This window comes from Dokdonella fugitiva (genome assembly GCF_004342425.1).
Classification (GTDB): Bacteria; Pseudomonadota; Gammaproteobacteria; order Xanthomonadales; family Rhodanobacteraceae; genus Dokdonella_A; species Dokdonella_A fugitiva.
In genome coordinates this window covers 1-57,671 of the sequence record NZ_SLWQ01000007.1, presented here as the reverse complement: position 1 = coordinate 57,671, position 57,671 = coordinate 1, and the positions used below count along the sequence as shown (strand labels likewise).

Here is a 57,671-nt window from a genome sequence, read left to right as displayed (position 1 = left end):
TTCCTTTGGCGCGGCACCGACGCGTCGCGCGATTTCGTCCAGGTGCTTGAAGCGTGCCGCATTCCGGCGCCATTGCCGGTTCGGCTGGATCGGCGTGCCGGACGAGTACTCGCCGGGTTCGCGGATCGAATGGGTGACCAGGCTCATCGCGGTCACCGTGACGCGGTCGGCCAGGGTCAAGTGGCCGAGTATGCCAGCACCGCCGCCCACCAGGCAGTAGCGACCGATGGTCGCGCTGCCGGCGACCGCGGCGCAACCGGCCAGGGCGCTGTGCGCGCCGATGCGCACGTTGTGCGCGATCTGGATCTGGTTGTCGAGGCGCACGTCGTCCTCGAGCACGGTGTCGCCGAGCGCGCCGCGGTCGATCGTCGTGTTCGCGCCGATCTCGCAATCGTCGCCGACGACGACGCCGCCGAGCTGGGGCACCTTGATCCAATGGTCGCGTTCGAACGCGAGGCCGAAACCGTCCGCGCCGAGGACGGCGCCGGGGTGGACCAGCACGCGCTTGCCGAGGCGCACGTCCTGAACCAGGGTCACGCGCGCGACGAGGCGCGACTGCGCGCCGACGCGGCAGTCGCGCCCGACCACGCAGTGCGGGCCGAGCACGGCGCCGTCCTCGACGACGGCGCCGTCTTCGATCACGCAGTACGGCCCGACCGATGCGCCCGCGGCGACCTGCGCGCCCGCCGCGACGATCGCGCTCGGGTGCACGCCGGGCTGCGCCGCCGGCGCGCGCTCGAACAACGCGGCGATCTTCGCGAACGCGACGTAGGGATCGGACGCGACGAGGCAGGCACGCGGGCAGGCGTCGGCGTCGGCGGCGCGCAGCACGACGGCGGCCGCGCCGACGCCGGCGAGCTGACCGCGGTAGCGCGGATTGGCGAGGAAGGTGATGCGCGTGGCACCTGCATTGGCGAGCGTATCGACGCCGTCGACGCGCAGCGCAGGGTCGCCGCGCAGCTCCAGGCCGAAGCGCTCGGCGATCGCGCCGAGCGTGTGCTGCGCCGGCGTCACGGCGTCGCGCCCCTGGCGCCCTCGCGGCGCAGGCGCTCGAGGATGCGGTCGGTGATATCGACGCGCGGGCTGGCATACACGACGGGGCTCGGCACGATCAGGTCGTAGCCCTGGTCGCGCGCGAATTCGACCACCGCTTCGTTGATCTCGCGCCAGCTCCGGTCGAGTTCCTGGTCGCTGCGCGTCTTGAGTTCGGCGCGCATCGCGTCGCGGCTGCGCTTGATCGAGCGGTCGAGCGCGTCGATCTCGCGTTGCAGCGCGTCGGCCTCGTCCTTGGCGAGCGTGGCCTGCTTGCGGTGAAGCTCCGCCAGGCGCTGTTCATCGGCCTTGAGAGCGGCGTCGCGCGTGGCGAACTCGCGCTCGAGCTTGCGCCGTCCCGCCACGACCTGGGGTGCGTTGTCGAGCAGTCGCTTCATGTCGACGTAGCCGATGCGGGTCGGGGCGGGCGCCTGCGCCGACGCGGCGCCCGCGAGCGCGAACAGCGGCACGAGCAGCAGCGCGAGCATCCGTCTCGCCGGTTGGGCTGGCTGCCTCACGCGCGTCTCCTCGTGTCGACGCCGTCCCTGCGACCTCAGAACGTGTTGCCGAAGGTGAACTGGATCGTCTCGGTATCGTCGCCGGGCTTCTTGCGGATCGGGCGGGCGATGTTGATGACGATCGGGCCGACCGGCGCACGCCAGGTGAACGAGAGGCCGGCGGACGCGCGCAGCTGGTCCGCGCTCCAGCTCTTGTAGACGCGGCATTCGGGCAGCTCGCACAGCTTGTTCTGGAACACGTTGCCGACGTCGATGAACGCGGACAGGCGCGTCGCGTCGCTGTTCTCCTTCACGAACGGCGTCGGGAAGATGACCTCGGCCGAGGCGACGAACTTGAGCGCGCCGCCGAGCGGCAGGCGGCAGTTCTTGTCGGTGACCGGGCAGCTGACTTGGTTGTACACCGCGAACGGGCCGAGCGTGTTGTCGCGGAAGCCGCGCACGTCGGTCACGCCGCCGGCGTAGAAGTTCTCGAAGAACGGCAGGCCCGAGATGTCGGCGCGGTAGCGCGGATGATCCGGCGACAGCACGCTCTTCGGATCCTTGTAGGTGTCGCCGTAGCCGACGCCGAAGTGGCCGAAGAAGGTCAGGCTGTCGGTCATGCGCAGGTACTGCGCGAAGCGGTAGTTGACCTTGTAGTACTGCACCGTCGAGCCGGGCAGGGTCATCTCCAGCGACACCGACTGCAGCGAGCCGCGGGTCGGGTTCCAGAAGCGGTTGCGCGTGTCGTGCGCCCACGACCACTGCATGTTCCAGGTGTGGAACGTGCTGTGGCCGAGGTTGTCGATGTAGTCGACGATCGCCTGCGGCGTGCCGAACAGCGTGCTGGCGATGATGTTGGTCTTGCTGAGGCCCATCTGCGCGTTGATCGAATCCGACTCGCTGATCGGCAGGCCGAGGTAGATGTCGAACGCGTCGGTGCTGGTCAGGTAGCTGGCGAGGTTGTTCTCGCTCGCGTCCAGCTTGGTGTGCTGGATGTCGTAGCCGATGCCGACGCCTTCGTCGGTCAGGTACGGCTCGAAGTAGGACAGCTGGTAGCGCTCGATGAAGTTGCTCTTCTGCGCATTGACCGAGATGCGGTCGCCGGTGCCGAAGAAGTTGTTCTGGGTGACGCCGATGCTGGCGATCAGGCCCTGCACCTGCGAGTAGCCGAGGCCGAAGGTGAACTGGCCGGAGTTCTGCTCCTCGACCGCCACCGTCACGTCGACCTGGTCGTCAGTGCCGGGCACCTTCGGCGTGTCGATCTCGACCTTGCTGAAGTAGCCGAGGCGCTGCAGGCGGATCTTCGAGCGGTCGATCGCCGCCTGCGAGTACCACGAGCCCTCGAGCTGGCGCATCTCGCGGCGCAGCACCTCGTCCTCGGTATGCTGGTTGCCCTTGAACACGACCTGGCGCACGTAGACGCGCTTGCCCGGGTTGATGAAGAAGTTGAGGCCGACCTCGCGCTTGTCCTTGTCGATGGCCGGGATCGGCTGCACGTCGGCGAACGCGTAGCCGATGTTCGACAGGGCCGACGTGATCGCGTCGACCGACCGCTCCACCTTGGCGCGCGAGAACACCTCGCCGGCCTTGATCTGCAGCATCTTGCGCAGGTCGTCCTCGTTGAGGATCAGCGCGCCGGTCAGCTTGATGTCGCTGACCGTGTACACCTCGCCTTCCTTGATGTTGGCGGTGACGTACATCTTGCGCTTGTCGGGGCTGATGCTGACCTGGGTCGACTCGACGCTGAAGTCGGCGTAGCCGCGGTCCATGTAGTAGGACTGCAGCTTCTCGAGGTCGCCGGACAGCTTCTCGCGCGAGTACTGGTCGTCCTTGGTGTACCAGGACGTCCAGTTGGAGGTGTTGGACTCGAAGTCGTCCTCGATCTGCTTGTCGGTGAAGACCGTGTTGCCGACGATGTTGAGGTGCTTGATCTTCGCCGCCTTGCCCTCGGCGACGTTGATCGCGACCTCGACGCGGTTGCGGTCGAGGTTGACCTTGGAGGTCTTGACCGAGACGTTGTACTTGCCGCGGTTGTAGTACTGGCGGGTCAGCTCGTCCTGCACCTCGGCGAGCTTGAGCGGGTCGAACGCCTCGCCCTCGGCGAGGCCGATGCCCTTGAGGCCCTTGAGCAGGTCGGCTTCCTGGATGTCCTTGTTGCCGCGGATCACGATCTTGGTGATCTGCGGGCGCTCCTTCACGGTGACGACCAGGATGTCGCCCTGGCGCGACAGCTGCACGTCGTTGAAGAAGCCCGTCTTGTACAGCGCGCGGATCGCCTGGTTGGCCCGCTCCGGGGTCAGCGCGTCGCCCTTCTCGACCGGCAGGTAGGTGAACACCGTGCCCGGCGCGATGCGCGCGAGGCCGTCGATGCGGATGTCGGAAATCGTGAAGGTGTCGAACGCCGAGGCATTCGCGGCGAAAAAGGCAAGCAGGAGCAGGGCGGCTGTACGCTTCATCGTCACTTCCGTCAGGGCGTCGTGGGGCCCGCGACGGGCGCAGTCGCGGCCTTGGTTTCGTTATGGGGCAGGCCCGCGGGTCAGGACACGTTCCGCAGGATGTCGTTGTACAGCGCCAGACCCATCAGGCCGACGAGCAGGACCAGCCCGACGTACTGGCCGGCGATCTGCACGCGGTCGCTGAGCGGGCTGCCCTTTATTGATTCGATAAGGTAATACAGCAGGCCGCCGCCGTCCAAGATCGGGATCGGCAGCAGGTTGAGGACCGCCAGGCTCAGCGAGATCGCCGCGAGGAAGGTCAGGAACCAGACGAGGCCGCCCTTCGCATTGCTGTCGGCGGCCTGCGCGATCGAGATCACGCCGCCAAGGTTCTTGACCGATGCCTGCCCGGTGACCATGCGGCCGAGCAGGCCGAGGAGGTCGTGGGTCTGGTTCCAGGTCTCGGAAAACGCCTTGCCGAGCGCCGCGACCGGCCCGTAGCGCAGGGTCGCGTCGAAGTTCGGTTCGACCGGCTGCACGCCGATGCCGACCAGCCAGCGCGGCTTGGCCGCGGCATCGGCCGGGTCGGGGTCGCCCTGCGCGGGCGTGACGGCGAACGAGCGCATGCCGCCGTCGCGCTCGACCGTGATATCGAGCGCGTGGCCGGCCGAGGCATGCTTCTGGATCGCGTCGGGCACGTCGCGCCAGTCCTTGATCGCGTCGCCGCCGATCGACAGGATGCGGTCGCCCGGGGCCAGTCCGGCCTTGGCCGCGGCGCCGTCGGCCGGCACGCTGCCGATCACCGGCGGGATCGGCTGGCGCGGCGGTGCGAGGCCGATCTCGACCGGCAGCTGGCGCTCGTCGACGTCGGCGGGGAGCTTCGACAGCGCGAGCGTGCGCTGGCGTGCGCTGCCGCCCGCATCCACGACGTCGACGACGACGTCGCGACGATCGATGCCTGCGCTCATGAGCGCGCCGAGCGCAGTGGTCCACGCGTCGACCGCGCGGCCGCCGACCGCGATGATGCGGTCGCCGGCCTGGAAGCCGGAACTCGCCGCGACGTGGTCGACGCTGCCGACGACCGGCTGGAAGTCCGGCCGGCCGATCACGAACACGAGCCACAACGCGGCGATCGTGAAGATGAAGTTGAACACCGGCCCGGCCGCGGTGATCGCCATGCGCGCGCCGACGGGCTTGCGGTCGAACGCGCCGCGCAGGCCCTCCGGGCCGACCGCGCCGTCCACTTCGCGCGTGTCGAGCATCTTGACGTAGCCGCCGAGCGGGATCGCCGCGATCACGAACTGGGTGCCGTGGCGGTCGAAGCGCGACCACAGCGCCGGGCCGAAGCCGACCGAGAACTTCAGCACCTTGACGCCGAGGCGGCGCGCAACGATGTAGTGGCCGTATTCGTGGAAGGTGATCAGCAGGCCGAGGGTGACGATCAGCCACCACACTGGACCCAGGACATGGCTCATGGGAATGCGTTCTGCGGGCTAGGCGGACAGGGCCGCGATCATACGTTGGGCATGCCGACGCGCAGTTAAATCGGCGTCAAGGATGGCCGTGAGGTCGGCGGGCGCCGCGGCGGGCGCCTCGGCGAGGCAGCGCTCGATCGTTTCGGCGATCGCGAGGAAGGGCAGGCGGCCGTCGAGGAAGGCAGCGACGGCTTCCTCGTTGGCCGCATTGAGCACGATCGTCGCCGCACCGCCCGCCGCGAGCGCGCGGTAGGCGAGCGCGAGGCAGCGGAACGTCGCGAGGTCCGGCGCCTCGAAGTCGAGCCGGCCGAGCCTGACGAGGTCGAGCGGTCCGACGCCGGCATCGATGCGTCCGGGCCAGGCCAGCGCATAGGCGATCGCGGTGCGCATGTCGGGGTTGCCGAGCTGGGCGAGCAGCGAGCCGTCGGCGTATTCGACCAGCGAATGGACGATGCTCTGCGGATGCACGACCACCTCGATGCGCTCGGCCGGTGCGCGGAACAGGTGGTGCGCCTCGATCACCTCGAGGCCCTTGTTCATGAGCGTGGCCGAGTCGACCGAGATCTTGCGCCCCATGCGCCAGTTCGGATGCGCGCAGGCCTGCTCGGGCGTGATCGAAGCGAGATCGGCGGCCGTGCGTCCGCGGAACGGACCGCCCGAGGCGGTGAGCAGGATGCGCTTCACGCCGGCCGAGTCGAGGTCGGCGTGGCCGCGCGGCAGGCACTGGAACACCGCGTTGTGCTCGGAGTCGAGCGGCAGCAGGGTACCGCCACCGTCATCCAGCGCCGCCGCGAGCAGGGCGCCGGCCATGACGACCGCTTCCTTGTTGGCGAGCAGCAGGCGCTTGCCCGCGCGCGCGGCGGCGAGCGTGGACTCGAGCCCGGCGGCGCCGACGATCGCGGCGACGACGGTGTCGCAGTGCGCGCCGGCCGCGGCGTCGACGAGCGCGTCGGCGCCGGCCCCGACGCGGCAGGCGAGGCCGCGTTCGCGCAGCCGTTCGCGCAGGTCGCGCTCGCAGGCCGGATCGGCGATCACCGCGAGTTCGGGGCGGAAGCGCGCGCAGAGGTCGGCCAGCGCGTCGACGCTGCGATGGGCGGCGAGCACGCCGATGCGGTAGCGGTCCGGGTGGCGCGCGACGACGTCGAGCGTACTCGCCCCGATCGAGCCGGTTGCGCCGAGCACCGCCAGCGTCTTCATGACGCGAGCAGCAGGTCGAGCACCGCCTTGCCGGCGACGAACACGGGCACCGCCGAGAACACGCTGTCGACGCGGTCGAGCAGGCCGCCATGGCCGGGGAACAGGGTGCCGGAGTCCTTCACGTTGGCCTGGCGCTTGAGCAGGCTCTCGATGAGGTCGCCGAGGATCGAGGCGAGGACGGTCAGCAGCGCGAGCGCGAGCAGCGCGAGCAGGGCCGCGTTGCGCTCGTCGAGCAGCCAGCCACCGACGAGGGCGACGGCGCCGGCGAGCACGAGCGCGCCATAGGCGCCCGCGCGCGTCTTGTTCGGGCTGATCCGCGGCGCGAGCTTGGTCGTGCCCCAGCGCCGGCCCGCGAAATAGGCGCCCGTGTCGGCGGCCCAGACGAGGATGATCACGAGCAGCGCCCAGTGGCGCCCGTGGTCGGCGCTGCCGTGCAGCTCGATGAAGGCGAGCCAGGCCGGCAGCACGGCGAGTTCCGCGGCGAGCAGTTTCAGCAGCGCGTTCTCGCGCGTCGGCGCGGCCGCATACGAGAAGTGGCGCAGCCACAGCAGCGACAGCAGCCACCACGCGACGCCGGCACCCACCACGTACCAGGCGAACGGCGTCGCGCGCGCGTGCCAGAGCAGGTAGAGCAGCAGCACGTTGGCGACGACGAAGGCGGCTCGGGCCGCGGTCGAGGCGATGCCGGCGAGGCGCGTCCATTCCCACATCGCCTGCAGCGACATCGCGGCGATGACCAGCGCGAAGCCGGCCGTCGGCAGCAGCAGGATCATCGCGACCGCGAGCGGGGCGAGGACGAGGGCGGTCAGGGTGCGTTGCTTGAGCATGCGCGTCTCAGCCTGCCGCGCGCATCTGGGCGGACGTGAGGCCGTAGCGACGCTCGCGCCGCGCGAATTCGGCGAGGGCCGCGTCGAGCAGGCCCGCGTCGACGTCGGGCCAGAGCGCGTCGGTGAAGTACAGCTCGGCGTAGGCGATCTGCCAGAGCAGGAAGTTGCTCACGCGCACCTCGCCGCCGGTGCGGATGAACAGGTCGACCGGCGGCTGGCCGTCGAGGCAGACGTGGCGCCCGAACAGCGTCTCGTCGATCGCGCCCGGATCGAGCTCGCCGCGCGCGGCGGAGTGCGCGAGCGTGCGCGCGGCCTGCACGATGTCCCAGCGACCACCGTAGTTCACCGCGACGTTGAGGCTGAGCGCGGTATTGCCGGCGGTGCGGCGCATCGCGTCCTGCATGCGCGCGGCGAGTTCCGGCGCGAACGCGCCGAGGTCGCCGATGAAGCTGATATGCACGCCGTTGCGGTGCAGCTCGTCCACTTCACGGTCGAGCGCATCGAGGAACAGCTGCATCAGCGCGCCGACTTCCTCGTCGGGGCGCTTCCAGTTCTCGCTCGAGAACGCGAACAGGGTCAGCGCCTCGATCCCCTTGCGGCGGCAGTATTCGACCGCTGCGCGCACCGCCTTCTGGCCTTCGCGGTGGCCGAAGCTGCGGGGCCGGTGGCGGCGTTCGGCCCAGCGGCCGTTGCCGTCCATGACGATCGCGATGTGGCGCGGCAGGCGCGGTCGGGAATCGGAATCCATGCGTCACATTGTAGGCGCGGCTCGGGCCGCGGGCTGCTGCAGTGCGTGAGCGCGAGTCGCGATCGTCGCGGCGCGCGCGACGGCACCCGGCTACATGGCCATCAATTCCTCTTCCTTCGCCTTCACCACGCCGTCGACGTCCTTGACGTACTTGTCGGTGTACTTCTGGATCTCTTCCTCGGCGCGGCGCTCGTCGTCCTCGCTGATCTTCTTGTCCTTGAGCAGTTCCTTGAGGTGGTGCAGCGCGTCGCGGCGCACGTTGCGCACCGCGACCTTGGCGTTCTCGCCCTCGTGCGCGACGTGCTTGGACAGCTCCTTGCGGCGCTCCTCGGTGAGCGGCGGCAGGTTGATGCGGATGACCTGGCCGACCGTGGTCGGCGTGAGGCCGAGGTCGGAGGCGAGGATCGCCTTCTCGACCGGGCCGACCATGTTCTTCTCGAACGGCGTGATCGTGATCGAGCGTGCATCGGCGATCGCGACGTTGGCAACCTGGGTGATCGGCGTGTCGGTGCCGTAGTAGGACACCTTGAGCGGCTCGATCAGCGCGGTGCTGGCGCGTCCGGTGCGCAGGCGCTGCAGTTCGTGCTTGAGCGCATCCACGCTCTTCTGCATGCGCGTCTGGGCGTCCTTCTTGATGTTGTCGAGCATGGCGCAGCCACCGTTTCCGTTGCGAGTGGCCGGCGAGTATAGCAGCGGCCGGCGCGCGCCCGTGGCCGCCGCGCGGCGCGCTCGCGCGCGGCGGTGCACCATCGGCGCCGGTCGCGCGCACAGCGCGTCGCGTGCGGCCGCAGCCGCGTGACTCGCTGCCGCGGCCGGGCCCGTCGCTGCGCGCGGCGCGCGCTCAGCGGGCGGCGATCGCGTCCGCGCCGCCGAACGTCGCGGCGATTTCACGCACCAGCTCGGCATAGCGCAGGTTCACGCGCTCGTAGGTCGTCGACGCCTCCGGATACGACGTGCGCGCGCCGAACAGCATGCCGATCTCGCGCGGGCTGAAGTGCAGGCGGATCCGCGCATGCAGGGCGGAACAGAGCGCGGACGAGGAAGGCGGGGTGCAGTCGACGTGGGGCGACTGCACGGTGACGGCTTCGAGCTGGCGCTGCGCATTGGCGGCGAGCGCGTTGCCGCACGCGCCCGCGGCGATCGTCGCGACGACGATGGCATGCAGGGTCTTCATGGCTTGCTCCTCGATCTTGCCGCAGGCAAGGCCGAGTCCCTGGCTGGCCCGTGGAACAGGGGGATGTCCGGGGTCCGTTCGGGCGGCGAAGGCGGCGTGCGCCTTCACCTTCAAGATGCGCGGCGAGGGCCGGAAGGTTGCGTGCCGGAAGTCGGGTCTGCGACGTGGCGACGCTCGCGGGCGCCGAAACGAAGGCGTGCGGAATCGGCGGTCAGCGTCCGCCGACGAGGGTGCCGATCGGCTCGCCGCGCATGATGCGCATGAGGTCGCCTTCGCGCGACATGTCGTAGATGCGCAGCGGGATGCGGTGGTCGCGGCAGAGCGCGATCGCGCTCGTATCCATGACCTGCAGGTTGCGCTGGATCACGTCCTCGTAGGACAGGCGCTCGTAGCGCGTCGCGGTCGGGTCCTTGGCCGGGTCGGCGCTGTACACGCCGTCGACCTTGGTCGCCTTCAGCAGCAGGTCGGCGCCGACCTCGATCGCGCGCAGCGCGGCGGCCGAGTCGGTGGTGAAGAACGGGTTGCCGGTGCCGGCCGCGAAGATCGCGATGCGGCCCTTCTCGAGATGGCGGATCGCACGGCGACGGATGAAGTCCTCGCACACCTCGTTGATCTTGATCGCCGACATCGTGCGCGCGTAGCCGCCCGCCTTCTCGATCGCGTCCTGCATCGCAAGCGCGTTCATGACCGTCGCGAGCATGCCCATGTGGTCGGCGGTGACGCGGTCCATGCCCGCGGCGGCGAGGCCGGCGCCACGGAAGATGTTGCCGCCGCCGATGACCACCCCGACCTGCACGCCGGCGCGTTGCACCTCGATGATCTCGCGCGCGAGCCGTTGCAGCACCTTGGGGTCGATGCCGTAGTCGGCCTCGCCCATGAGTGCTTCGCCGGACAGCTTGAGGAGGATGCGCTTGTACTTGATATCGGCGGGCATGGGCGATTCCGGCAGGCAAAACGGCGGCATTGTAACGGCACGGGTGTCGTGCATCACGCTTTTTCGCGCGGACGGTTCGCCGCGGCGGACCTGCGCGCGCCGACGCGCGCGCGCTAGAGTGCGCGCGACCCTTCCGCCGCGAGGCATCGTCGTGACCCTGCACCTGCTCGTGCTGCTGCTCGACCTTGCCGGCACGTTCGTGTTCGCGCTCAGCGGCGCGACCGCCGCGGTGCGCCGGCGCCTCGACCTGTTCGGCGTGCTCGTGCTCGCCTTCGTCGCGGCGAACTCGGGCGGCATCCTGCGCGACGTGTTGATCGGCGCGGTGCCGCCGGCTTCGATCAGCGACTGGCGTTACCTCGGCGCATCGGTACTCGCCGGCCTCGTCACGTTCCGCTGGGCGCCGGCGATCGAGCGCCTGAAGAATCCCGTGCGCCTGTTCGACGCGGCGGGCCTGGCGATGTTCGCCGTGGTCGGCGCGAACAAGGCGCTCGAACACGGCCTCGAGCCGCCGATGGCGGCCCTGCTCGGCATGCTGTCGGGCATCGGCGGCGGCATCGTCCGCGACGTCCTGCTGCGCGAGGTCCCGCTCGTGCTGCGCGCCGAGCTGTATGCGGTCGCCGCGCTTGCCGGCGCGCTCGTCGTCGTGACCGGCGAATGGCTCGCCTGGCCGACGAGCGCGACGATGGGCGCCGGCGCGCTGCTCTGCTTCGCCCTGCGCATGGCGGCGATCCGCCGCGGCTGGCGCCTGCCGGTCGCACGCGCCGGGGAAGACGCCGACGGCGCCTCGCGAATCGGCGGTGGACACGGCAACCATCCGCCGCGCACGCGCAACGATTCCGACGCTTGACGGCCGGCGGGGCAGGACCCAGAATACGCGGCTCGCCCGAATAGCTCAGCTGGTTAGAGCACTTGACTGTTAATCAGGGGGTCGTTGGTTCGAGTCCAACTTCGGGCGCCAGTCACGCGAAAGGCCTGCAGCGATGCAGGCCTTTCTTTTTTCCGGGTTCCGCTCCCTTCGACGAGACTGTCCGGCGCGCCTTCGCGCACCTCAGTTCGCCGCGGCGATGCAGCTTGCGGCCGCCTCGGGTGTCGCCTGGCCGTGGCGCACGCGGCCACTCGGGCCGACGACGATCGTCGACGCATCCTTCGTGCCCGCGGCGCGGTCGCAGACGGTCAGCGTGACGTTCGTTCCCGCCGCGCTGCCGTCCGGGCGGTAATTGATGCGCAGGCGCCCGACCGTGGCGAGGATGCCGACGCCGGTGTCGCGTGCCTGGTTGGTGGCGATGACGGGTTCGTTCGCGTCGTGGCGGCCGTCATGGTCGAGGTCGGCGAAGGTGAGCCAGCCCGCATGCCAGCGCGTGGTCGAGGCGCAGTCGACGAAGTCGCCGCTCGGGCAGGCGACCACGTGCAGGCCGCGGCTGACCGCCGCATGGCGCGCCTGGTTCAGCGAGAACTCGAGGTCGCTGCGCGCGACCTGCGCGCGCGTGCGACCGATCAGCTTGCCGAACGCGGGCAGCGCGATCGTCGCGAGCACGGCGACGAGCGCGAGCGCGACGAGGAGTTCGACCAGGGTGTAGCCGCGCTGGCGGCAGCAGGCGTCGTGCATCGTGGGCCTCCATGGCGAAAAGGGCCCGGCGATGCTAGGAACGCGCGCTTGCTTCGACGATCGCCGCCCTCATGTAGTTTCCGTAGGAAATCCGCGTGCCGCCCGGCGCGATCGTCGCGATGCCTGCGCCCCTATACTTTCCCGCCTGCGTGGAGGTCGCGATGATCGAACGTTTCCAGCTCGTGTCCCCGTTCAAGCCGTCGGGCGACCAGCCGAACGCGATCGCGCGCCTCGTCGAAGGCTTCGAGGCCGGCCTCGCGCAGCAGACGCTGCTCGGCGTGACCGGCTCGGGCAAGACGTTCACGATCGCCAACCTCGTCGAGCGCATCCAGAAGCCGACGCTGGTGATGGCGCCGAACAAGACGCTCGCGGCGCAGCTGTACGGCGAGTTCAAGGAGTTCTTCCCGCACAACGCGGTGGAGTACTTCGTGAGCTATTACGACTACTACCAGCCGGAAGCCTACGTCCCCTCGAGCGACACGTACATCGAGAAGGACGCGTCGATCAACGAGCACATCGAGCAGATGCGCCTCGCCGCGACCAAGGCGCTGCTGTCGCGCCCGGACGCGCTGATCGTCGCGACGGTATCGGCGATCTACGGCCTCGGCGACCCCGAGGACTACCTGCAGATGCGCCTGATCCTCGCGCGCGGCGAGCACATCGACCAGCGCAAGCTGATCCGGCACCTGACCGAGCTGCAGTACACGCGCGGCGACATGGAGCTGCGCCGCGGCACCTACCGCGTGCGCGGAGAGGTCATCGACGTGTTCCCCGCCGAATCGGACACCGAGGCGCTGCGCATCGAATTGTTCGACGGCGAGGTCGAGAACCTCTCGCTGTTCGACCCGCTCACGGGCGCGCTGCTGCGCAAGGTACCGCGCTACGTCGTCTACCCGAAGACGCACTACGCGACCACGCGCGAGAGCGTGCTCAACGCGATCGAGACGATCAAGGCCGAGCTCAAGGACCGGCTCGCCTACCTGTATTCGGTGAACAAGCTGGTCGAGGCGCAGCGCCTCGAGCAGCGCACGCGCTTCGACATCGAGATGATGGCCGAGGTCGGCTACTGCAATGGCATCGAGAACTACTCGCGCCATCTCACGCGGCGCCAGCCGGGCGAGCCGCCGCCGACGCTGTTCGACTACCTGCCGCCGGACGCGCTGCTCGTCGTCGACGAATCGCACGTGACGGTTCCGCAGATCGGCGCGATGTACAAGGGCGACCGTTCGCGCAAGGAGACGCTGGTCGAATTCGGCTTCCGCCTGCCGTCCGCGCTCGACAATCGGCCGCTCAAGTTCGCCGAGTGGGAGGAGCGCGAGCCGCGCACCGTGTTCGTATCGGCGACGCCCGGGCCGTACGAGATCGACAAGTCGCAGGGCAACGTGGTCGAACTCGTCGTGCGCCCGACCGGCCTGGTCGATCCGCGCGTGGAGATCCGGCCCGCACGCACCCAGGTCGACGACCTGCTCTCGGAGATCCACGAGCGCATCGCGCTCGGCGACCGCGTGCTCGTGACCACGCTGACCAAGCGCATGGCGGAGAACCTCACCGAGTACCTCGGCGACCACGGCATCCGCGTGCGCTACCTGCACTCGGACATCGAGACGGTGGAGCGCGTCGAGATCATCCGTGACCTGCGCCTGGGCAAGTTCGACGTGCTCGTCGGCATCAACCTGCTGCGCGAAGGCCTCGACATGCCCGAGGTGTCGCTGGTGGCGATCCTCGACGCCGACAAGGAAGGTTTCCTGCGCTCGACCGGTTCGCTGATCCAGACGATCGGGCGCGCCGCGCGCAACCTGCGCGGCACGGCGATCCTCTACGCCGACACCGTCACCCGATCGATGCAGGCGGCGATCGACGAGACCGACCGCCGGCGCGCCCGGCAGATCGAATACAACGAGGCGCACGGCATCGTGCCGACCTCGGTCGTGCGCAAGATCACCGACGTCATGGAAGGCGCGCGCGCCGAAGGCGATGCGGAGCAGGGGCGCGCCCGCGGTCGTGGCAGCCAGCGCAAGGTCGCCGAGGCGGCGCCGGATTACCGCCTGCTCACGCCGGAGCAGGTGGCGGCGAAGATCCGCCAGCTCGAGGCGCAGATGTACAAGCATGCGCAGGACCTCGAGTTCGAGGACGCGGCGCGCCTGCGCGACGAGATCCACCGCATTCGCGAACAGGGTCTCATCGGCTGATCCCATCCGCGTGGCAGGGTGCCACGCATGCCAGCGCGATCGACGCGGTGCGCGGCGACGGCGGCGCGGCGTGCGATCGGCCGGGGCGGCCCGGGACGCGCGATGGCGATGCGTGCATCGCGCCGCGAAAAACTGGTTGTCCTGCCGCAGGGCCTGTGCTACCTTGCGCGCCCCTCGCAGGCCACCGCCTGCGATGCGGGCGGTTAGCTCAGCGGTAGAGCACTACCTTGACATGGTAGGGGTCACAAGTTCGATCCTTGTACCGCCCACCAATTACTCGTGCCATCGTCCTGATGGCAGGAGCTGGAAGAAGGACCGGGCCATCCATGGCCGGACTTTGAACGTGAAGCATGAGCCGGCTTTCGAGCCGGAAGATCCGGGAGCCGTAGTTCGAAAGAACACGATCACCATGACGCGAACCTTCGACATCCTCGACTGAACATCCGCGCAAGGTATCCTGGAATGAACGAAGGGCGCCTTGGCGCCCTTTTTTCATGGCCGCAACGCCGCGCGTCGGCTTCGCAATCGGAAGAACTCCCATGATCAGCATCACGCTCCCGGACGGCAGCCAGAAGCAGTTCGACAACCCGCCCAGCGTGCACGACGTCGCCGCGTCGATCGGCGCCGGCCTCGCCAAGGCCGCGCTCGCCGGCAAGGTCGACGGCCAGCTCGTCGATACCAGCCGCGTCATCGACCACGACGCCCGCGTCGAGATCGTCACGGAGAAGAGCCCCGAGGCGCTCGAGATCATCCGCCACTCGACCGCGCACCTGCTGGCGCAGGCGGTGCAGCGACTGTTCCCGAACGCGCAGGTCACGATCGGCCCGGTCATCGACAACGGCTTCTACTACGACTTCGCGTTCGAGCGGCAGTTCACGCCCGACGACCTCGCCGCGATCGAGGCGGAGATGAAGAAGATCGCCGCCGAAGCCCTGCCGGTGTCGCGTTCGGTAATGCCGCGCGACGAGGCGGTCGCGTTCTTCCGCGCCAAGGGCGAGGAGTACAAGGCGCAGATCATCGAGGGCATCCCGGCGAACGAGCCGCTGTCGCTGTACGCGCAGGGCGAGTTCACCGACCTCTGCCGCGGCCCGCACGTGCCTAACACGAGCCGGCTGAAAAGCTTCAAGCTCATGAAGGTCGCCGGCGCGTACTGGCGCGGCGATTCCAACAACGAGATGCTCTCGCGCATCTACGGCACGGCCTGGCTCAACGACAAGGACCTCGCCGCCTACCTGCACCAGCTGGAAGAGGCGGAGAAGCGCGACCACCGCAAGATCGGCAAGCAGCTCGACCTGTTCCACCTGCAGGAAGAAGCGCCCGGCCTGGTGTTCTGGCACCCGAAGGGCTGGCAGATCTGGCAGGTCGTCGAGCAGCGCATGCGCAAGGTCTACCGCGAGAGCGGCTACCAGGAAGTGCGCTGCCCGCAGATCCTCGACGTCTCGCTGTGGAAGCGGTCCGGGCACTGGGACAACTACAAGGACAACATGTTCTTCACCGAGTCCGAGAAGCGGACCTACGCGGTGAAGCCGATGAACTGTCCCGGCCACGTGCAGGTGTTCAACTCGACCCTGCACAGCTACCGCGACCTGCCGATCCGCTACGGCGAATTCGGCGCCTGCCACCGCAACGAGCCGTCCGGCGCGCTGCACGGCATCCTGCGCGTGCGCGGCTTCACCCAGGACGACGGCCACATCTTCTGCACCGAGGACCAGATCGAAGCCGAGGTGACCGCGTTCCACCGCCAGGCGATGCAGGTCTATACCGAATTCGGCTTCAGCGACGTGCAGCTGAAGATCGCGCTGCGGCCGGAGCCGCGCCTCGGCGACGACGCGACCTGGGACAAGGCCGAGAACGCGCTCCGCTCGGCGCTGCGCGCGGCCGGGGTCGAATGGCAGGAGCTGCCCGGCGAGGGCGCGTTCTACGGCCCGAAGATCGAGTACCACCTCAAGGATGCGATCGGCCGTACCTGGCAGCTCGGCACGATGCAGGTCGATTTCATGATGCCCGGCCGCCTCGGCGCCGAATACGTCGACGAGCACAGCCAGAAGCGCCATCCGGTCATGCTGCACCGCGCGATCGTCGGCTCGATGGAGCGTTTCATCGGCATCCTGATCGAGAACCACGCCGGTGCGTTCCCGCCCTGGCTGGCGCCGGTGCAGGCGGTCGTCATGAATATCACCGACGCCCAGGCCCCGTACGTGAGCGAAGTGGCGCAAGCCCTTGTGGCGAAAGGTTTCCGGGTCGAGGCCGATTTGCGAAACGAGAAAATCGGCTATAAAATCCGCGAACACACGTTGGACAAGGTGCCCTACCTCCTCGTCGCGGGCGACCGGGAAAGGGAGGCGGGGGCCGTCGCTGTGCGTACGCGCGCGGGCGAGGACCTCGGTTCCATGCCGGTTTCCGCCTTCGTCGAACGTCTGGAGGCCGAGTGCGCCCGAACCTGAACGGGCGTGTCCGGGAACGATTCCCCTTGGAGGATTGACGTATCGCCACCGATAGCAAGCCGAACCGCAGGAACCACGAGATCCGTGTTCCGCGAGTCCGCGTGATTGGCCCCGAAGGGGAGCAGGTCGGCATCCTGTCCCGCGACGAAGCGCTCGCGATGGCGCAGGACGCGGGCTTGGATCTGGTCGAGATCCAGCCCAACGGCGACCCGCCGGTGTGCCGCATCATGGATTTCGGCAAGTTCAAGTTCGAGGCGCAGAAGAAGGCGCACGCGGCCAAGAAGAAGCAGAAGCAGGTCGAGATCAAGGAACTGAAGTTCCGCCCGGTCACCGACGTCGGCGACTACCAGATCAAGATGCGCAACCTGCGCCGCTTCCTGGAGGAGGGTGACAAGGTCAAGATCACGATCCGCTTCCGCGGTCGCGAGATGACCCACCAGGAACTGGGCGAGGCGATGGTGAAGAAGATCGCCGCCGAGATCGCCGAGGACGCGGTGATCGAGCAGTACCCGAGGATGGAAGGGCGCCTGATGGTCATGATGGTCGCCCCTAAGAAGAAGACCTGACCGAAAGACGTCAGCTGCAGGCCGCCGCGACCGTTCGAGAGGACGATACCGCACGGCACGACGCGTTCCCCTCGCCCCGCGACGGCTTCATCATCGTGGGGAGAGGGCAAAGGGTGAGGGGGCTTTTGCTCTCTCCCGGCAGAAATGGGCGAGGAAGCTGTTGCTCCCTCCCCGCAGGAGAAGACCCGGGATTCCGGGTCGCACACACCGGAACGAGCAGGACGGAAAGCGTGGCGAACGCCACCGCTCGCGCCAGTAACGAAAATCACCGAAGGAGTTGGGTCATGCCCAAGATGAAGACCAATCGGGCCGCCGCGAAGCGGTTCCGCAAGACCGCGACCGGCAAGTTCAAGTGCGGCCACGCGTTCAAGAGCCACATCCTCACGAAGAAGGCCACCAAGCGCAAGCGCGGCCTGCGTGCGACCAACCACGTGCGCAAGGAAGACGCCGGTCGCGTCTCCCGCATGCTGCCGTACGCGTAAGGAGGATCGACCATGGCACGAGTCAAGCGCGGCGTCATCGCCCACCGTCGTCACAAGAAGATCCTCGGCAAGGCCAAGGGTTACTACAACGCGCGTCGCAAGGTTTTCCGCGTCGCCAAGCAGGCGGTCACGAAGGCGCACCAGTACGCCTACATCGGCCGCAAGCAGAAGAAGCGCAACTTCCGCGCGCTGTGGATCGTCCGCATCAACGCGGGCGCGCGCCAGTTCGGCCTGTCCTACAGCCGCCTGATGAACGGCCTCAAGAAGGCCGGCATCACGCTCGATCGCAAGGTGCTCGCGGACATCGCCGCGCACGACATCAAGGCGTTCGGTGCGCTCGCGGAGAAGGCCAAGGCCAGCCTGGCGGCGTAGTTTTGCCATCATCCGCGAACGCGGGTCGCAGCGGTGGAACACCGCGCCGACGTTCCCCGCAGCGGACCGATAGCCGAAGCACACGCGGGGAGGAGGCCAGGGCCTCCTCCCCGTTTTCGTTTGTGTTCCACCCACGGGAACCCGATGGACGTACTTGAGGACATCCAGCGCGCGCTCGAGCAGATCGAGACCGCCGACACGCTCGAGGCACTCGATGCCCAGCGCGTCGCGCTGCTCGGCAAGAGCGGCGCGGTCACCGCCGCCTTGAAGGCGCTCGGCGCGCTGCCGCCGGAGGAGAAGAAGGCGCGTGGCGCCGAGGTCAACCGCGCGAAGGAGCGCATCGCCGACGCGATCGCCGCTCGCAAGGCGGCCCTCGAGCAGGCCGAGCTCGCGCGCCGCCTCGCCTCCGAACGCGTCGACGTGACGCTGCCGGGCCGGCGCGGCACGCGCGGCGGCCTGCACCCCATCACGCGCGCGCTCGATCGCGCGATCGAGATTTTCGCGCGCCTCGGCTACGAACTCGCCGATGGTCCCGAGATCGAGACCGACTGGTACAACTTCGAGGCGCTCAACTTCCCGCCCGACCATCCGGCGCGGACGATGCACGACACGTTCTGGTTCCCGGACGGCCGCCTGCTGCGCACGCACACCTCGCCCGTGCAGATCCGCGCGGCGACCGGTCGCACGCCGCCGATCCGCGTGATCTCGGTCGGCAAGGTCTACCGCAGCGATTCGGACCAGACCCATTCGCCGATGTTCCACCAGATCGAAGGCCTGCTCGTCGGCGAAGACGTGAGCTTCGCCGACCTCAAGGGCACGCTCGCCGAATTCGTGCGCGCGTTCTTCGAGCGCGACTTCGAGATGCGCTTCCGGCCGAGCTACTTCCCGTTCGTCGAACCCGGCGCGGAAGTGGACATCCGTTGGGACCGTGACGACGGCACGCAGTCGTGGCTCGAGGTGCTCGGCTGCGGCATGGTGCACCCGAACGTCCTGCGCAACTGCGGCATCGACCCGGAGCGCTACACCGGTTTCGCGTTCGGCATGGGCGGCGAGCGCTTCGCGATGCTGCGCTACGGCGTCAACGACCTGCGCCAGTTCTTCGACAACGACCTCAGGTTCCTCAGGCAATTCGCCTGAGGGCCGGGAATGGGGAATCGGGAATGGAGAATCGACAGGCCATCATCCCGGCTCCCGATTGCCCGCGTTGACCATTCCCGATTCCCCATTCCCCATTCCCGGCTCCGATCATGAAATTCAGCGAAAACTGGCTGCGCGAACTCGTCGACATCCCGGTCGACCGGGACGCGCTCATGCACCGCCTGACGATGGCCGGCCTCGAGGTCGAGGGCGTCGAAGCGCTCGGCGGCACGCTCGCCGGCGTCGTCGTCGGCGAGATCGTCGCCTGCACGCCGCATCCGAATGCGGATAAGCTGCGCGTGTGCGAGGTCGCCGCGGGCGGGAGCGCCCCGCTGGTGATCGTCTGCGGCGCGCCGAACGCGCGCACCGGCCTCAAGGCGCCGCTCGCGACGATCGGCACGACGATGCCGAACGGCATGGAGATCAAGCGCGCCGCGCTGCGCGGCGTCGAGTCGAACGGCATGCTCTGCTCGGCGAAGGAACTCGGCATCGACGCCGACGCGTCGGGCCTGATGGAACTGCCCGCCGGCGCGCCGGTCGGCACCCCGCTTGCGCAGTACCTCGGCCTGCCCGACGCGAGCATCGAGATCAAGCTCACGCCGAACCGGCCCGACTGCCTCAGCGTGCTCGGGCTCGCGCGCGACGCCTCGGCGCTGTTCGGCAGCGCGCTGCACGAGCCGGCCGGCGCGCCCGTCGCGGCCGTGGTCGATCGCACGCGCGCGGCGACGCTCGATGCCGGCGTCGACTGCCCGCGCTACTGCGGCCGCCTCATCGAGGGCATCGATGCAAGCGCGAAGACGCCGCTGTGGATGGCCGAGCGCCTGCGCCGCAGCGGCGTGCGTCCGGTCAGCGCGCTCGTGGACGTGACCCAGTACGTGATGCTCGAGCTCGGCCAGCCGATGCATGCGTACGACGATACGAAACTCGATGGGCCCATCTCGGTGCGCCGCGCGCGCGCGGGCGAGCGCGTGAAGTTGCTCGACGGCAGCGAACCCGCGCTCGACGACGCGTTCCTCGTCATCGCCGATCGCACCGGCCTGCACGGACTCGCCGGCATCATGGGCGGCCACGATTCGCGCGTGACCGATGCGACGACGACCGTGTTCCTCGAAGCGGCGCACTTCGCGCCGGGCGCGATCATGGGGCGCGCGCGCCGGCTCGGCCTGCACACCGACGCTTCGCATCGCTTCGAGCGCGGCGTCGATCCCGAGCTGCCGCGTCGCGCGATCGAGCGCGCGACCGCGCTGATCCTCGAAATCGCCGGCGGCCGCCCCGGGCCCGTGACCGAAACGGTGATCGCGGCGGACCTGCCCGCACGCGCCCCAGTCGCGCTCCGCCGCACCCGCCTCGCGCGCCTGCTCGGCATCGACATTGCCGACACGGAAGTCGAGCGCATCCTGCGCGCGCTCGGCATGCAGGTCGAGGCGACGGCCGAGGGCTGGCGCGCGACGCCGCCGAGCCATCGCTTCGACATCCAGATCGAGGAAGACCTCATCGAGGAAGTCGTGCGCGTGCACGGCTACGAACGCGTACCGACGCGTGCGCCGCGTGGCGAGCTGCTCGGGCCGAGCTTGCCCGAAACACGCCTGGAGGCGTCGCGCCTGCGCGCGCAACTCGTCGCGCGCGATTACGCCGAGGCGATCTGCTACGCGTTCGTGCCGCACGAGCTGCTGCGTACGTGGCAGCTCGACGAGGGCGCGGTCGCGCTCGCCAATCCGCTCTCCGCCGACCTAGGCGTCATGCGTACCTCGCTGCTGCCCGGCCTCGTCACCGCGCTCGCGGCCAACCGTCGCCGCCAGCAGCCGCGCGTGCGCCTGTTCGAGTTCGGACGGGTGTTCTCGGGCGGCACGGCTGCCGATCCGACGCCGGTCGAGCACGACCGGATCGCGGGCGTCGCCTGTGGCCGCGCGGTCGCCGAGAACTGGGCGAGCGAGGCGCGCGCCGTCGACTTCTTCGACGTCAAGGGCGATGCGGAGTCGCTGTTCGCGCTGACCAATGCCGCCGGTGCGTTCAGCTTCACGCCCGGCGGCCCGGCCTGGCTGCACCCGGGACAGGCGGCCGAAGTCCGTCGCGACGGCGCCGTGGTCGGCTGGATCGGCGCATTGCATCCGGACCTGCTCGCCAGGCTCGACCTCGACGAGGACGTGTTCGCGTTCGAATTCGACGTGGCCGCGGTGTCGCAGCGCGCGCTGCCGCGCGCCGAAGCGGTGTCGCGCTACCCCTCGGTGCGCCGCGACCTGTCCTTCGAATTGCCCGAAGCGGTGCCGTATGCGGCGGTCGAGGCCGCGATTCGTGATGCGGTTGGCGAAACGCTCACGCAGGTCGTCCTGTTCGATCGCTACGCGGGCCCGAACCTCGGCCACGATGTCAAAAGTCTCGCTATTGGCTTGATTTTGCAGGACCGTTCCCGCACCCTTACGGATCAGGACGCTGACCGCTGCACGGCTCTCGCGGTTGCCGCACTGGAATCGGTTTGCAAAGCAAAGTTGCGAGGGTAGGATGGCGTTGACGAAGGCGGAGATGGCCGAGCGCCTGTTTCTGGACGTCGGTCTCAACAAACGCGAAGCCAAGGAATTCGTCGACGCGTTCTTCGAAGTCGTACGCGATGCGCTTGAAAAAGGGGAGCAGGTGAAGCTGTCCGGTTTCGGCAACTTCGACCTGCGTTTCAAGAATCAGCGTCCAGGGCGTAACCCCAAGACCGGCGTGGAGATTCCGATTTCCGCGCGGCGGGTGGTGACGTTCCGTCCGGGACAGAAACTGAAGGTCCGGGTCGAAGCCTATGCTGGATCAGGGCAGCAATAGCGAACTTCCGGTCATCCCGGCGAAACGCTATTTCACCATTGGCGAGGTCAGCGAACTCTGTGCGGTCAAGCCGCACGTGTTGCGCTACTGGGAACAGGAGTTTCCCAACCTCAAGCCCGTGAAACGGCGTGGCAACCGCCGCTATTACCAGCGCCATGACGTGCTGATGATCCGCCAGATCCGGTCGCTGCTGTACGACCAGGGTTTCACGATCACCGGCGCACGCCAGCGCCTGGAAGGTTCGCAGGCACGCGTGGAGTCGAGCATTTCCAACCAGATCGTGCGTCAGGTGCGCATGGAGCTGGAAGAAGTGCTGCAGATCCTGCGTCGCTGAGCCCGCGAAGCATCTGCTAGAATCGTCGGCTCCCAAGCGGGCAGCGGCCGGATGCGGCCTCTCCTGCGGCAAGGCATCGTCGGGGCGTAGCGCAGCCTGGTAGCGCACCAGTCTGGGGGACTGGTGGTCGTCGGTTCGAATCCGGCCGCCCCGACCATTACTTTGCCCGCATCCTTGCGGGCTTCTTCGGCAGTTCTTCGGTCGCGGGTCGCCCTTCGGCTTCGGAGCGGCCAGAGCGCACGTCCCTGTGCGCACTCTTCATGAAGAGCAGGGTCGAGCGACCCAGCCGGAACCGCACATCGCATGAGCCAGCCACGTCGCACGCTGTATCCCGAGATCGAGCCGTACGACAGCGGTTTCCTGCAGGTGTCGCCGTTGCACCGGCTCTACTACGAGCAGTGCGGCAACCCCGCGGGCAAGCCGGTCGTGTTCCTGCACGGCGGGCCTGGCGCAGGCTGCAATGCGAAGTCGCGCCGTTTCTTCGATCCCGCGCACTATCGCATCGTGCTGTTCGACCAGCGCGGCTGCGGTCGCTCGACGCCGCATGCGGAACTCGCCGACAACACGACCTGGCACCTCGTCGCCGACGTCGAGCGGCTGCGCGAGCACCTCGGCATCGCGCGCTGGCAGGTGTTCGGCGGATCGTGGGGCTCGACGCTCGCACTCGCCTACGCGCAGACGCATGCGCCGCGCGTGACCGAGCTCGTGCTGCGCGGCATCTTCATGCTGCGCCGCTGGGAACTCGAATGGTTCTACCAGAAGGGTTGCGACGCGCTGTTCCCGGACGTCTGGGAGCACTACCTCGCGCCGATCCCCCCGGCCGAGCGCGGCGACCTCATGAGCGCCTATCACCGCCGCCTCACCAGTGCCGATCCGGCGGTGCGACTCGAAGCCGCGCGCGCGTGGTCGGTGTGGGAGGGCGCGACGAGCTTCCTGCTGCAGGATGCGAACCACATCGCTTCGAGCGGCGAGGACGAATTCGCGCTCGCGTTCGCACGCATCGAGAACCACTACTTCGTCAACGGCGGCTTCTTCGACGCCGATGACCAGTTGTTGCGCGACGCGCACCGCCTGCGGCACATCCCGGCCGTGATCGTGCAGGGCCGCTACGACGTCGTCTGCCCGATGCGCAGCGCCTGGGACCTGCATCGCGCCTGGCCGGAAGCCGACCTGCGCATCGTCCCCGACGCCGGCCATTCGGCGCTCGAGCCGGGCATCGTGCACGAACTCGTCGAAGCGACCGACCGCTTCCGCTGAAGCGGCGCCACGGGTGCGGCACGTCCCTGTGCCGGCCCTGTGGTCCCGTGTCGCCGGCGTGCTCCGCGGCCCACCGACGCCACCGGCGCGCCCGCCAATGCGCCGGATTGCAGCGATGCACGTCCGCCGCGGCGCGCCGTTCGTGCGCGAGCGGCCCGTCGCTCGCTGCCAGGCGGCTGCGGCGTCAGGTCGCGCTGGCCACCTCGCCCTCGCTTGCGCAATCGCGCACGAACGCCTTGCGTTCGCTGCCCTTGAGGCCTTTCTCCTTCGCCTGCGCCGAGCACGCCTTGCGCTTGAGCTGGGCCGTGCTCGGCGTGGCCTTGGCGGTGTCGTGCGCGGTCAGCGCGGTCGAGCCGCCCTTGAGGCAGGTGCTCATGAAGGCACGGCGTTCGTCGCCCTTGAGCGACTGCGACTTCGCTTCGGCATTGCAGCCCTTCATGCGCGCCTGCTGCGCGGTCAGCGGCTTTTCCGTCTTCGCGGGCGTCGCATCCGCCGCGGCGGCGGCGCGGGCGCTGCACGCGAACGCGAAGGCGATGACGAGAGCCGAAGACGCGATGTTCCTGATCTGCATGGTGACGCTCCTCCCTGATGGATGAATCCGCGACCGGTCCGATCGCGGTGCAGGCAGTGTGCGCGTGCGTGTGCAGGCCACACAGAGGAAGAAGCGGGACGCGGGTGCAGGCCGGCATCGCCGCCGGAGCGACGAAAGCGCCGGTCGACGTGTAGGAAAGGCCTGCAGCGCGCGGCGGGAAGCGGCTTGCGCCGCGCAGCGACGTCGCGGTCGCGGGATCGATGCGTGCGAAGGACGGCGCACGACCGCGCGATGGGCAGGGGGCGTCGGGCGCCCCCGAAACCTCGGAGCCGGGCTCGCGCCCGGCCCTCGGCACGCAGGCATGCGCGCGTGCGCGATTACTGCGCGGCGGCTTCCGGATGGCCCTTCAGGCAGTTGTTGCGGAAATCGGTGTAATCCTTGCCCTTGAGGCCCTTCGCCTTCGCATCCGCGTTGCAGGCCTTCATCTTTTCCTGCTGGGTCATCGGCGTGGCGGCGGCTGCACCGTCACCTTTCGAGCACGTGCTCATGAAGGTCTTGTACTCGGCTCCCTTGAGGCCCTTCGCTTTCGCTTGCTTGGCGCAAGCGCCGAACCGTTCCTGCTGGGGCGTGAGCGTCTTGCCCGCCTTCGCCGCATCCTGCGCGAACGCCGCGCCGGATCCGCTTGCAAACGCGAGCGCGAGGACCAGCAATGACGTCGTCTTCAGCTGCATGATGGTGCTCCTCTCCATGGGTGACCGCGCCCGGTCGGGTCACGGTGCGGCGCAGTCTACGCCGCGCACCCGGGCAGGGGAGGGGAAGGCAGGAAAATTTTCGATCGGCTTGCCGGCGGTTCAGGCGGCATGGCCGTGCGCCGGCGGCCCGGCGCAGGCGCCGGGCCGGGCATGGCGGATCAGGCGGCGGCGCGCGTGGCGTCCGCCTTGCGCGGACCCTCGAGCAGGGCGCGTCGCACGCCGTCGACGAGCAGGTCCACTTCCGCCGACGTGATGTCGAAGCGCGGCGTGAAGCGCAGCGAATTCGCGCCGCCATGGATCACGCCGAAGCCACGCTCGCGCATCCATTCCTCGGTACTCGCCGCGCCGTAGCACTTGAACTCCGGCGCGAGTTCGCACGAGAACAGCAGGCCCGTGCCCTGCACCTTGGTGATGTAGCCCGGGAGTTCGGCCTTGAGCTTTTCGAGCTTGGCGACGAACTCCTTGCCGCGCGCGCGGATGTTCTCGCGCAGCTCCGGCGTGAGCGCCTTGAGCACCGCGCAGGCGACGTCGAGCGCGCGCGGGTTCGCGGTCATCGTGTTGCCGTAGATGCCCTTGCGGTAGAGCTCCGACGCGCGCTCGTTGGTGGCGAGCACCGACAGCGGGTACTGGCCGGCGTTGAGTGCCTTGGAATAGGTTTCGAGGTCCGGCGCCTCGATGTTTTCGAAGCCGGGATAGTCGACGATCGACAGCACGCCATGCGCACGCAGGCCGGCCTGGATCGAATCGATCAGCAGCAGGCTGCCGTGCGCCTTGGTCAGCTCGCGCGCGGCGACGTAGAACTCCGGCGTGACGCCGCGGCCCGGATCGCCTTCGCCCATCACCGGTTCGATGAACACGGCTTCGATGAACCAGCCGTTCCGGTCGGCGTCGGCGAACACCTGCTTGAGCTGCTCGACGCTGTACGGTTCCACCGTGAGCAGGCTGGTTTCGTTGCGGAAGCTCGCGAGGTTCTGCTCGTAGGCCTTGCGCGAGGAGTCGGAATAGACCGCCGGGCGCTCGGTGCGGCCGTGGAACGCGCCCTTCACGGCGACGCGCTTGATCGTGCGGCCGGCATGGCGCGCACCCGGATCGGTCATGAGCTTGGCATTGACGTCGACGATGCGGCTCGCCAGCGACACCGACTCGGAGCCCGAGTTGAGGCACATGAACTTCGCATACGGGCAGCCGCCGCGGGTATGGCCGATCTCCTTGCGCAGCGCCTTGCCGAACTTCAGCTGCGACAGGTTGGGCGTCATCACGTTCGCCATCACCTGCGGGCGCGCGAGGACGCCGAGGATGTTCTTCGGCGCGTGGCCGAAGCCGAGCATGCCGTAGCCGCCCGCGTCGTAGATCACCGCGCCCTTGAGCGTGACGATCCAGGCGCCGTGCGCGGCGAGTGCGACGTACGGGTTGACGCCGTCTTCGGGGTAGAAGTTGACGAAGTCGGCCTGCGCCTGGCGGATCTGCTCGCTCTCGTCGAGGTGCAGGAACTCGGGCATGCACGAGCGCAGCGCGAGATGCGCGGCGTACGCCTCGTCGATCGCCTGCGTGAGTTCCGCATCGGCGGCCAGGAAGCGCTCGATGGCAGCGTCCGGCAGGCCGGTCGTGCGCACCGTCCCGTCGAATTCACGCATTTCCTTGAGCTTGGCCAGCATCGGATTCATTGCAACCTCCCGGAAAACGACACGTGCCCGCCCCTCGCGGGGAACGGGCACGACGCTTTTAATCTTTGATTGGAATGGAAAAAACGCCAAGCCGGGACTGTACCACAGGGGGCTGGGCCGCGGTACCCCGCCGGCCGGGCGCCGCGGCGCGTGACAAGCGTCATCCGAGGCGCCTGACGCCTGATTCTGTGGGGTTTTCCGCGTCCGGCCTAAAGTGGCCCCGAGACCGGAAAAGGGAGTGGTTCCATGCAGCAGGCGGAATCCGGCGCGGCCGTCGAATGGCGTGGCGTACGCAAGCGCTACGGCGGCACCGTCGCGCTCGACGGCATCGATCTCGAGGTACGGCGGGGCGAATTGCTCGCGCTGCTCGGCCCGAACGGCGCCGGCAAGAGCACGGCGATCGCCATCGCGCTCGGCCTGCTGCCCGCCGACGCCGGCGAGGCGCGCCTGTGCGGCCGCCCGCCGGCCGAACTGGACGCGCGCCGCGCCTGCGGCGTCATGCTGCAGTCGGCCGGCCTGCCCGATTCGCTGAAGGTGCGCGAGCTGCTCGAACTCACCTGCAGCTACTACGCCGCGCCACGCACGATCGCCGGATGCGCCGGCCTGGCCGGGCTCGACGGCCTGCTCGACCGCCGCTACGGCCGCCTGTCCGGCGGAGAGCAGCGCCGCGTGCAGTTCGCGCTCGCGATCTGCGGCAACCCGCGCCTGCTGTTCCTCGACGAGCCGACCACCGGCCTCGACCTTGATGCGCGCGGGCTGCTGTGGCGCGCGATCCGCGCGATGGTCGAGGCGGGCTGCGCCGTGGTGATGACCACGCACTACCTCGAGGAAGCCGAGGCGCTCGCCGACCGCGTCGCCGTGCTCGCCCGCGGTCGCATCGTCGCCTGCGGCAGCGTGCAGCAGGTCCGCGCGCGCGTTTCGCAGCGGCGCATCCGCTGCGTCAGCGTGCTCGACGCCGCGCGCGTCGGCGCCTGGCCCGAGGTGCGCAGCGTCTGTCGCGACGGCGACCGCATCGAGATCGTGACCGACCAGGCCGAGGTCGTCGTGCGCCAGCTGCTGTTCGAGGACAGCGGGCTCAGCCAGCTCGAAGTGCAGCGCGCCGGCCTCGCCGACGCCTTCGTCGAAATCACCCGCGAGGCCGCCTGATGGACGCTGCCACCCTCGACGTGCCGCGCGTCCCGCTGTGGCGCTGCCACCTGCTCGAAGCACGCAACGAGTTCCTGCGCCTGCTGCGCGCGCCCTCGTTCGCGCTGCCGACGCTGCTGTTCCCGCCGATGTTCTACCTGCTGTTCGCGGTGCTGTTCGAGCGCCGCGGGGGTTTCGAGGCCAACCTGTACCTGCTCGCGACCTACGGCGTGTTCGGCGTCATGAGCCCCGGCCTGTTCGGCTTCGGCGTCACCGTCGCGCTCGACCGCGAGCGTGGCTGGCTCGCGCTCAAGCGCGCGCTGCCGATGCCGCCAGGCGCCTACCTCGCGTCCAAGCTCGCCATGGCGATGCTGTTCGCGACGATCATCTTCGCGATCCTCGCCGTGCTCGCGATGGTGCTCGGCGGCGTGCGCCTGCCCGCGGGCGCATGGCTTTCGCTGTACGCGACCGAGCTTTTCGGTGTGTTGCCGTTCTGCGCGCTCGGCCTCTGGCTCGGCACCGTCGCGAGCGGGCAGGCGGCGCCCGCGATCGCCAATCTCCTCTACCTGCCGATGTCGTTCCTGTCGGGCTTGTGGATGCCGCTCACCGTGCTGCCTGCGTTCGTCGCCAAGATCGCGCCGCTGTGGCCGGCCTGGCATCTCGGCCGGCTCGCCCTCGCCGCGGTCGGCCAGGCGCCTGGCGAAGCGTTGCTGCCGCATGTGGCCGCACTCGCCGCGTTCGGGCTCGCCTTCGTCGCGCTGGCACGCCGGCGCCTCGCGCGTGGCTGAGGGGGATCCGATGCGCACGCTGCATGCCCGGCTGTTCGTGACCGCGGTGGTCTACGCGCTGATCGTCGTCGCCGGCGTGCTCGGCGCGCACGTCTGAAGCGGAGCGCGGCGTATCATGGCGGGCGATCGGTGGCGCGCGGGTGGCACGATGACGCGGAAGGCAACGCTCGAGTGGTTTCGCATGCGCCTGTCGCCGGACCTCGCCGAGCAGGGCTGGGCGCCGCTGTGGAGCCTGCTCTACCTCGGCTTCCTGTTCCTCAACTACAACGGCCGGCCGACCTCGACCTGGTTGCCGCCGACCGTGCTCAGCGTGTGCGTGTTCCTGCCGCTGTACTTCCGCGCATTGCAGGTGTGCGGGCGGCGCCGGCTCTACTACGGCGCGGCGATCGCCTTGCTCGGCTACGCGCTCATCGCGGTCAACACCGGCGCCAACACCTATCTCATCTATGCGGGGGCCTGCGCGAGTGCCGCGGGCATCAGCCTGCGTCGCCTCATCGAGATCATCGCCGGCGCGCTCGTCGTCTTCTCGCTCGAACTGTGGCTGCTTGGCTGGCCCGGCGAGTATATCGCGCTGTCGGTCACGATCACCGCGATGGTGGGCCTCGCGATCAGTGCGGCCAACCACTTCCACCACGAGAAGCGCCTGCGCCTGGCGGAGCTCAAGCTCAGCCATGACGAAGTGCGCCGGCTCGCCGCGCTCGCCGAACGCGAACGCATCGGTCGCGACCTGCACGACCTGCTCGGCCACACGCTGTCGCTGATCACGCTCAAGTCCGAACTCGCGGTCAAGCTGTTCGAGCGCGACGCGCAGGCGGCGCGGCGGGAGATCGCCGACGTCGAACGCGTCGCGCGCGACGCACTCGGCCAGGTGCGGCGCGCGGTGACCGGGATCCGCACCGCCGGCCTGTCGGCCGAGCTCGCCTCCGCGCGGCTGCTGCTCGAATCGAGCGACGTGCGGCTCGAATACGAACTGGCCGAAGCGCCGCTGCCGGCCGAGATCGAAACCGTGCTCGCGCTGACCGTGCGCGAGGCGGTCACGAACATCCAGCGCCACGCCCACGCGACGCGCGCGCGCGTGCAGGTGGGCGTCGAGGACGGCGTCGCGCACCTGGAGATCAGCGACGACGGCATCGGCGCGACGATCGTGCCCGGCAACGGCCTCGGCGGCATGCGCGAACGCCTCGCCCTGCTCGACGGGAGGCTCGAGATCCAGTCGGTGCGCGGCCGTGGCACCCGCGTCGCCGCCAGCGTGCCGTTGCCGCCGGCCGCGGCCGGCTCCATGGCTCCGGCCACCGCGACCTGAGACGCCCGCGCGCGGCGGTCGCGCCGCCGCATGCTGCTAGAGTGCACGGCCGCGGACGCCGTGTCCGCCCCGCATCGGAACCTGCCCGACCGTGATCCGCGTCCTCCTTGCCGAAGACCAGGCGCTCGTGCGCGGCGCGCTGTCCGCGCTGCTCAGGCTCGAATCCGACATCGACGTCATCGGCAGCGCAGCGGACGGCGAGGAGGCCTGGCGCGCGTTGCAGCAGCACAAGCCGGACGTGCTCGTCACCGACATCGAGATGCCCGGCCTCACCGGGCTCGAACTCGCGCAGCGCGTGCAACGGCACGAGCTCGCCTGCAAGGTCGTGATCGTGACGACGTTCGCGCGCCCGGGCTTCCTGCGCCGGGCGCTCGAGGCCGGCGTCGCGGGCTACCTGCTCAAGGACGCGCCGGCCGAGCAACTCGCCGAAGCACTGCGCAAGGTGCACCGGGGCGGGCGCGCGATCGATCCGCAGCTCGCAGTCGAGGCCTGGTCGGACGCCGACCCGCTCAACGACCGCGAGCGCCAGGTGCTGCGCCTCGCCGGCGAAGGCCTGTCCGCGGGCGACATCGCCGAGCGCCTCAACCTGTCCCAGGGCACGGTGCGCAACTACCTGTCCGAGGCGATCGGCAAGCTCGGCGTCGGCAACCGCATCGAGGCGTATCGGCTGGCGCGGCAGAAGGGGTGGCTGTGAGCGGGAATGGGGAATAGAGAATAGAGAATGGTTCACACCGTAGCCCCAATCGCTTCTACCATTCCCCATTCTCTGTTCCCCATCCCCGCTTTGAAAAAGTCCGACTTCCACTTCGACCTTCCGCCCGAACTGATCGCGCAGGCGCCCTTGCCCGAGCGCTCGGCGAGCCGGCTGCTCGTCGCGGATGCGCGCTCGCGGTCGCTCGCCGACCGGCGTTTCACCGACCTCGTCGAGCTGCTGCAGCCGGGCGACCTGCTCGTGTTCAACGACACGCGCGTGCTGCCCGCGCGCCTGTTCGGGCGCAAGCCGAGCGGCGGGCTCGTCGAGATCCTCATCGAGCGCGTGACGGGCACGCACGAGGCTCGCGCGCAGCTCGGCGTGAGCAAGAAGCCGAAGGCGGGCGGGCGCATCGTGCTCGCCGATGGCAGCGAAGCCAGCGTGCTCGGCCGCGACGGCGAATTCTTCCTGTTGCGCTTCGAAACCATGGAGCCGGTCGAAAAGGTGCTGCTGCGGCTCGGCCGCATGCCGCTGCCGCCGTACATCGATCGCGAAGCCGGCAGCGCCGACGACGAGCGCTACCAGACCGTGTTCGCGCGCCATGCGGGCGCCGTCGCGGCACCGACCGCGGGCCTGCATTTCGATGCCGGGCTGCTGCGCCGGCTGGAGGCGCGTGGCGTCGAATCCGGCTACGTGACCCTGCACGTCGGCGCGGGCACGTTCCAGCCGGTGCGCAGCGAGCGGCTCGAGGACCACGTGATGCATCGCGAGTGGCTCAACGTCGGCGCCGAGCTGGTCGAGAAGATCCGCCGCACGCGCGAGCGCGGCGGCCGTGTCGTCGCGGTCGGCACGACCGTCGTGCGCGCGCTCGAATCGTCGATGCACGACGGCCAGGTCGCGCCGTTCGCGGGCGAGACGCAGATCTTCATCATGCCCGGCTACCGCATCACGAGCATCGACGCGCTCGTGACCAACTTCCACCTGCCCGAATCGACCTTGCTCATGCTCGTCTCCGCGTTCGCCGGGCGCGAGTTCATGCTCGACGCCTACCGCCACGCGGTGGCCGAGCGCTATCGGTTCTTCTCCTACGGCGACGCGATGCTGATCCTGCCGCCGGGTGCGCCGGCATGAGCGCGATGCGTTTCGAACTCCTCGGCAGCGACGGCGCCGCCCGCCGCGGCCGACTCGCCTTTCCGCGCGGCACGATCGAAACGCCCGCGTTCATGCCGGTCGGCACCTACGGCTCGGTCAAGGCGATGTCGCCGCGCGACCTCCTCGACATCGGCGCTGAGATCATCCTCGGCAACACGTTCCACCTGTTCCTGCGCCCGGGCCTCGACGTCGTCGGCGAGTTCGGCGGGCTGCACCGCTTCATCGGCTGGAACAAGCCGATCCTGACCGATTCGGGCGGGTTCCAGGTGTTCAGCCTCGCGCACAAGCGCAAGATCACCGAACAGGGCGTCACGTTCGCCTCGCCGGTCGACGGCGCGAAGGTGTTCCTGTCACCCGAGGAGTCGATGCGCATCCAGCACGTGCTCGATTCCGAGATCGCGATGATCTTCGACGAGTGCACGCCGTACCCGGCGACGGAGAAGCAGGCGCGCGATTCGATGGAGCTGTCGTTGCGCTGGGCCGAACGTTCGCGCCGCGCGTTCGACGACCGCGGCAACCCCAATTCGCTGTTCGGCATCGTCCAGGGCGGCGTCTACCCGGAGCTGCGCCGGCGCTCCGCCGAAGCGCTGATCGACATCGGTTTCGACGGCTACGCGATCGGCGGCCTCGCCGTCGGCGAGCCCGAGCACGAGCGCAATGCGACGCTCGAGCGCGTCGAGCCTCTGTTGCCGCGCGATCGCCCGCGCTACCTCATGGGCGTGGGCCGGCCGGAAGACATCGTCGAGGCGGTGCGGCGCGGCGTCGACATGTTCGACTGCGTCATGCCGACGCGCAACGCGCGCAACGCGCACCTGTTCACGCGCCACGGCACCCTGCGCATCCGCAACGCCAAGTACGAGCGCGACACGCGTCCGCTCGACGAGGAATGCGCGTGCTACACCTGCCGCTCCGGCTTCAGCCGTGCCTACCTGCGCCACCTCGACCGCTGCGGCGAGATGCTCGGGCCGATGCTCGCGACGATCCACAACCTGCACTACTACCAGGAACTCATGGCCGGCCTGCGCTCGGCGATCGCCGAGCGCAGGCTCGGCGACTTCGTCGCGGCGTTCTACGCGGCGAGGTCGTAGCGCGCCGTCGCGCGAAGGCGGATCCGCCGCTGCGCGGCTTGATCCGCCCTGCCACCGGCCCATCCTCGGGCGACGCAGCGTCGCGATGCGTCGAGGCGCGACGGTCGCGCAGCACAGGGGGCGCCCTGCGGGCCGCTGCCCGCCCGGGCCCCGGCGGCATGCGGGATCCCGTTGATTTTGCGGCGCAATGCGCGAATCGCCCGGCACCATGGCATAATCCGCGGCCTTTTGGCGCGAAGTCTCCCCTGCGGGGCGGCGCGCCGGATTCCGAACCCAGCTGTTTCCGGAGCACCCATGGATTTCTTCATCGCCAGCGCACACGCCCAGGCGGCAACGGGCGGGGCGGCCGCCGCGCCGAACCCGATCATGTCGTTCCTGCCGCTCATCATCCTGTTCGGCGTCTTCTACTTCATGCTGATCCGGCCGCAGATGAAGCGTGCCAAGGAACAGCGCGCCATGATCTCCTCCCTCGGCAAGGGCGACGAAGTTCTCACCAACGGCGGCCTGCTCGGCCGCATCGAAGAGCTCGGCGAGCAGATCATCACGCTCGAGATCGCCGCCGGCGTCACCGTCAAGCTGCGTCGCGACGCCGTCTCCGCGGTGCTGCCGAAAGGCACGCTGAAGAGTGCATAGTTCCGTCCCTGGGTATGGGGCCCGGCCGGGCATCGGCCGGGGTGAAGCGCCGTGTAACGGATTTCAGAAATGAACGATTTTCCCCGTTGGAAGTATGCGATCGTCGTCGTCGTGCTGTTGCTCGGCGTGCTGTACGGCGTGCCGAACCTGTACGTGCAGCAGCCGGCCGTGCAGGTCAATCCGAATCGTGGCGCGACCATCGACCTTGCCCTGAAGGAAAAGGTGCAGGGCATGCTCGAGAAGGCCAAGATCCCGTTCGAGCGCATCGACCTCAACAACGACCAGCTCATGGTTCGCCTGCCGATCGGTGCGACCGACGAGCAGGGCAAGGCGCTCGAAGCTATCAAGGCCGAGCTCGGCGACCAGTACGTCGTCGCGCCGAACCTCGCCTCCACGGTACCGGGCTGGATGCGCGCGATCGGCGCGCGCGAAATGCCCAAGGGCCTCGACCTGCAGGGCGGCGTGCACTTCCTCATGGAAGTCGACGACAAGGACGTGCTCGAGAAGCAGCTGCAGCGCTATTCCGACGACATCCGCTCGGCGTTGCGCGACAAGAACATCCGTTACCAGTCGGTCGGTCGTGGCCCGCAGGGCGTCGTCGTGCAGCTGCGCAGCGCCGAGGACCGTGATGCCGCGCTGTCGACGATCCAGTCGAAGGTGCCCGATGTCGTCGTCTCCAATGGCGCGCAGGTCGGCGACTCGTACACGCTCAACGCGAGCGTCAAGCCGGAAAAAATCCGCGAGATCGCGCTCAACACGATCCGCCAGAACCAGGCCACCCTGAGCAACCGCATCAACGCGCTCGGCGTGGCCGAGCCGCTGATCCAGCAGCAGGGCGAGACGCGCATCGCGGTGGAGCTGCCGGGCGTGCAGGACACCGCCGAGGCGAAGAAGGTGCTCGGCGCGCAGGCGACGCTCGAATACCACGCGGTCGACACCGACGGTGACGCGTTCGAGGCGATGCGCAGCGGCATCGTGCCGCCCGATGACAAGCTCTACTACATGCGCCAGCGTGCGCCCGATGGCAGCAAGGTGCCGATCCTGCTCAAGAAGAAGATCATCGTCAGCGGTGACGAGATGGTCGACGCGTCGAGCCAGCCCGACCCGCAGTCCGGTTCGCCGGCGGTGTCGGTCGTGCTCAACGCGAACGGCGGCCGCAAGATGCTCGACTTCACGACGCAGAACGTCGGCAAGCCGATGGCCGTGCTGTTCATCGAGCGCACGCCGGAGACGAAGATCGTCGACGGCAAGGAAGTGCGCAGCACCAAGGTGACCGAGGAGGTCATCAGCAGCGCGCGCATCAACGGCGTGTTCTCGACCCGCTTCCAGACCACCGGCCTCGGCAGCAACAAGGAAGCGTCCGACCTCGCGCTGCTGCTGCGCTCCGGCTCGCTCGCCGCGCCGACCGACATCGTCGAGGAGCGCGTGATCGGCCCGAGCCTCGGCAAGGAGAACATCCAGAAGGGCATCTACGCGGTGCTGCTCGGCCTCGGCGCGGTGCTCGTGTTCATGGCGTTCTACTACTGGCTGTTCGGCCTCATCGCCGACCTCGCCCTGTTCTTCAACCTCGTGCTGCTGCTCGCGATCATGAGCGCGATCGGCGTGACGCTGACCATGCCCGGCATCGCCGGCATCGTGCTCACGCTCGGCATGGCGATCGACGCGAACGTGCTGATCTGCGAGCGCGTGCGCGAGGAACTGCGCAACGGCTCGACGCCGCTCGCCGCGATCCGCGCCGGCTACGACAAGGCGTGGGCGACGATCCTCGACGCCAACGTGACCCACCTGCTGGCCGCGCTGGCGCTGATGACGCTCGGCTCGGGTGCGATCCGCGGCTTCGGCGTGACCCTGTTCATCGGCATCCTCACCTCGATGTTCACCTCGGTCACCGTCACGCACGCGGTCACCAACCTCATCCACGGCGGCAAGAAGAAGCTCAAGGGCCTCTCCATCGGCAGCGGCTACACCCGCGGCGCGACCGCCTGACGGACGACATCCATGGAACTGTTCAATCCCAACAGCAAGATCGACTTCCTCGGCGGGCGCAAGGTCAGCATCGTCATCTCGGCGCTGCTGGTGCTCGCCTCGCTCGGCCTGCTCGCCACCCGCGGGCTCAACTACGCGCTCGACTTCACCGGCGGCGTGCTCGTCGAGGCGAAGTTCGAGGAACCGGTGCAGACCGACCAGGTGCGCGCCGCGCTCGAAGCGGGCGGTTTCCACAACGCGCAGGTGCAGAGCGTCGGCGGCACGCGCGAGGTGTCGATTCGCCTGCAGCCGACCGAGGAGCAGAAGGACGCCGAGGTCGTCGGCCGTGACGTCATCGCCGCGATCAAGCAGCAGCGCGCCGACGTGTCGCTCAAGCGCCACCCGGACCTCGTCGGTTCGTCGGTCGGCGCGGAGTTGCGCAACGACGGCATCGTCGCCGCCGTGTTCGTCATGCTCGGCATCATGATCTACATCGGCATCCGCTTCGAGAAGCGCTTCGCGATCGCGGCGATCGCCAGCGAAATCCACGACACGATCCTCACGCTCGGCTTCTTCTCGCTGACCCAGCTCGAGTTCGACCTGACCGTGCTCGCCGCGTTGCTCGCGGTGATCGGCTACTCGATCAACGACAAGGTGGTCGTGTTCGACCGCGTGCGCGAACTGTTCCGCCTGGCCCGCAAGGCCGAGCCGTACGAGATCCTCAACAAGGCGATCAACCAGACCCTGTCGCGTACGATCATGACGTCGCTGACCACGTCGCTGACGATGTTCGCGCTGTACTTCGTCGGTGGCCCGGCCGTGCACGGCTTCGGCCTGACCATGCTGGTCGGCATCGTCATCGGCACGCTGTCGTCGATCTTTTTCGCCAACCCGATCCTCTACTGGCTCGGCGTGTCGAAGACCGACCTCATGCCCGTCACGCGCGAAAACCCGGAACTCGCGCGCCGCCCGTGATGCCGCATTTTCGGCGGGCGTCCAAAGCCTGAACGCGGAGCACACGGAGGAAACGCCAGGGAACCCTTCCCTGTCGTCTCCGTGTGCTTGGTGTTTCAATCCTTCGATTTCTTCTTCGCGTCCGGCGCAGTTCGGGCGTCCGGCGAGGATTTCGGTATCCAGAGGCTCTCGTCGGCGAGATGCTCGCGTGCGGGTTTGCGCGCGAGCCTGGGCAGCTTGAGCGGTTTGTCGGGCCTGGCGCGTTCGGGCAGGCGTGCGAGCAGGTGGCGGATCACGTCGAGGCGGCCGCGGCGCTGGTCGTTGAAGTCGGCGACGAACCACGGCGCCCACGGCGTGTCGGTCGCAGCGATCATCGCGTCGCGCGCCGCGCCGTAGGCCGCGTACTGCGTGCGCGCCTCGAGGTCGACCGGCGAGATCTTGAAGCGCTTGAGCGGATCGCTCGCGCGCTCGGCGAAGCGCTGCTCCTGGTATTCCTGGTCGACCGCGAGCCAGTACTTGAGCAGGATCAGCCCGTCGTCGGTGACGAGTCTTTCGAACGCGGGACAGTCCTCGAGGAAGCGGCGATACTGCGCCGGCGTGCAGAAGCCCATCACGTGTTCGACGCCGGCGCGGTTGTACCAGCTGCGGTCGAACAGGACGAGCTCGCCGGCGGCCGGCAGGTGCTCGACGTAACGCTGGAAATACCATTGCGAGGATTCGCGCTCGGTCGGCTTGGGCAGCGCCACGACGCGCGTGTAGCGGGAGTTGAGCGGGGCGCTGATCGCCTTGATCACGCCGCCCTTGCCGGCAGCGTCGCGGCCCTCGAACACGAGCGCGACGCGCTTGCCGTTCGTGATGATCCAGCGCTGCAGGCTGACGAGGTCCTCGTAGAGGTCTTCGAGCGCGCGTTCGTAGGCCTTGCGCTTCAGTTCCTTCATCGCATCGCTCCGTCGTGGCGCGGCGCCGGCCCCGGCCGCGTCAGCGTTCGTGCAACCGTGGCAGCAGGCCGGCGAGGTTGCACGGCCGCGTGGTCGCGTCGAGCTGCGCGCGGATGAGCTTTTCCCAGGCCGTCCGGCAGGCCGAGGTCGAGCCGGGCAGGCAGAACACGAAGGTGTCGTTGGACAGCCCCGCGAACGCGCGCGACTGCATCGTCGAGGTGCCGATTTCGTCGTAGCTCAGCATGCGGAACATCTCGCCGAAACCCGGCATCTCCTTGTCGAGCAGGGGCCGGATCGCCTCGGGCGTCGAATCGCGCCCCGTGAAGCCGGTGCCACCGGTGACGAGCACGCCGCGCACGTCGGGGTCGGCGATCCACTGCGCGACGATCGCGCGGATGAGGTAACGGTCGTCGCGCACGATGCGCTTTTCGCGCAGCCGGTGGCCGGCCTGGCCGAGCGACAGCGCGAGATAGTCGCCGGACGTGTCGTTGTCGGGCGTGCGCGTATCCGACACGGTCAGCACGCAGAGGTCGAGCGCGACGAATTCGGCTTGGGCGGTCATGCGGGGCAGCGTAGCGCGTCGCAGGTTCAGTGCAAAGGCGCGGGCGCGAGGCCGGCGCGATGGCGTCCCGCCATGCGCGCGAGCAGCGCCGCGAAGTCGCGCGCGTAGCCGCGCATGTCGAACAGCCCGCCGGTTGCGCGGTGCGACGCGACTGCTTCGCGCAGTGCGCGCCGCGCGTCCGGGTCGTGGCCGAGCCGGACGGCCAGCGCGACGAATGCCGCGTCGTCCGCTGCATTCAGCTGCGCCAGGCCGAGGTGATGGTTGAGGCTCGCGGCGACCCGCGAAGCGAAGGTCGCACCCGGCACCGTGAGCACCGGGCAGCCGGCCCAGAGCGCGTCCGATGCGGTCGTGTGCGCGCCGTACGGCGCGGTGTCGAGGAAGAGGTCTGCATGCCGGTAGCGCGCAAGGTACGCGGCATGCTCGAGCTTCGGCGCGAAGACGAGCCGGCGCGCATCGACGCCGCGTCGTGCCGCCTCCACGCGCAGACGCTCGTCGGCGCCATCGCCCGCCGACAGCAACCAGAGCACCGAACCGGGCACCGCGCGCAGCACCGCGAGCATGCGCTCGAACGTCGCCGGATCGAGCTTCCAGCTGTTGTTGAGGCAGGCATACACGACACCCGTCGCCGGCAGGCCGCAGTCCTCGCGTGACGGTGGCGTGGCGACGTCGCGCGTCGAGTCCGAAGGCTGGAAGCAGCGCGGCAGCCACGCCACCGCTTCGGAGAACTGCGCGTGCAGGGATTCGGGCAGCACGATGCGGTCGGCGATCACGTAGTCGATCCACGGCGCGCCGAGCGTGCCGGGATAGGCGAGCCAGTTGACCTGCACCGGCGCCGGGCGCAGCGCGAGCGCCTCCGGCATCGCGCCGGCGCAATAGCCGTCGAGGTCGAGCAGCACGTCGAGGCGCTCGGCGTGGATCGCCTCGGCGAGCCCGGCCGAACTCACCGCGTGCACGTCGTGCCATGCATGCGCGGCCGCCTGCAGGCGCTGCTGCAGCACGCTGCCGTCGGCGGGTGCGGTCGAGAACAGATGCAGGGTGACGGCCTCGTCGCGCAGCGCCTCCAGGAACGCGACGACGAGCAAGGCGGTCGGATGGTGGCCGAAGCCGTTGGCGACGAAGCCGACCCGCAGCGGCGCGTGCGGATCCCCGGGCGCGTTCCGCCAGGCGTTGCGCGCGCGCAGTGCGCCGACGCGCCGCTCGATCGACGCCGCGTGCGTGCGCGCGCAGCGCAACTGCTCGGCGGCCGAGGCGGGCTCGGCGAGGAAACCGAACGGCGCGAGTCCGGGCGCGCCGGCGGCGACGCGCGCGCGCAAGCGCGCGGAGAGCGCATCGAGGTCGCGCCAGTCGCACAGCTGGCGGCGCAGGAAGACGAGCTGGCCGAGCGCCGCATCGAGCTGCGGATCGAGCGCGAGAGCGCGTGCGTGCGCCTCGGCCGCGCGCGCGAACTGCTTCTGTTCCTCCAGCATGAGGCCGCGCTGGTACGGGAAGCGTGCGTCCGCGGGCGCCGCGCATTCGCCCATCGCATAGGCCGCTTCGGCCTCCGCATGGCGCCGTTCTGCGGCGAGCGCGTGGCCGAGCACGAACAGCGCTTCGGGATGGCCGGGAGCGAGCGCGAGCGCATGGCGCGCGGCCGCTTCGCCGGCGGCATGGTCGCCGAGCGCGAGTTCCGCCGCGGCGAGATTGCACCAGGCGCCGAGGTGGCCGGGCTGGGCTTGGGTCGCCGCCGCGTACGCGTCGCGCGCACCGGCGAGATCGCCGGTCGCGCGGCGGGCGTTGCCGAGGCCGTTGAGCACCGCCGGATGCGCGGGTGCGAGCAGCAGCGCGGTTTCGAGCGCTTCGAGCGCGCGCGCGGAATCGCCCGCGGCGAGCCGCACGCTGGCGAGATTGCAGAGTACGTCGACCGAGCGTGGCGCGAGGGCGAGCGCGGCTTCGAGCGCGGCGATCGCCTCGGCGACGCGGCCGAGCTGGAACAGCGCGATGCCGTGCAGGCGCGCGGCTTCGGCATCGCGCGGTTCGCGGGCGCGCAACGGCGCTGCTTGCGCGGCGGCGAGGTCGGCGCGGCCGCCCGCGATGAGTTCGGCGATGCGGTCGAGGAGGGTGGCGAGGTCGTGCATGGGCGCGCATGGTCGCATGCCAGCGCAAGTCGCAGCCACGCTGCCGTGCGATCGCCGCGCGGAGCCGTGGCACCATGCGCACGATCCCGCACGATGCGGACACGGGGAACGTCTGACGCATGACAGCGGCACGGTGGCTCGCCTTCGCCTTCGCCTCGGCATGCTGCGTCTTCGCGGCCGGCGGGGTGCATGCGGCCGCGCGCGCGGGCGTGTACGCATCCGCCGGCAGCGCCGACGTCGCGTTGAACCCCGACGCGCTCGCGGCGATCGGCGTGCGCATCGAAGCGGTCGAGCGCGCGAGCCGTCACGCGGATGGCAAGGCCGGCGTCGCGCAGGAAACGGCGACGTTCGAGGCCGGCGGCGAAGACCGGCTCGAACTGCGCGTGCGCGACAGCGGATTGGCGGGGTTCGGTCCGGGCGCCCTGCGCTTTGCGGGCGGCTTCGTCTTCGCGTCGGGGGAGGCGCGCATCGACCTGCGCGGCTTCACCGTTCGCGCGCGCTCGCCCGGCGAAGGGACGGACGTCGCGCTCGCCGATGCCGGCGGCACGGCCTGGCTGGTGGCCGACCATGCGCACTACGACGTGACGACGCACGTGCCGGCGGAACTCTCGGTGCGACAGATGGACCTGCGCCTCGCGCCCGCGTTCGCCGCCGCGCTCGGCCGGCGCGACCTCGCCGGCCGCGTGATCGGCACGCTCGCGTTCCGTGCCGTGCTCGATGCGCGCGATGCGAAGGCGCTCGCGGGCGGCCGGTGCGAAGCGCCGTGGCCGGCACCGGGGCGGCGCACGAACATCCAGCTCAGCTACTCCAACCTCAGCGGCTTCTGGGATTCGATCTACGTGCCGCGCTGCGGCCTGCCGCCGCTGCCCGGCGCTGGCGCGTGCACCGCCGAAAGCACGAACGGCAAGGTCGTGATGAGCGCGGATGCGAGCCTGCGCAACGTCGGCGAGACCGCGGTCGCGTGGTACGCGCACTTCAGCGGCGAGCATCCGCCGTACGGCAACGACCAGCATCCGTTCCTCGTCTGGAACCTGTATCGCGTCGATCGCGACGGGCGCATCCGGCAGATCGGCGTTTCCGCCGCCAAGCATGCATTCTTCTCGATCAACGAGCGTTGCCGCTGCGCGGGCGGCAACGTGTTCTGGCCCGGTTGCGAGGACATCTATTCGGCGAGCAGCAACGACAACGGCAGTGGCAACGGCGAGCAGAACCTCGCGCCGCGCGCGGAGATCGTGCCGTTCACCGGCCAGTGGGCGCGTTGCGGCTCGGCCTGGGACCGCGACTGCGACGGCCGCATGGATCCCGGCAGCGGCGCGCAGGACCTGTACCGCTACCGCATGCTCGTCGACGAGAGCGACCTGCTGCCGCCGCTCGCGACGGGCGCACGCTACTTCTTCGAATACTGGTACGTCGTGCGCGACGACGCCGACGTCTACGACACGATGGGCCATCGCGAGATCCGCCCGCGCAAGACCGGCGCGGCATGGCAGGTGGACCTCGTCGATGCCGGCGCCGACGATCACGACTTCTTCCTCGGCCCGGTGGTGAACCGCTGGGTCGATCCCGCGCACGAGGATGCGACGCGCACGAACCGCGAACTGCAGACGCCGCTCGGCCGCGCGCGCGTCGCGGCCAAGGCGACCGACCTGGGCGGGGGGCGCTGGCGTTACGAGTACGCCGTCATGAACGTCGACTACGCGCTGGTGAGGTTCGATCCCGCGCACGCGCGCGAGCCGGACCTGAAACTGCTGGAAAGCCGAGGTTTCACCACGTTCAGCGTGCCCGTGCCGGACGGCGTCGCGGTCGAGTCGGCGCGGTCCGCCGATGCGGACGGCGACGGCGACGACGCCTGGCGCATGCGCGTCGCCGGGGGCGCAGTCACCTGGAACGCGCCCGCGTCGCGCAATTCGCTCGCCTGGGGCACCCTCCATCATTTCGAGTTCGTCGCGCGCCGCGCGCCGGCAATCGCGCCCGTCGTCGTCGCCACGAGCGGTGACCCGGTTCGCCATGCGGTGGACGCGGTCGTACCGGGGCGCTGAACGACCTGCGCCGTCGCCGGCGTCGCGTGAGCGCGGGCACGGTACCGCCGCGACGCTGTGCTAGCCTTCGAGACTTCCGCACCGCCATGAGGGAGATGGCATGAAGCCTGTGCGTACCTGGGGAGCCGGCATCGCGTTTGCGCTCGCATCGGCGTTCGCGATCGCCGCGCCGGCACCGCGGTCCACGGCCGACGGGCCCGAAGGCGCGTGGCTGGCCTGGGGCGGCCAGGCCTCGTTCGGGTTCAACCCCGATGCACTCGTGGCGCTCGACCTGCGCGTCGCGTCGGCGAGCATGGCGAGCGCGCGCGCCGCCGGCGTACCCGGCCGACGCTACGACACGACGACATTCCCGGCGCTCGATGCCGGTACGCTCGAGGTCATCCATCGCGGCCCCGCCATCGTCGCGATCGGTGGCGGTGAACTGCGCTTCGCCGGCGGCTTCGTGCTCGCCCATCCGGGCGGCTCGATCGACCTGCGTGGCTTCGCGCTGCGTGCCGACCCGGCCGCCCGCCTCGGCATCGCCGTCGTCGACGCGAGCGGGCGCGCGTGGTTCACCGCGGATCACGCGCACTACGGCTTCGACGAGCAGGGGCCCGGAACGTTCTCGATGTACAACATGAACCTGCGCCTCGCACGCGCGTTCGCCGAGGCGCTCGGGCGACCGGACCTGGTCGGTCATCCGGTCGGCACGCTCGAGTTCCGCGCGCAGGCGCAGATCGGCCGCGAGATGGCGCAGCCGCTGCCGGACGGCGGCGTTTGCAGCGCGCCGTTCCCGGAAGCGGGCCTCGTCACCGACATCGCGCTCATCTACGACGATGCGGCGGGCGGCTGGACCGGCCACGATGATTCGGTCTACGTGCGCCGCTGCGGCCTGCCGCCGCTGCCGGGCGGTGGCGCCTGCACGAGCAGCAGCACCAATGGCAAGGTCGTCATCGACCAGGATTCGAGCCTGCGCAACGTCGGCGACACCGGCGTCGCCTGGTACCAGAAGTTCACCAGCCCGTCGCCGCCCTACGGCAACGACCAGCATCCGTACCTGATCTGGAACCTCTATCGCATCGACGCCGATGGCCGCATCAAGCAGATCGGCGTGTCGGCGGTGAAGCATGCGTTCCTCACCATCAACTGGGCGCACGTCCCCGGCGAATGCGGCTGCGCCGAGGGCCACGTGATTTATCCCACCTGCGAGGACACCTACTCGCTGAGCAACAACGACAACAGCAGCAGCGGCGGCTCGCAGCAGCAGAATCTCGCACCGCGCAGCGAGGTGGTTCCATCGACCGCGGTCTGGGGGCGCTGCGGTTCGGTGTGGGACGCGAACTGCGATGGCCACATGGACAGCGGCAGCGGCGCGCAGAACCTCTACGACTACCGCATGCTCGTCGACGAGAGCGACATGCTCGCGCCACTGGCGACGGGCGCGCGTTACTTCTTCGAGTACTGGTACATCGTGCGCGACGACGAGAACATCTACAACACGATGGGCTACCGCGAGATCCAGCCGAACAAGAGCGGCGCGAACTGGCAGGTCAGCCTCGTCGGCGCGGGACAGCCCGACCACGACTTCTTCCTCGGACCGGTGGTCGATCGCTGGGTCGACCCGCAGGCGCCGGGCGCGAATGCGATGAACCGCGAACTGTCCACGCCGCTCGGGCGCGCGCGCATCGCGATGAAGGCGACCGACCTCGGTGGCGGCCAGTGGCGCTACGAGTACGCGGTCATGAATTTCGATTACGCGCACGTGCTCATCGATCCCGCGCACGCGACCGAGCCGAACGTGAAGCTGCTCGAGAACCACGGCTTCGCGCGCTTCCGCGTGCCGCTGCCGGCGAATGCGTCGGTGAGCGCGCCGCGCTTCGACGACGCCGACAATGACTCCGGCAACGACTGGTCGTTGTCCGGTGCCGGCGGCGCGCTGACCTGGAGCGCTCCGGCCGGCAACACGCTCGACTGGGGGCGCCTCTACCATTTCGAATTCGTGTCGGATGCGCCGCCGGCGGCGGCGACGCTCGGCCTGACCGGCGCGGCAACCGCGACCGAAGCGGAGATCGGCTATGCGCTCGATCTGCTCGGCCCGGCCACGATCGACGACACGATTTTCCGCAACGGCTTCGACTGAGCATGCTTGCCATGACCGGAACGGTTTCCCGACTCGCTCGCCGCGCGGCCATCGCGCTTTCCTTCCTCGTCGCGGGCGCGGCCGTCGCAGCGCCGGACGGCGCGCACGACTGGCTCGACGTCTCCAAGCGCCTCGCGCACCTCGGCGGCGGCGTGGACTTCACGCCGCATGGCACGCAACCGGGCCTGTTCAACGACCTCATCTACTCGGACAACTGCGCCGCCTGCCATCGCGGCACCAACACCGCCGGGCAGCCGACGCAGACGACGTTCCGGCCGTATTCGACCTGGGCCGGCTCGATGATGGCGAACGCGACGCGCGACCCGTTGTTCTGGGCCGCCCTCGACGTCGCCAACAACGACGTGCCCGGCGCGGGCGACTTCTGCCTGCGTTGCCATACGCCACGCGGCTGGTTCGGAGGGCACGTCGTGAAGGGCGCGTTCGGCGGCGCCAATGACGTCACGCTCGGCAGTGCCGGCTGCCTGCTGTCGGGTCGTTACGACTCCGCCGACGACCTCGATTCCGATTTCGGCGGCACGACCTGCCACTACTGCCATCGCCTCATGCCACAGGGGCCGCTCGGCGAACCCGGGTACATCGGCAACGCGAATGCGTGGCTCGACGACGGCGAGTGCGAGAACACGGGCGAGTTCGAACCGTGCCGGCGCGGTCCGTACACCTACACCGGCGACGGCTCGCAGCCGCCGCACGCATGGGTGCAGTCGGCGTACCACGCGCAGAGCGCGATCTGCGGCCTCTGCCACGACGTGAGCACGCCCGACACCTCGAGCGGGCCCTTGAAGACGCTCAAGCTCGCGAACGGAATCGACTCCGGCCTGCCGTTCCCGATCGAGCGCACGTTCTCCGAATGGCAGCAGAGCGCATTCGCGGACGTCGTCTTCCGCGACGGCCTCGATCCCGCCGTGACGGGGCAGGCATTCCCTGCGAAAGGAGCGGTGTGCCAGACCTGCCACATGCCGAGCAGCGAGGATCCGGATGCGAGTGCCTGCGTGTTCAGCGGGTTCCCGAGCCGCACGGGTAACCTGCCCGTGCACGCATTCGCGGGCGGCAATACCTGGGTGCCCGGCATCCTCAAGGGTCAATACGGCGCCGGCATCGTCGCCAATGGCGGCATCGATCGCTCCGAAGCGTTCGACCAGACGATTGCGTGGGCGAGGCAGATGCTCGCCGGCGCCGCCTCGCTGTCGACGACGATCCAGGGCTACACACCGCCGAGCGGGTCCACGCCCGGATCGCTCGCGGTACAGGTCAAGGTGACCAATCTGAGCGGCCACAAGCTGCCGAGCGGCTACTCCGAGGGACGCCGAATGTGGTTGAACCTCCAGGTGCGCGATGCCGCGAACGCGCTCGTGTTCGAGAGCGCCGCCTACGACGACACGAGTGCGATGCTCGCGCAGGATCCGCAGGCACGCGTCTACGAAGTCCTGCAAGGCATCTACAACCACAATGGTACGAATGCCTGCGATGTCGTGGACGGCGAGGGCAACGCAATGTTCCATTTCGTCCTGAATGACTGCATCGCCAAGGACACCCGCATTCCACCAGCCGGCTTCCGCCCGGCCACGAGCGGCGATCCGAACGGTTACACGCTGCGCCCGGTCGGTGCCACCTATCCGGAGACATCCCCGGGGTCGGGCATCCTCGTCAACTACGATTCCGCCAGCTACGCGATCACCGTGCCTGCTGGAACGAGCGGACCGCTGACCGTGACCGCGCGCCTGTACTACCAGACCGCGAGCCGCGACTACATCGAATTCCTGCGCGACCAGGCCGTCGAGAATGGAACCCCGGCGGAAAACACCCTGTGCGCGTCGGGGCCCGGGCGCCCGTTCGCGGTGGGACCCCAGGACCGCTCGCGCGGGGAGTACGCGTACCAGCTCTGGAACAACGCCGTGGACGACCCGCTGCAGCCGGGCTATGGAAAGTCGCCGCCGGAGCTCATGCAGTCGGCGAGCGCGACCACCCCTTGAGGTTGTCCGGCCGGGCGTGTTGCGTCGCGGCAATCCGCCGCGGCCGCACGTGCTAGATTCGGATTTTTGCCGCGGGAGCTGCGTCCGGTGGTCCGGTCGGAGCAGCGCGGCGGCAGGACGCTGCCGACACGGCATTGGGCTGGCACGTCCGCACCTGCGGGCGGCCGATCGTTGCTTTGGGGGCTCGATGAAGCGTCTATTCCTTTCCGTTTGCATCACCATGGCATGCCTGTCCGCCGCGCACGCGGGCCTGGCCGTCCGCACGGCGGATACCGATGTGATCGCGCCGCAGGCCTGGTCCGCCTGGGGCGGTTCGATGGGCGTGCGCTGGAATTACGACCTGATGGCCAACCTCGGCATACGCGTCGAATCGCGTTCGGGGCAGACCAGGCAAACCGACTTCCACGGCCACGAATGGTTCGGCTTGCGCGAAGCCGGCGGCCTCGTCTTCAGCGTGCGCGACGCGTCGCTGCAGAAATTCGAGGGCGGTTCGCTGTCGATCACGGGCGGCTACGTGCTGGCGCTTCCCGACGGCAGCCGCATCGATTTGCGCAACGCGACGTTGCGCGTGAACGCGAAGAACCCGCTCGTACTCGATCTCGTCTCCACCGACGGCAAGGTGTGGTTCCACGCCGATCGCATCATGTTCGAGCTGACCAACTCGAAACGCACCCTCACCGTGTACACGGCGGACCTGCGCATCACGAACGAACTCGCCAAACGCCTCCGCGCTCCCGTCGCCGAAGGCTGGTCGCTCGGTGATTTCGCGATGAGTACCGAGGTCACGATCGAAGGCAGCGGTGCGCAACCGAACCGCGTCTGCGAGCCCTACCCGTGGCCGGGCGTGGCCGTGCCGGGCGTGCCCGGCGCGACGTACCAGGCGGACCTGTTCATGCAGAACATCTCCATCCAGACGGCCGGCTGCCAGAATTGCAGCGGTCCGAACGGCACCGGCATCGCGGCCTTCGCGCCGTCGTCGACCCTGCGCAACAACGTCAATGACGGTACCGCGCAGCAGACGATTTCCGACCCGCTCGGCACGAGCTCGGCGCTGTACACGGCCGACGTCGCGTGGTTCACCAAGTTCAGCGGCAATCATCCGCCGTACAACAACGACCAGCACCCGTTCCTGATCTGGAACCTCTATCGCATCGATGCGAACGGAGCCATCTCGCAGATCGGCCGCTCCGGCGTGAAACATGCGTTCGTGTCCACCAACAGCGGCTGCACGAGCACCTGCGGCGTATTCGGCGGCAATGCTCTCGGCCTCGGCTGCAGCGACACCTATTCCAACAGCAACAACGACAGCCCGAGCAACATGGGCCCGCGCAGCGAGATCATCCCGGCGACCGGCCAATGGGGGCGTTGCGGCTCGATCTTCGACACCAATTGCGACGGGACGCAGAACAGCCCCAACAACACGTCGTGGACGCAGCGCATGAAGGTGCCCGAGAAGAAGCTCGCGCACACGAGCGGCGACGGTGCCAGCTTCCTGTTCGAGTCGTGGTACATCGTCCGCGACGACATCAACATCTACAACTCGATGGCGACCGAATCGGTGAACCCGCAATTCTCCGGCTCGATGTGGGCACTGACTGGGGCGTCCGGCTACCGGCTCGGTGGCGCGATCGACCGCTGGGTCGATCCGACCAACCCGGGGCCCAACGCGAGCACGTCCGAGCTCAGCGTCCCTGAAGGCCATGCCAAGGTGGCCGTGAAGGTGACCGCGCTAGGCAACGGCAAGTGGCGCTACAACTATGCCGTTATGAACTTCGACTTCGCGCGCGCCGAAACCCAGGGTTCCGAGCCGAACCTGCGCGTGCTCAGCAACAAGGGCTTCGACAGCTTCAGCATCCCGGTGCCGGCCGGCGTGTCGGTACTGTCGCCGGCGTCGGATGCGGGCGGCACCGAGGTGAACGGCAACTGGCGCGCGAAGATCGCCAATGGCCAGCTCACCTTCAGCAACGACGGCAGCCTCGGCGGCATCGGCACGCGCGACACGCCGTCGGCCTCGTTGCCGACACTGGACTGGGGAACGCTGTATTCGTTCTCGTTCATCGCGTCGGCGCCTCCTGCGAGTGGCAGCACGACGTTGCACGTCGCCACGACGGGTACGCCCTCGTCGTACGCCGTGTCGGCCTTGGTGCCGACGTCGCCCGTGCGATGAATGCCCCGCATCGTCGTCCGGGTCCGACGATGCGCGCCGAATGCGTGCCGCCCGTCTCGTCACGGGCGGCACCGGCGTACTACATTGGACGAATGACGCTCGCTCGGCGTCCTCGCGGTGCGGGCGTGGCCGCACGCACCGTAATCTGCCCTGGGGAAATGCCATGAATCACACCATTCCGATCGCCGTGCCCGATGCCTGCGCGGCGGCGAATGCGAAGCAGCCGCGCCGGCTCGCGCCGACCGGGCGGCGCATCCATGCTCGTTGAACGGCGTCTGCGTGCGTTCGCGCTGGGGTTGCTCGTCCTCTCCGCGGCGACGGTGGCGTCTGCGCTCGACTTCACGCCGCACGGCACGCAACCGGGGTTGCAATCGGCACTCGAAGACCCGAGCGGTTGCTCGTCCTGCCATCGCGGCAACAACGCGGCCACGCTGCCGTTCATGCCGCACTCGAGCTGGAGCGGCTCGATGATGGCCAACGCGACTCGCGATCCGCTGTTCTGGGCGGCGCTCGACGTCGCGAACGCCGACGCAGCGCGCATCGGCAAGCCAGGTGTCGGCGATTACTGCCTGCGTTGCCACGCGCCGCGTGGCTGGCTCGAGGGAAACGTCGTCAAGGGCGGCAGCGGCGGTTCGCTTGGCGAAGCGGGATGCCGCCTGCTCGGGAACTATGCCGCGCACGACGGCAAGTCGAACGATTACACCGGCGTCGACTGCCACTACTGCCATCGCGCGATGCCCGTGGGCCCGCAAGGGCAGGCGCTCCTGGTCGGCAACGCGAACGTGTGGATCGACGATGCGCTCACCTGCACCACGCCCGACGGCTCGATCTACGGCGGTCCATGCCGCCGCGGCCCATATTCGTACACGGGTCCGACCGATCCCTTGCAGCCGCCGCACGGCTGGACCTACTCCCGGCACCACGCCGATTCTGCCCTGTGCGGCAGTTGCCACGACGTGACGACGCCGGACACCGACGAAGGCCCGCTGCGCACGCTGATCCGCGCCGACGGAAGCGACGGCGGCAGGCCATTCCCGATTGAGCGCACCTACACTGAATGGACGCGCAGCCTGTTTGCCGAAGCGATCTTCCGCGACGGCATGGGCGACGCACCGGGCGGCGTGCCGGTCGTCGCGAAGGCGCAGCAGTGCCAGTCGTGCCATATGCGGGCATCCGACGATCCAAATGCGAAAGCGTGCCTGCAGAATCCGCCCGGCTCGCGCACGGGCAATCTTCCCGTGCATGAATTCGCCGGTGCGAACACCTGGGTGCCGTCGATCATCAAGGGCGAATACGCCGCATTGCTGGGCACGACCCAGCCCGGCGATTTCGATCGCACCATTGCCGCGGCGCAGGCGATGCTGCAGGGGAGCGCGACGGTCGCTGCGAGCGTCACCGCGTACCAGCCGCCCGCCGGCGCGGACGACGGCAGCCTGTCGCTGCGCGTAGACGTCACGAACCTCAGCGGACACAAGCTGCCGACAGGATATTCCGAGGGCCGGCGCATGTGGATTGACGTGCAGGTGCGCGACGCCACCGACCGGCTCGTCGCGCAGAGCGGCGCGTACGATGCGGCCACTGGGGAACTGGCAGAGGATGCGCAGGCGCGCGTCTACGAAATTCTGCAGGGCGTGTGGGACGCCGGTTCGCAGGCGTGCGTGTTCGAGGAAGGCGGGCGCCGCCAGTTCCATTTTGTGCTCAACAACTGCGTCGCCAAGGACAACCGCATTCCGCCCATCGGTTTCCGTGCGACGACTGTGGACGACCCCCTCGGCGAGGAAGCCGCGCCGGTCGCGGCGAACTATCCGGAAACCTCACCGGGCTCGGGCGTGCTCGTAAACGTCGACCGCGCCGACTATACGTTCGTGTTGCCGGCATCCGCGACGCCGCCGTTCATCGCGAGTGCCACCTTGTACTACCAGACGTCGAGCAAGGAGTACATCGAGTTCCTGCGCGACGAAGCGACCGACAACGCGACGCCCGCGGAGAATGCACTGTGCAGCGGAGGTCCTTCGCGCCCGTTTGCGGTAGGGCCGCAGGATCGATCGCGCGGCGAATTCGTCTGGCAACTGTGGAACAACACACCGGACGACCCAGGCCAGCCGGGCTACGGCAAGTCACCACCCGTCGCGGTCACCGCGGCGAGCGCGACCACGCAAGGGAAACGAGGGAAATACCGATGAACTGCAAGTTTGCCGCTGCCGCAGTGCTGGCGGGCCTGCTCGATGCGTGCGCAGCGACGACCGTGCCGCGTTCCGGCGCGCCGCAGCCAGGGTCGGAACGCCTGCGCGGCTACGTGATGAGCCGGCGCAACAGTGATTTCATCATGGTCGACGGCAAGGAACTGCGCCGTGAGGTCGAGTACGGTTGGGACTATGATCATGCGCTCGCGTTGCGCAAGGTCTTCGACTTGGACGGGCATCTGCTCGAAACTGCGGAACTCGCAGGCGCCGACCTCGGCCTCACCGAAGCGGAGCAGGCCCGTGCGCGCGCGTTGGTCGTCGCCGACGAGCGCCTGCATGCCCTGGTCGATCGTCCCGACGTCGTGATCTGGGCGGGAGGGTTCTCGTTCCGCAAGCCGGAAGGTCAGGACTGTGTGCGTGGATCGCGCTGCATCCACGTCATCGCCGCCGCGGACCACGGCACCACCGCGGTTGCCCATGCGATCGTCGATCTGCAAGGCGACCGCGTCGTCTATCCGTTCTACCAGCCGGCCGATGGCGAGCCGGGTCCGAAATTCCACGGGGAGTGATCATGATGCGTCGATGCAAGTTCGCACTGCTACCGTTGCTCGCGCTCGGCGGCTGGAACGTGGCCCATGCCGATTCTCCGACCTGTACGAGCCCCGAAACGCTCATGCGATGGCCTGCGGTGAATCCGATCTGGGAAATGTGCTGGCTGCCGCCGGACCAGAGCGCAGGCCCGCGCGGCTCCGGCATGGAACTGCGCAAGGTCTATTTCAAGGGCCACCTCGTGTTCGTGCGCGCGCACGCACCGATGCTGTTCGCGGAGTACATGAACGGCATGGGCGGAGATTGCTATCGCGACTGGAAGGACGACACTTCACCGGTGCTCGCCGACATCGCTGTACAATCGCATCTCGGCATCCCGGTGGATCCGCCCGCGGCGACCACCGCGTGCGACCGCTCGCAGGACCCCACCGCATCCTACGGCACGTGCCCATTCCAGCTGCCGGGATATCCCAATTCGAATGCGACCTGCGGTTCCGGCTTCGCCATCGAGGACAATGGCGACCACGTTGTTTTGACGACGCAGTACCGCGCCGACTGGTACATGTATGCATCGCGCTGGACGTTCTGGGACGACGGCCGGATCGAACCGTCGTTCGGCTTCGGCAACCGCAACGGCACGTACAATACCGTGACACATTGGCATCACAACTACTGGCGCATGGAGTTCGACATCGACGCCGGCCACAATACGATCAGCACCAACGGCGTCGACCAGGCCACCGAGTTCGCCGACCTGCGCAACCTGACCGGCGGTCCGGGTGGTGTTCCCAGGACCTGGGAAGTGCGCAATCCGGTGACGGGTAACGGTTACAAGATCGTGCCGGGCAGCGCCGACTACGACGTGCCGGCCAACGAGTCGGGCCGCGGCTTCCACACGGTCGACGTGATGGGCACGCGCCAGCACGACAACGAATACGGCGACAGTCCGAACTACGACCTGTTCGACTGCCAGATGGACAAGGATGCGCTCGTCAACGGCGAGAGCATCGCCGATACGAACATCGCTTTTTATTACCGCGTCGCGGTGCGCGACAGTACGGCCAATAGCTGGCCGCCGGGGTGTTCGGGTTCGAACTGCATTCCGCAGGATTCGATGGTCTGCAAGAAGGTGGGTCCCACGCTCGTCGCATTCGGCCCTTGGGTCGGCTCGAACCCGGGCCAGCCGGCGGCGACTGTCGCGCCCGGCAACGTCGAGGTCACGGTCGTGCAGGGCGGCAACGCGAACGACATGTTCGGCCTGACCAATTCCGGTGACGTCGGCAGCACGCTCACGTACACCATCGACACCGCGCCGATCAGTTGCGCGAACCCCGGCCCGGTCGCATGGCTGGCGCGTTCGCCCGACCAGGGTTCGGTCGCGGCCGGTGCGACGGCGACGATCACCGCGAGCGTCGATGCGGCCGGTCTCACGGCGGGCAGCTACACCGCGATGATCTGCGTGCACAGCAACGATCCCGCGCACGCGCTGATCGAAGTGCCGGTCACCGCCAACGTGCTGATCGACCCCGCCGACGTGATCTTCGCCGACATGTTCGAGCTGCCGTAAGCGTCCGGCGGGCGCCGCGATCGCGGCGCCCGCCGGACGCCTCGTGCCAGCGTCGGGTCGCACCGCGGTTGAGCGCGCCTCGCGCGTTCAACCGTCCTGCAGAAATGGCGGCGTCGGGCAGCCGGAGCGAAGCCTCGCATGAGCACGCCTTGTGCGCGACTGCAGGGCCGGATCCTCCACGCCGCACGGCGCACGCGTGGCCTCCACGCCGGCGCCACATTTCAACGGGGCGAGAACTCCAGCACGTGCTGCGCCGGGCCCGGCAGGAACGGCGTCGGTTTCCCCGCGGCCCAGTCCGCATGACCGGCGCCGTAGTACGGTGAGAGTGGATGGCCGCTCTGGCCGCCCGGCATCATGAAGTAGCCGTGCGCTTCGTCGCCGGGAGCGACGGCGAAGCGCTCGGAGGCGCCGAAGTCGGGCGCCTGCACGCGCGGCATGTGGCTGTCTCCCGGCAGTGCCTCGTACGGCATGTCGAGCCAGCGCGCGACGAACGCGGGCAGTCCGCGCGAGAGTGGGTGCGCGATGCGCGCGGTGTTGCGTTCGCCCCAGGTGCGCGCGGTGATGCCGCCCGGTTGCGCATCGAGTTTCCGCGCCGCGCGATCGAGCGCGGCGACCAGCAGCGCGTCCCAGTCGGCGTTGCCCGGCGGCAGCAGGTGCGCCGGTCGCTGGCCGAGCAGTTTCCACACCGCCTGTTCGGACTGCGGCAGCTTGGGCAGTGCGAAGTCGGGAAACTGCTTGCGCACCGCGCCGGCGAACCCGTCGAGCACCGCGTCGACGACCTCGCCGCGCCAGGCGCGCACGAGGCGATAGGCCACCGCATCGATCGAGGCGTGGCCGTTCCATCCGGCGAGGATCTGCTTCACCTTGTCGTGCAGCGCGGACGGCGGCGCGCGGTTGAGTTCGAGCGCGAGCAGGTCCTTCCAGCGCTCGAGGAACAGCGCGCGGTCGTCGAGCTGGATCTTCAGCATGTCCTCGACCTTGAAATGCTCGTGCGCGCGCAGCGTGTCGCGGATCTGCGCCGCACGCGCGCCGAGGTCGTAGCCGCCGTCGCCGACCCGCTCGAGCGCCGCGCCTTCCACCGAGCGCTGGTTCGCGCTCCAGATGCGCTTCCATGGCGGGTTGGCGACGAGCGGATGCAGGTCTTCGGCGAGCCAGCCGTCCCAGCCCGTACCGGGCGTGGACCAGTCCGCCGGCAGCAACGGGTCGAAGCCGCCGACGCGCCGGGGAATGCGGCCCGCGATCGTCCAGGCGATGCTGCCGGCCTTGTCGCCGACGATGAAGTTCTGCGGCGGGATGGCGCTCGCCTGCGCGACGCTGATCGCCTCGTCGATGTTGCGCGCCGCCTCGATGCGGATGAGCTCGACGTCGATCCCGCCCGGCTGCTGCGCGACCCAGGCGAGCGCGAGCGCGGTGCCGTCCACGTCCCTGGCGAGGATCGGTCCCCAGCGCGTCTCCTCGACTTCGATCGTCTCGTCGGCGGCGCCGTGCACGTGGATGCGCTCGGCGTGCTTCTCGGTCGTCGCCCAACCTTCCGGTACGCGATAACGCGAGGGATCGTTCGGGTCACGAACGACGCGCACCCAGTCGGCCGTGTCGGCATAGCTGTTGGTGAAGCCCCAGGCGACGAGCCCGTTGCTGCCGGCGATGATCGCGGGCGTGCCGGGCAGGCCGGCGCCGGTCACGTCGATCATCGCGCCGGTGCCGCGTGGATCGGGATAGACCACGCGCGTGCGGAACCAGAGGTTCGGCACGCGCAGGTCCAGGTGCATGTCGTTGGCGACGATCGCGGCGCCGTCGGCGAGCGAGCCCGCGACCGCGAACGCATTGCTGCCGGGCACGCGTGGGTCGGTCACGCCGTGGCTGCCGCGCAGCAGCGCCGGATCCAGCGAGCGCAGGTCGAGGTCGGTGGCGGGCGGAACCTCCGGCCACGACAACGGCGCGCCGGCGATCGGCGCGTCCCAGCCGCCGCCGCTCGCGCCGAGGAACGCGTAGGCCGACGCGGGCAGCGCGGCGTGCATGCGCATCAAGGCGAGCTCGCGCTTGTCCTCGGCGTCGTTGAGGGTGAAGGCCATCGCGGCGACGACGAGCAGGGTGTCTTCGCTGCGCCACGGCACTGGCGCATTGAACGTCGCGAGATACGCGAACGGCCGCACCGCGAGGTCGGCGAGTCCGGCGTTGATGCCGTCGCGGTAGGCGTCGAGTGCGTCGCGCTGCTGCGACGGCAGGGCGGCGAGCGCGCGCTCCATGCGCGCGCGCATGCGGTGCGCGCGCGCGGTGCGGTCGAGTGGCAATGCGGCCGGGCCGAACAGCTCGGCGAGTTCGCCGGCCGCGCGGCGGCGCAGCATATCCATCTCGAAGAAGCGCTCCTGTGCGTGCACGTAGCCGAGCGCCCAGTTCGCGTCGCGCCGGCTCTGCGCGCGCACGGTGACGGTACCGAGCGCGTCGCGCTCGACGCGCACCGTTTGCTGCAGTGCCGCGTCGCGCATGTCGCCTTCGTAGCGTGGCAGGCTGCCGCGCAGCAGCAACCAGCCTGCTAGCGGCAAGGCCAGCACGATTGCGGCGACGGCCAGCGACCGCCGAAGCAGCGAGCGTCTCGTTCGAGGCATGTGGCATCCTGGTCTGGTGGGCGCCGCATCCTAGTCGATCTGGCGTCGGTACGGGCGCGCATTGCTGACATGCAGCATGCGCGCTGGTTTGGTAAAGATGAGACGCAGTTGTGACGATCGTGTCACAGGCATATAGTCCGGAAGCCTCGCCGAACCATGTTCCGCGCGGTTGTCCGAGGATTCGAAATCGGTAGATGACGGCACCGTGCGAACGGCGCCGTCAACGGAGTTCGCTCCATGTGACTGGGGTCGCAGATGTTCCGATGCAGCGTTGTCTGGTCTCGCTTCAGCAGCAGGAAGTTGCTTCATCCAGGGGACGGGGATCCACTGTTGTTCCACAACGCTCGCCGGGAGCTTCGGCAGGCGCGTTTTTATGTGGCCGCCATTCAGGCGGCCGTCGATCTACGGGGGTATATCGCATGAGACGCTTGTTGAAATTGACTTTGGCCCTGGCGGCCACGGGGGGCACGTTCGCTACGGCCGCCGCCGTTGCGGTGCCAAGCGCGGCCGGACCGGCCGCCGACACGATCCGGTCGACGGCTGCGCGGATTGGCGTGCCGGCGAATACGCAGGCCTTGCCGCAGGTGCCGGAAGCGATTGCTCCGTATTGCGTCAACACGTACACCAGCAATGTCGAGCCGATCACGCTCGTCAAGATCAATGAAATCAACAACACGTCCGCCGGAGCGACCGGCGGCACGGCGCACGAAGACTTCACGGCGGTCGTCGGCACCCTGCGTCCGGGTGCGACCTACGCGATCACGATGAAGGCCAATACGGACGGCCCATTCTCGCACGGCAACGCGCTCTACGTGGACTGGAACCAGAATGGCGTCTTCACCGATGCCAATGAAGGCTACTGGATCGGAACCATCACCGACTCGACCGGCACGGATGCTCTGTCCGTCACGGCGCTGATCACTGTTCCGGCCGACGCCGTGCTCGGCAACACGCGCCTGCGTGCGATGACGGCGTACGACACTGTCGATCTTTCCGAACTCCCGCCGTGCCGCACCGGCGCCGGCTATGGCCAGTCCGAGGACTACACAGTCACGGTCGATACGAATGCCGTCGTTCCGGCGCTACCGCTGTCGGTCTCGGCGAGCTTCACGCCCGCCGCCGCCGCAGTGCCGACGAGCACCACGCTCGCGATAGCGGTCGGCAACATCAATACCGCCGCGACGCCGACGACGGCCGATTTCACCACGACCTTGCCGGCAGGCATGACGCTCGCGGCCAATGCCACGACGACCTGCCCAGGCACGTTGACCGGCTCGTCGGGCGACTCGGCGATCACCTTAGCGAGCGGCGCTGCCATTCCGCCCGGCGGGTGCACGATCAGCGCGAACGTGGCGGTGTCCGCGGCCGGCAACTACGCCGTTACAGCGGGTCCGATCACCACCGCCGAGGGCAACGCTTCCGCCGTTGCGAAGTTCTTCGGCTGGAACTTCACGCAGTCCACGTCGTACGACGTCGGCTTCGAAGCTCCCGACTACACCGTGGCCGCGATCAACGGCCAGCAAGGCTGGTCGGCGCGCGGCTCGAACGTCGCGACCACGGTACCGGCCAACGGCACGCAGCACTTCAGCCAGAACAGCGCCGCGTCCCCGAACACGAGCAACAATGCGCTTGCGATCTCGCCGCAGTTCCCGGTGGGTACCACGCGCTATGTCGCGGTCTCGGCGAACCTGCGCATGACGCATACGACCAACGGCGCCAGCTGGTACTTCCAGCCGCAGGATCCGGATGCGAGTTTGGTCACGACCTATGTCCGCTTCAACCGCACGGGCAACTCGATCGATTCAATTCTCTGGTCGGGGGGCACCGGCACGTTTACGCCGACCGGTGCGACGTTCACGCCCGGCACTTATTTCAACCTCAAGCTGCTCGTTGACCGCGCAACCAGTAACGTGCGCATCTGCAAGGATGGCGTGCAGATTTTCGAGACGACCGACGGCAGCGGTACCACGGGTGGCAACAACGTCAGCAACATGGTGTTCCAGCAGGTTACGGGCAGCGGCCAGACCGCCAACAACACCTTCTTCGCCGACGACCTCAACGTCACGTACACGCCGTCCTACAACTGCGACGGCTCGTTGCCGCAGCACACGGTGACCTCCAGCATCGGCACGCCAGCGGGTTCCATTTCCCCGCTCGGCGCGCAGTCGGTCAACGAGGGTGACTCGATCGCGTTCACGCTGACGCCGGATGCCGGCTTCCACATCGATACCGTGGGCGGCACGTGCGCGGGCTCGCTGGCGGGCGACACGTACACCGTCAGCAACGTCCTCGCCGACTGCGACGTTGTCGCGAACTTCGCAGCGGACATCGTCACGCATACCGTCACGGCCGTGGTGGGTACGGGCTCTGGCACGATCACGCCGCCGAGCGCGGTGGTGAACGACGGCGACACGACGGCGTTCACGGTGACGGCGGACGCGGGCTCGCACATCGACACGGTGACGGGTTGCGGGGGCACGCTGGCAGGCAATACGTACACGACGGGCGCGATCACGAGCGACTGCACGGTCACGGCGAACTTCGCGGTGAACACGACGCCGCAGCCGGCGTTCTTCAACGGTGCGTTGACGACGAGCAGCCCGACGTTCGCCAACCCGGGCGGCTCGACGTCGGGTACGGGCGTGCAGTACTACTGTGCGCAGGAGTTCACGGTGGACACC

46 protein-coding genes and 3 tRNA genes (1 of these 49 running past the window's edge) are annotated in these 57,671 nt (G+C 68.9%); 31 read left to right on the top strand and 18 right to left on the bottom strand.

The genetic code is table 11. The features are described 5' to 3' along the window. The 10 genes from lpxD to pyrH all read right to left on the bottom strand — a co-directional run. Nucleotides 1–1,014, bottom strand: partial view of a UDP-3-O-(3-hydroxymyristoyl)glucosamine N-acyltransferase gene (gene lpxD, locus EV148_RS12830; protein WP_131998864.1) — the 5' portion only. Its footprint begins 12 nt before the window's first position; the window shows 1,014 of its 1,026 coding nt (coding positions 1–1,014); the start codon lies at nt 1,012–1,014; its stop codon lies beyond the left edge, outside the window. Continuing rightward, on the bottom strand, nt 1,011–1,550 hold the full coding sequence (locus EV148_RS12825) for an OmpH/Skp family outer membrane protein (RefSeq protein WP_131998862.1): 540 nt from the start codon (nt 1,548–1,550) through the stop codon (nt 1,011–1,013). Before EV148_RS12825 ends, lpxD begins: the two co-directional genes overlap by 4 nt. 35 nt (nt 1,551–1,585) lie before the next feature. Further along, nucleotides 1,586–3,985 (bottom strand): outer membrane protein assembly factor BamA, encoded by a 2,400-nt coding sequence (gene bamA / locus EV148_RS12820; RefSeq protein ID WP_131998860.1) that lies wholly within the window; start codon nt 3,983–3,985, stop codon nt 1,586–1,588. An 80-nt stretch (nt 3,986–4,065) separates the two neighbouring features. Next, on the bottom strand, nt 4,066–5,439 hold the full coding sequence (gene rseP / locus EV148_RS12815; protein WP_131998858.1) for an RIP metalloprotease RseP: 1,374 nt from the start codon (nt 5,437–5,439) through the stop codon (nt 4,066–4,068). An 18-nt stretch (nt 5,440–5,457) separates the two neighbouring features. Continuing rightward, the gene (locus tag EV148_RS12810) at nt 5,458–6,636 is read right to left on the bottom strand and encodes a 1-deoxy-D-xylulose-5-phosphate reductoisomerase (RefSeq protein WP_131998856.1); all 1,179 of its coding nucleotides are present in this window, start codon (nt 6,634–6,636) and stop codon (nt 5,458–5,460) included. Then, on the bottom strand, nt 6,633–7,463 hold the full coding sequence (locus tag EV148_RS12805) for a phosphatidate cytidylyltransferase (RefSeq protein WP_131998854.1): 831 nt from the start codon (nt 7,461–7,463) through the stop codon (nt 6,633–6,635). The genes EV148_RS12810 and EV148_RS12805 overlap by 4 nt, the downstream gene beginning before the upstream one ends. Nucleotides 7,464–7,470: 7 nt before the next feature. Further along, the gene (gene uppS, locus EV148_RS12800) at nt 7,471–8,211 is read right to left on the bottom strand and encodes a polyprenyl diphosphate synthase (RefSeq protein WP_131998852.1); all 741 of its coding nucleotides are present in this window, start codon (nt 8,209–8,211) and stop codon (nt 7,471–7,473) included. A 90-nt stretch (nt 8,212–8,301) separates the two neighbouring features. Further along, complete coding sequence (gene frr, locus EV148_RS12795) at nt 8,302–8,859, bottom strand: ribosome recycling factor (RefSeq protein WP_131998850.1); 558 nt, start codon at nt 8,857–8,859, stop codon at nt 8,302–8,304. Nucleotides 8,860–9,052: 193 nt separating this feature from the next. Beyond that, entirely contained in the window at nt 9,053–9,385 is a 333-nt protein-coding gene (locus tag EV148_RS12790; RefSeq protein WP_131998848.1) for a hypothetical protein, read from the bottom strand. Nucleotides 9,386–9,596: 211 nt separating this feature from the next. Beyond that, on the bottom strand, nt 9,597–10,319 hold the full coding sequence (gene pyrH / locus EV148_RS12785) for a UMP kinase (protein WP_131998846.1): 723 nt from the start codon (nt 10,317–10,319) through the stop codon (nt 9,597–9,599). Nucleotides 10,320–10,476: 157 nt separating this feature from the next. Between pyrH and EV148_RS12780 the strand changes: the two genes are divergently transcribed. Together EV148_RS12780 and EV148_RS12775 are read left to right on the top strand one after the other, a co-directional pair. After that, entirely contained in the window at nt 10,477–11,166 is a 690-nt protein-coding gene (locus tag EV148_RS12780; RefSeq protein ID WP_131999228.1) for a trimeric intracellular cation channel family protein, read from the top strand. 34 nt (nt 11,167–11,200) lie between these two features. Continuing rightward, a tRNA-Asn gene (locus EV148_RS12775) sits at nt 11,201–11,277 on the top strand. A 90-nt stretch (nt 11,278–11,367) separates the two neighbouring features. Here the strand turns inward: EV148_RS12775 and EV148_RS12770 are convergent. Then, a complete protein-coding gene (locus EV148_RS12770) occupies nt 11,368–11,925 on the bottom strand; it encodes a GspH/FimT family pseudopilin (RefSeq protein WP_131999226.1) in 558 nt (185 codons plus the stop codon). 161 nt (nt 11,926–12,086) lie between these two features. Here EV148_RS12770 and uvrB point away from each other — a divergent pair, with 161 nt between their 5' ends. The 12 genes from uvrB to pip all read left to right on the top strand — a co-directional run bounded on the left by uvrB (nt 12,087) and on the right by pip (nt 23,508). Continuing rightward, on the top strand, nt 12,087–14,114 hold the full coding sequence (uvrB, locus tag EV148_RS12765) for an excinuclease ABC subunit UvrB (protein WP_131998844.1): 2,028 nt from the start codon (nt 12,087–12,089) through the stop codon (nt 14,112–14,114). A gap of 197 nt (nt 14,115–14,311) precedes the next feature. Continuing rightward, nucleotides 14,312–14,386: transfer RNA gene (locus tag EV148_RS12760), tRNA-Val, on the top strand. 267 nt (nt 14,387–14,653) lie between these two features. Then, entirely contained in the window at nt 14,654–16,558 is a 1,905-nt protein-coding gene (gene thrS / locus EV148_RS12755; protein ID WP_131998842.1) for a threonine--tRNA ligase, read from the top strand. A 41-nt stretch (nt 16,559–16,599) separates the two neighbouring features. Next, nucleotides 16,600–17,124 carry a translation initiation factor IF-3 gene (infC, locus tag EV148_RS12750; protein ID WP_131998840.1) on the top strand — a complete coding sequence of 175 codons (525 nt, stop codon included), beginning with the start codon at nt 16,600–16,602 and terminating at the stop codon, nt 17,122–17,124. Between the two features lie 284 nt (nt 17,125–17,408). After that, a complete protein-coding gene (gene rpmI, locus EV148_RS12745) occupies nt 17,409–17,606 on the top strand; it encodes a 50S ribosomal protein L35 (RefSeq protein ID WP_131998838.1) in 198 nt (65 codons plus the stop codon). Nucleotides 17,607–17,618: 12 nt separating this feature from the next. Continuing rightward, nucleotides 17,619–17,978 carry a 50S ribosomal protein L20 gene (gene rplT / locus EV148_RS12740; RefSeq protein ID WP_131998836.1) on the top strand — a complete coding sequence of 120 codons (360 nt, stop codon included), beginning with the start codon at nt 17,619–17,621 and terminating at the stop codon, nt 17,976–17,978. A 144-nt stretch (nt 17,979–18,122) separates the two neighbouring features. Beyond that, on the top strand, nt 18,123–19,115 hold the full coding sequence (gene pheS, locus EV148_RS12735; protein WP_131998834.1) for a phenylalanine--tRNA ligase subunit alpha: 993 nt from the start codon (nt 18,123–18,125) through the stop codon (nt 19,113–19,115). Nucleotides 19,116–19,225: 110 nt separating this feature from the next. After that, the gene (gene pheT, locus EV148_RS12730) at nt 19,226–21,613 is read left to right on the top strand and encodes a phenylalanine--tRNA ligase subunit beta (RefSeq protein WP_131998832.1); all 2,388 of its coding nucleotides are present in this window, start codon (nt 19,226–19,228) and stop codon (nt 21,611–21,613) included. 1 nt (nt 21,614) lies between these two features. Next, the gene (gene ihfA, locus EV148_RS12725; RefSeq protein ID WP_131998830.1) at nt 21,615–21,917 is read left to right on the top strand and encodes an integration host factor subunit alpha; all 303 of its coding nucleotides are present in this window, start codon (nt 21,615–21,617) and stop codon (nt 21,915–21,917) included. Further along, entirely contained in the window at nt 21,895–22,251 is a 357-nt protein-coding gene (locus EV148_RS12720; protein WP_131998828.1) for a MerR family transcriptional regulator, read from the top strand. The genes ihfA and EV148_RS12720 overlap by 23 nt, the downstream gene beginning before the upstream one ends. Nucleotides 22,252–22,331: 80 nt before the next feature. After that, a tRNA-Pro gene (locus EV148_RS12715) sits at nt 22,332–22,408 on the top strand. Between the two features lie 146 nt (nt 22,409–22,554). Continuing rightward, complete coding sequence (gene pip, locus EV148_RS12710; protein ID WP_131998826.1) at nt 22,555–23,508, top strand: prolyl aminopeptidase; 954 nt, start codon at nt 22,555–22,557, stop codon at nt 23,506–23,508. A gap of 184 nt (nt 23,509–23,692) precedes the next feature. On the opposite strand, the gene EV148_RS12705 is transcribed toward pip, so the two are convergent. From EV148_RS12705 to EV148_RS12695, 3 genes are all read right to left on the bottom strand, one after another. Next, the gene (locus tag EV148_RS12705) at nt 23,693–24,079 is read right to left on the bottom strand and encodes a PsiF family protein (RefSeq protein ID WP_131998824.1); all 387 of its coding nucleotides are present in this window, start codon (nt 24,077–24,079) and stop codon (nt 23,693–23,695) included. Between the two features lie 338 nt (nt 24,080–24,417). Further along, nucleotides 24,418–24,771, bottom strand: coding sequence for a PsiF family protein (locus EV148_RS12700; protein ID WP_131998822.1), 354 nt, complete (start codon nt 24,769–24,771; stop codon nt 24,418–24,420). A 179-nt stretch (nt 24,772–24,950) separates the two neighbouring features. After that, complete coding sequence (locus EV148_RS12695; RefSeq protein WP_131999224.1) at nt 24,951–26,447, bottom strand: aminotransferase class III-fold pyridoxal phosphate-dependent enzyme; 1,497 nt, start codon at nt 26,445–26,447, stop codon at nt 24,951–24,953. A 255-nt stretch (nt 26,448–26,702) separates the two neighbouring features. Between EV148_RS12695 and EV148_RS12690 the strand changes: the two genes are divergently transcribed. The 9 genes from EV148_RS12690 (at nt 26,703) to secF (ending at nt 36,176) form a co-directional block, all read left to right on the top strand. Continuing rightward, nucleotides 26,703–27,602 (top strand): ABC transporter ATP-binding protein, encoded by a 900-nt coding sequence (locus EV148_RS12690; protein WP_131998820.1) that lies wholly within the window; start codon nt 26,703–26,705, stop codon nt 27,600–27,602. After that, entirely contained in the window at nt 27,602–28,369 is a 768-nt protein-coding gene (locus EV148_RS12685; protein ID WP_131998818.1) for an ABC transporter permease, read from the top strand. Before EV148_RS12690 ends, EV148_RS12685 begins: the two co-directional genes overlap by 1 nt. A 181-nt stretch (nt 28,370–28,550) precedes the next feature. Continuing rightward, entirely contained in the window at nt 28,551–29,672 is a 1,122-nt protein-coding gene (locus EV148_RS12680; protein ID WP_158287459.1) for a sensor histidine kinase, read from the top strand. A 91-nt stretch (nt 29,673–29,763) separates the two neighbouring features. Further along, the gene (locus tag EV148_RS12675) at nt 29,764–30,366 is read left to right on the top strand and encodes a response regulator transcription factor (protein ID WP_131998814.1); all 603 of its coding nucleotides are present in this window, start codon (nt 29,764–29,766) and stop codon (nt 30,364–30,366) included. 90 nt (nt 30,367–30,456) lie between these two features. Beyond that, nucleotides 30,457–31,494 carry a tRNA preQ1(34) S-adenosylmethionine ribosyltransferase-isomerase QueA gene (gene queA / locus EV148_RS12670; protein WP_131998812.1) on the top strand — a complete coding sequence of 346 codons (1,038 nt, stop codon included), beginning with the start codon at nt 30,457–30,459 and terminating at the stop codon, nt 31,492–31,494. Then, nucleotides 31,491–32,603 carry a tRNA guanosine(34) transglycosylase Tgt gene (gene tgt, locus EV148_RS12665; protein WP_131998810.1) on the top strand — a complete coding sequence of 371 codons (1,113 nt, stop codon included), beginning with the start codon at nt 31,491–31,493 and terminating at the stop codon, nt 32,601–32,603. The genes queA and tgt overlap by 4 nt, the downstream gene beginning before the upstream one ends. A 294-nt stretch (nt 32,604–32,897) precedes the next feature. Next, on the top strand, nt 32,898–33,236 hold the full coding sequence (gene yajC, locus EV148_RS12660) for a preprotein translocase subunit YajC (RefSeq protein WP_131998808.1): 339 nt from the start codon (nt 32,898–32,900) through the stop codon (nt 33,234–33,236). Between the two features lie 69 nt (nt 33,237–33,305). Beyond that, nucleotides 33,306–35,222, top strand: a complete 1,917-nt coding sequence (secD, locus tag EV148_RS12655; RefSeq protein WP_131998806.1) for a protein translocase subunit SecD — start codon at nt 33,306–33,308, stop codon at nt 35,220–35,222. 12 nt (nt 35,223–35,234) lie between these two features. Next, entirely contained in the window at nt 35,235–36,176 is a 942-nt protein-coding gene (gene secF / locus EV148_RS12650) for a protein translocase subunit SecF (protein ID WP_131998804.1), read from the top strand. A gap of 95 nt (nt 36,177–36,271) precedes the next feature. On the opposite strand, the gene ppk2 is transcribed toward secF, so the two are convergent. Genes ppk2 through EV148_RS12635 form a run of 3 tightly spaced genes read right to left on the bottom strand, consistent with a single transcriptional unit; the run spans nt 36,272 to nt 39,769 of the window. Next, nucleotides 36,272–37,093, bottom strand: a complete 822-nt coding sequence (gene ppk2, locus EV148_RS12645) for a polyphosphate kinase 2 (RefSeq protein ID WP_131998802.1) — start codon at nt 37,091–37,093, stop codon at nt 36,272–36,274. Nucleotides 37,094–37,133: 40 nt separating this feature from the next. Then, a complete protein-coding gene (gene moaB, locus EV148_RS12640; RefSeq protein ID WP_131998800.1) occupies nt 37,134–37,655 on the bottom strand; it encodes a molybdenum cofactor biosynthesis protein B in 522 nt (173 codons plus the stop codon). A 26-nt stretch (nt 37,656–37,681) separates the two neighbouring features. After that, nucleotides 37,682–39,769 carry an O-linked N-acetylglucosamine transferase, SPINDLY family protein gene (locus EV148_RS12635; protein ID WP_158287458.1) on the bottom strand — a complete coding sequence of 696 codons (2,088 nt, stop codon included), beginning with the start codon at nt 39,767–39,769 and terminating at the stop codon, nt 37,682–37,684. Nucleotides 39,770–39,888: 119 nt separating this feature from the next. On the opposite strand from EV148_RS12635, the gene EV148_RS12630 reads away from it, so the two are divergent. The 7 genes from EV148_RS12630 to EV148_RS12600 all read left to right on the top strand — a co-directional run bounded on the left by EV148_RS12630 (nt 39,889) and on the right by EV148_RS12600 (nt 52,384). After that, nucleotides 39,889–41,808: an ATP-binding protein gene (locus tag EV148_RS12630; protein WP_158287457.1), complete on the top strand. Its 1,920-nt coding sequence runs from the start codon at nt 39,889–39,891 to the stop codon at nt 41,806–41,808. Nucleotides 41,809–41,908: 100 nt separating this feature from the next. Next, nucleotides 41,909–43,927: a hypothetical protein gene (locus EV148_RS12625; RefSeq protein ID WP_131998794.1), complete on the top strand. Its 2,019-nt coding sequence runs from the start codon at nt 41,909–41,911 to the stop codon at nt 43,925–43,927. 11 nt (nt 43,928–43,938) lie between these two features. Continuing rightward, nucleotides 43,939–45,918 (top strand): hypothetical protein, encoded by a 1,980-nt coding sequence (locus EV148_RS12620; protein ID WP_131998792.1) that lies wholly within the window; start codon nt 43,939–43,941, stop codon nt 45,916–45,918. Nucleotides 45,919–46,138: 220 nt separating this feature from the next. Further along, nucleotides 46,139–48,085 (top strand): hypothetical protein, encoded by a 1,947-nt coding sequence (locus tag EV148_RS12615; RefSeq protein ID WP_131998790.1) that lies wholly within the window; start codon nt 46,139–46,141, stop codon nt 48,083–48,085. Nucleotides 48,086–48,342: 257 nt separating this feature from the next. Further along, a complete protein-coding gene (locus EV148_RS12610; protein WP_131998788.1) occupies nt 48,343–50,268 on the top strand; it encodes a hypothetical protein in 1,926 nt (641 codons plus the stop codon). After that, a complete protein-coding gene (locus EV148_RS12605) occupies nt 50,265–50,837 on the top strand; it encodes a hypothetical protein (protein WP_131998786.1) in 573 nt (190 codons plus the stop codon). The genes EV148_RS12610 and EV148_RS12605 overlap by 4 nt, the downstream gene beginning before the upstream one ends. Nucleotides 50,838–50,839: 2 nt before the next feature. Then, nucleotides 50,840–52,384, top strand: a complete 1,545-nt coding sequence (locus EV148_RS12600; protein WP_131998784.1) for a hypothetical protein — start codon at nt 50,840–50,842, stop codon at nt 52,382–52,384. 221 nt (nt 52,385–52,605) lie between these two features. On the opposite strand, the gene EV148_RS12595 is transcribed toward EV148_RS12600, so the two are convergent. Further along, a complete protein-coding gene (locus tag EV148_RS12595) occupies nt 52,606–54,990 on the bottom strand; it encodes a penicillin acylase family protein (RefSeq protein WP_131998782.1) in 2,385 nt (794 codons plus the stop codon). A gap of 554 nt (nt 54,991–55,544) precedes the next feature. On the opposite strand from EV148_RS12595, the gene EV148_RS12590 reads away from it, so the two are divergent. Beyond that, a partial coding sequence (locus EV148_RS12590; protein ID WP_199222779.1) for a DUF7933 domain-containing protein occupies nt 55,545–57,671 on the top strand: 2,127 nt, incomplete at its 3' end.

Coding starts and splice junctions, on each gene's coding strand:
- bamA (WP_131998860.1), bottom strand. CDS start 3,985: ATGAAGCGTACAGCCGCCCTGCTCCTGCTTGCCTTTTTCGCCGCGAAT.
- rseP (WP_131998858.1), bottom strand. CDS start 5,439: ATGAGCCATGTCCTGGGTCCAGTGTGGTGGCTGATCGTCACCCTCGGC.
- EV148_RS12810 (WP_131998856.1), bottom strand. CDS start 6,636: ATGAAGACGCTGGCGGTGCTCGGCGCAACCGGCTCGATCGGGGCGAGT.
- EV148_RS12805 (WP_131998854.1), bottom strand. CDS start 7,463: ATGCTCAAGCAACGCACCCTGACCGCCCTCGTCCTCGCCCCGCTCGCG.
- uppS (WP_131998852.1), bottom strand. CDS start 8,211: ATGGATTCCGATTCCCGACCGCGCCTGCCGCGCCACATCGCGATCGTC.
- frr (WP_131998850.1), bottom strand. CDS start 8,859: ATGCTCGACAACATCAAGAAGGACGCCCAGACGCGCATGCAGAAGAGC.
- EV148_RS12790 (WP_131998848.1), bottom strand. CDS start 9,385: ATGAAGACCCTGCATGCCATCGTCGTCGCGACGATCGCCGCGGGCGCG.
- pyrH (WP_131998846.1), bottom strand. CDS start 10,319: ATGCCCGCCGATATCAAGTACAAGCGCATCCTCCTCAAGCTGTCCGGC.
- EV148_RS12770 (WP_131999226.1), bottom strand. CDS start 11,925: ATGCACGACGCCTGCTGCCGCCAGCGCGGCTACACCCTGGTCGAACTC.
- uvrB (WP_131998844.1), top strand. CDS start 12,087: ATGATCGAACGTTTCCAGCTCGTGTCCCCGTTCAAGCCGTCGGGCGAC.
- thrS (WP_131998842.1), top strand. CDS start 14,654: ATGATCAGCATCACGCTCCCGGACGGCAGCCAGAAGCAGTTCGACAAC.
- rpmI (WP_131998838.1), top strand. CDS start 17,409: ATGCCCAAGATGAAGACCAATCGGGCCGCCGCGAAGCGGTTCCGCAAG.
- rplT (WP_131998836.1), top strand. CDS start 17,619: ATGGCACGAGTCAAGCGCGGCGTCATCGCCCACCGTCGTCACAAGAAG.
- pheS (WP_131998834.1), top strand. CDS start 18,123: ATGGACGTACTTGAGGACATCCAGCGCGCGCTCGAGCAGATCGAGACC.
- pheT (WP_131998832.1), top strand. CDS start 19,226: ATGAAATTCAGCGAAAACTGGCTGCGCGAACTCGTCGACATCCCGGTC.
- ihfA (WP_131998830.1), top strand. CDS start 21,615: ATGGCGTTGACGAAGGCGGAGATGGCCGAGCGCCTGTTTCTGGACGTC.
- EV148_RS12720 (WP_131998828.1), top strand. CDS start 21,895: ATGCTGGATCAGGGCAGCAATAGCGAACTTCCGGTCATCCCGGCGAAA.
- pip (WP_131998826.1), top strand. CDS start 22,555: ATGAGCCAGCCACGTCGCACGCTGTATCCCGAGATCGAGCCGTACGAC.
- EV148_RS12705 (WP_131998824.1), bottom strand. CDS start 24,079: ATGCAGATCAGGAACATCGCGTCTTCGGCTCTCGTCATCGCCTTCGCG.
- EV148_RS12700 (WP_131998822.1), bottom strand. CDS start 24,771: ATGCAGCTGAAGACGACGTCATTGCTGGTCCTCGCGCTCGCGTTTGCA.
- EV148_RS12695 (WP_131999224.1), bottom strand. CDS start 26,447: ATGCTGGCCAAGCTCAAGGAAATGCGTGAATTCGACGGGACGGTGCGC.
- EV148_RS12690 (WP_131998820.1), top strand. CDS start 26,703: ATGCAGCAGGCGGAATCCGGCGCGGCCGTCGAATGGCGTGGCGTACGC.
- EV148_RS12685 (WP_131998818.1), top strand. CDS start 27,602: ATGGACGCTGCCACCCTCGACGTGCCGCGCGTCCCGCTGTGGCGCTGC.
- EV148_RS12680 (WP_158287459.1), top strand. CDS start 28,551: ATGCGCCTGTCGCCGGACCTCGCCGAGCAGGGCTGGGCGCCGCTGTGG.
- tgt (WP_131998810.1), top strand. CDS start 31,491: ATGAGCGCGATGCGTTTCGAACTCCTCGGCAGCGACGGCGCCGCCCGC.
- yajC (WP_131998808.1), top strand. CDS start 32,898: ATGGATTTCTTCATCGCCAGCGCACACGCCCAGGCGGCAACGGGCGGG.
- secD (WP_131998806.1), top strand. CDS start 33,306: ATGAACGATTTTCCCCGTTGGAAGTATGCGATCGTCGTCGTCGTGCTG.
- secF (WP_131998804.1), top strand. CDS start 35,235: ATGGAACTGTTCAATCCCAACAGCAAGATCGACTTCCTCGGCGGGCGC.
- ppk2 (WP_131998802.1), bottom strand. CDS start 37,093: ATGAAGGAACTGAAGCGCAAGGCCTACGAACGCGCGCTCGAAGACCTC.
- moaB (WP_131998800.1), bottom strand. CDS start 37,655: ATGACCGCCCAAGCCGAATTCGTCGCGCTCGACCTCTGCGTGCTGACC.
- EV148_RS12635 (WP_158287458.1), bottom strand. CDS start 39,769: ATGCACGACCTCGCCACCCTCCTCGACCGCATCGCCGAACTCATCGCG.
- EV148_RS12630 (WP_158287457.1), top strand. CDS start 39,889: ATGACAGCGGCACGGTGGCTCGCCTTCGCCTTCGCCTCGGCATGCTGC.
- EV148_RS12625 (WP_131998794.1), top strand. CDS start 41,909: ATGAAGCCTGTGCGTACCTGGGGAGCCGGCATCGCGTTTGCGCTCGCA.
- EV148_RS12620 (WP_131998792.1), top strand. CDS start 43,939: ATGACCGGAACGGTTTCCCGACTCGCTCGCCGCGCGGCCATCGCGCTT.
- EV148_RS12615 (WP_131998790.1), top strand. CDS start 46,139: ATGGCATGCCTGTCCGCCGCGCACGCGGGCCTGGCCGTCCGCACGGCG.
- EV148_RS12610 (WP_131998788.1), top strand. CDS start 48,343: ATGCTCGTTGAACGGCGTCTGCGTGCGTTCGCGCTGGGGTTGCTCGTC.
- EV148_RS12605 (WP_131998786.1), top strand. CDS start 50,265: ATGAACTGCAAGTTTGCCGCTGCCGCAGTGCTGGCGGGCCTGCTCGAT.
- EV148_RS12600 (WP_131998784.1), top strand. CDS start 50,840: ATGATGCGTCGATGCAAGTTCGCACTGCTACCGTTGCTCGCGCTCGGC.
- EV148_RS12595 (WP_131998782.1), bottom strand. CDS start 54,990: ATGCCTCGAACGAGACGCTCGCTGCTTCGGCGGTCGCTGGCCGTCGCC.